We start from the raw sequence: 55,878 nt of genomic DNA, 5'->3' as shown, positions 1-55,878 counted from the left end.
TGAGCTGCGCTGATCGCCCGGGTGAAGGGCGCGCGCGGCGGAGATCAGCGGCCGAACATGCCGCCCCGCGGTCGGCGGTGCGTTCCCCGGGGCCGCCGCGGAGCCCCCACCGGCGCGCGGCGGCGGCCGAGGCGCAGCTGCGTCAGCAGCAGCGAGAACGCCACCATCAGCGCCGCCAGCCAGGCGATCTGCGTGCTGGCCATCCGCTCGAACGTCAGATCCTGCGCGACGGGCGCCTGGTTGCCCTGGAGGCGGCTCTGCGGCGTCTCCGCCCCGGGCGCCGGGCTCGGCGCGACGGACGGGTTGGGCGCCTGGATGGACGGCAACGCCACCTGCGGGTTCTGCGGCTCGAACGACGCGTTGGGCGACGTCTGCACGGACCCGTTCGTCCCCGTGCCGTTCCCGCTCCCCGAGGAGCCGCTTCCACTGCCGGACCCGCCGTGCGACGTCCTGGAGGACGTGGAGTGCGAGGGCGTGGGCGACGGCTTCGTGGGCTTGCGCGACGGCGACTTCGTGGGCGTCTTCGAGGGGGTCGGGGTCGGCGTCTTCGTGGGCGGCGGCTTGGACGGGACGACGTACCTGAACGTCGTGGTCCCGGCGACCGGGGCGAGGTCGGTCGCGTCGACGGTCACGATGATCGTGTAGACCGCCGTCTCCTTCGGCCCCTCCTTCGGGACCGTCACATGCGATGTGACGGGCGTGCCGCTCTTCCCGGCGGCGAGGTCGCCGACGGCGCACCCCGCCGACTCGAACGGCGCGCCGCAGTCACCGGTCACCGCCGTGCCCTTGAGGGTCGCCGTGATGTTGGTGACCTTGATGTTCGCCACGTCGCCGCCGACGGCGGTGACCGTCGTCGTGATGTCGAGCGAGCCGCCCGGGTCCAGCCTGGCCGCCGTGGAGGCGACGTCCACCGTGAGCTTGCCGGTCGCGGGGGACGCGGGATCCGACCCTGAGGGGGAGGGCGTCTCGTCGGCCACGGCGGACGCGCCGCCGGCGGCGAGGATGGCCGCCGTGCCGAGCCCAACAAAGATCGGTTTCACCGTCGCTCGGCAGATCACTGCCGCCGCACCTCCGTCGCGTCGCCGTTGAGCGCTTCCGTCCGAGGGATCGCCTCGGCACACATGCGAACACGGATCCAAGGGGCAAATCAACCCCGCCCGGTCAGACGAACTCCTCCCGGACGTCCTCGATCTCCGACCCGGGCGCCCAGGCCTGCCAGATGCCCTGGTCGACGCGGTCGAGCCCGAGGCTCTCGGCGACCGGGGCCCGCCCGCCCGCGTACTCGACCCGCAGCCACGTCTCGTGCTCCCCGACGATGACGAAGCGCTCGCCGCGCCAGCGGCACGTCGTCCGGACATAGCGGAGCTCCTCGACCTCGGACGCGGGGACGATGCGGCGGAAGCGCCCCGGGCGCAGCTCCTCGAACCCGTCCGTCAGCCCGGGCGCGTACAGCCTGATCTCGCCGTCGGCGCCCGGCGCGGCCTCGAAGTCGCGGCCGAGCCACCGCGCGACGTACCCGTCCCGGATCACTGCGCGGCCTCCGTCCGTCCGTCCCACGCCTCGGCGCCGGCGTCCGGCCGCAGCCAGGCGAGCCGGTCCGGGTCGTACATCGCGATGAACCGCTCCGACCGGTCCCTGCCGATGTAGTACATCTCCGCTCCGTACGGCAGCCGGACGCTGGTCACCTTGTACTCGCGGATCGACCCGGCGCTTCCCGGCGCGAAGCCGCTCCCCGTGAACGGCGGCCGCTCGATGACCCAGCCGGACTCGCCCCAGGACGCCATCTCCTCCTCGTCGCGCCCGCCGAACGGGACGCGGTACAGGTCGGGGCAGTACGCCGGCCACCGGATGACGTACACGCCCTCGTCGTCGAGGGAGAACGAGGAGTCGGGGAACAGCAGCCCCAGCGCCTCGTAGAGCTGGGAGGGCGTCTGCAACTCGGCCACGTCGTTCGTGGAGTGGACGAAGCCGCCGACCCGGTCGTACCCCTGCTCCAGGTACCAGGAGACGTGACTGTGCGGGACGACCTTCTGCATGATGGCCGGCGACGAGACGCGGTCCTCGGGGTCGGTGGGCGCCTGCGGCACCGGCTCCCGCCGCGGCGGCGGCAGCGGAACCTCCGGCCGCGCCTGCACGAGCCCGACCCGCACCGCCCACTCGCTGAGCGACCGCACCTGGTCGCCGTGCAGCGACGCCCCGATGTGGGTCCCCGGGTTGAGCACCATGGCCCAGTCCTCCCGGGGCCACGCGCCGATCAGCTCCCGGAAGTCGGCGTAGACGAACCGGGACTGCGGCAGAACCTCCCGCAACCGGACCATCGACGTGAACACCTGGACGGACACCGCGTCCCGCAGCGCCGCGTCCCACCGGAACTCCCGCTGGACGGGCGTCACCTCAAGCGGCGCGTCATCGGGGATCGGCACGAGCACGTTCGCGTTCAGCAGCACCCGCAGGAACGCGTCGGAGTCGCCGCCGGAAGCCGCCTCGTAGAGCTCCTGGTCGATCCGGTTCCCCGGCTCGAACGCGGGCTCCGGTTCCTCGACGGCGTGCAGCGACCGTCCCGCCCCCGGCTCTCCGGCGGGCGCGCCGTCCTCGCCCCCGCCTGCCTCCGCCTGGCCAGGGTGTGCAGCGTCCTGAGGGACCGCCGCGAGGCCGCCCGGCGCCGCTTCTCCCGGGGCGCCAGATGGGGCGCCGGGAGGTTCGCTGCTCTGGACGCCCGCGTCCTGACCGGTGCGCGCCACCTCGTGAGGTGCGACGGGCCCCGCGACACGGCGGTCGGCGCCTTCCGGCAGGCCGCCGCCTCGTCCGGCCCCGGGGGCGGGCGCGGCACCGAGCGATCCGGTGGCACCCGTGCCGGACGGCACACCGGGCGCGTCCGGCCCCGTGTTGGGCGGCTCGCTGCCCTGAGACCCGTCACCGGGAAGGCCAGGCGCGGCACCGTAAGGCCCGGTGCCCTGAGGAACGCCGGTGCCAGGCGGGGCGGCGGGCGCGTCCGGCCCTGGTCCCGCCGTCGTGGAGCCTTGTGCCGTCGCGCCTGGGTGGGGACTTACGTCCTCCGGCGCGCCCGATCCGGTGTTAGGCAGCTCGCTGCTTAGAGCTCCGACCCCGGGAAGCCCAGGCTCTGCGACTCCGCCGAACGGGGTGGTCGCCCCAGGTGCGGGGGCGGCGGGCGCATCCGATCCCGGGACCGCAGTCGTGCTCTCTGGCGCGCCCGATCCGCTGGTCGGCGGCTCGCTGCCTTGTGCTGCAACTCCGCCGGACGGAGTGGTCGTGCCAGGGGCAGGCGCGTCGATGTGGGGACGACCGGCGGGCGTGGCGGGAATCTGAGAGGCGGTTTCCGGAAGGCTCGGCTCAGGGCCGCCGCCGGACGGGCCGGACGTGTCGGAAGGGGCCGTGCTCGGTGCGGCCGTGTAGGGACGGCCCGCGTCGTCTGGCAGGCCGGGCTTGGCGTCGAGAGGCCCGCTGTTCTCAGGCGCAGGCCCGGGAACGCCCGGCTCTGCGGCGTCGCCGGATGGCGTGGCCGTGCCAAGAGCGGTGGTGACGGGCAGGTCAGCGTGCGTGCGGCCCGGTTCTTCTGGCGCGCTCGGCCCGGTGGCCGGTGTCTCGGGGTGCTGAGGCGCGGGCCCGGGAAGACCAGGCTCTGCGGCGCCGCCAGGCGGGGTGGGGGTGCCGGCGTCACCTGGCGCGGCACTGAGGGGACCGGTGTTCTGGGACGCGGGTGGCGGGAGGCCGGGCTCCGCGAAGCCGCCGGTGGGGCTGGTCGTTCCGCGCGCGTCTCCGAGAGGGGCGCCCGCGTCTTCCGGCACGGCCGGTCCGGGGCCCGGGGGGTCCGGCTCCGCGACCTCGCCGGACGGGCTGGGCGCGGCCGCTGGCTCAAGGCCGGGCATGTGGCCCGGGTCGACGGCGGTGCTGGACGGGTCCGCGAGGCGGCGGGCCGCTTCTCCCGGAACGCCGGGCAGGGGAGCGCGGGGTTCGTCGGCCGGGCGGGGAGCGGGCGCCTCGCCGAAGTGCGCGGGGGCCGGGGGCACGGCTTCGGGAAGGCCGGGCTGCGCGGGGCCGCCGGGCGCTCCGGCGTGGTGGCGGCCCGGTTCCACGGGCGCGGGGACGGCGGGCTCGTCCGGCACGGGCGGGCCCGCGTGGCGGCCCGGGCCGGACGCGCGCAGGTCGGCCGGGGCGGCGGGGGCGACCGGCACCGAGGGCGCGGCCGGGGGCGGCGGGGTCGCGGCGGACGGGGGAGCGGGCGGGCCGCTGAGGGTGCGGACCTGCTCGCCCGGCATGGACGCGTCGATGGGCGTGCCCGGGTTGAGGACGAGCGTCCACGAGGCGTCCGGCCAGGCGGTGACCATCTCCAGCAGGCTCGGCATGATGAAGCGCGACGTGCCGATCGCCTCGTTCATCCACCTCAGCGACGTGAAGATCTGGATCGACGTCCGGCCGTGGACGCGGACGGGGCGCCACGGGAAGTCGGGGTCACCGGGGACGATGCCCCACGGGGTCTCGGCGTCCACGGGGACGAGCACCTGGGCGCCGAGAATGATCTTGAAGAAGGTCTCGGTGTCGCGGCGGCGGGCCGCGTCGAAGAGGCGCTGCTCGATGTCGTTCTGGGGCTCGAAGCGGTCCGTCATCCGCTGGGCGGCGCGCTGGTCGGCCCAGGTGGCGAGGCCGGGGAGCTGCTGCGCGAGGACGGTGCCGCCCGCGGGCGAGCCGGAGTTGATGGCGAGGAGCCAGTCGGGGTCCGGCCAGTAGCGCAGCACGACGGTGAACGGCAGCGCGATGTGCTCGGTGCCGGGCCCGGACGCCTCGGCCAGCCGCTCCGGCGAGGTGAAGACCGGGACGACGGTGGAGCCGTCGACCTCACGGGTCTGCCACGGGAAGCCGGGACGGCCCGGACGGAGCGAGAAGTCCATGTCGTCCGGGACGGGCAGCAGCACGTCGGTGGCCGCCAGCGTCTGCAGGAACAGGTCGTGGTCGTTGTTCGCGGCGGCCCGCAGCAGCTCGCGCTCGACGTCGTTGGCCGGCTGGAACTCCGGGCGCGGCGCCTCGCGGGGCAGCTCGCGGTGCTGGTCGCGCAGCTCCTCCCACGGCGGGGACGCGCGGCCGACCTGCGGGGGGCGGCCGTCGCCGTCGGCGACCTGCCGGACGAACCAGGACGGCAGCCGCGCCTCGATCGGCAGCGCGGCGGGGACGCCGCGCGCGGGAACGTCGACGGCGAGCCACCAGCGGTCGTCCGGCCAGGTCTCGGCGATGTCGCCGAACCGCACCGTCATGAAGTGCTGGTAGGACGGCCCGAGGCACGCCCGCATCGCCGCCGCCGACGTGTAGGCCAGGACGTGGATCCGGCCGTCCTCCTCCTGGGTGGGCCACGACGGCTGCGCCTCCCCCGCGAGGACGCCGTCCACCAGGTCGGGCGGGACGGGAACGACGAGGTCGGCGTCCCCGAGGAGGCGGAAGTAGCTCTCCTGGTCGCCGGCCCGTACGGTCTCCTGCAGTCGGTGCTCCAGTTCCGACGTGGGTCGCCACGCGTCGGCCACGGTCGCCACCCCCTGTTTCTAGCGTGCTCGTCCCCGCGCGACTGCCTACGCTACATGGGCGAACAGGACCAAAGAGCATAATCATCTGACTGCGCGCGGGAGTTCGCAGGTCAGAGGCTGTCAGCGCGCAGTCAACGCGGCGAGGGCGGCGAGGAGCCGGTCGATGTGCTCCTCCTCCGTCCCGATGCCGATGCTCGCGCGGACGGCGCTCCGGTCCTCGCCCAGCAGGTGCCGGACGAAGGGGTGGGCGCAGAACTTCCCGTCGCGGACGCCGATGCCATGCTCGTCGGACAGCGTAAGCGCCACGTCCCGCGCGTTCCAGCCGTCCACGGTGAACGACACGATCCCGACGCGCGGCGCCCGCTCGCCCCACAGCGTCAGCTCCCTGACGTGGGGGAGCGCCGCGAGTCCCGACCGCAGCCGTTCCACCAGCGCCTCCTCCCGGACGGCCAGGTCGTCCCAGGCCGGGGTCAGCGTCTCGCACGCGGCGGCCAGCGCGAGGGCGCCGAGGACGTTCGGGGAGCCCGCCTCGTGCCGCTGCTCGGCGGAGGGCGCCCACCGGGTCGTCTCCCCGACCGAGGCGCTGGCGCCGCCGCCCCTGAGGTAGGGCTCGGCGGCGCGCAGCCAGTCGGCGCGTCCGGCGAGCACGCCCGCACCGAACGGCGCGTACAGCTTGTGCCCCGAGAACGCGACGTAGTCGAGGCCGAGCGCGGTCATGTCCAGGGGGCGGTGCGGGACGAGCTGCGCCGCGTCGACCGCGATGCGGGCGCCGTTGCGGTGCGCGACGTGCGCGAGCTCCTCGATCGGCCACAGCTCGCCGGTGACGTTGGACGCGGCGGTGACGACGAGCAGCCGCGACCCGATCGGGCACGCGCGCAGCGCGCGGTCGGCGGCCGACAGCGCCTCGGCCGGGGTGGCGGGCGCCGGGAGGCGCACGGCGCGCTTCCACGGCAGCAGGGACGCGTGGTGCTCGCTCTCGAAGACGACGACGCTCGTCCCGGCCGGGACGGCGTGCGCGAGCAGGTTCATCGAGTCGGTGGTGTTGCGCGTGAAGACCACGGCCGCGCGCCGCCACGCGCCGAGGAACGACCGCACGGTCTCCCGCGCGTCCTCGTAGGCGGACGTCGTGACCTGCGACGCGTACCCCGCGCCTCGGTGCACGCTGCTGTAGTACGGCAGCGCGCGGGCGACGGCCTCGTGCACCGCCTCCAGACAGGGCGCGCTGGCCGCGTAGTCGAAGTTGGCGTAGGGGACGCGGCGGCCGTCCCGCACCGGGACCGGGACGTCCGCTCCGATGACGCGGGGAATCGGGCGAACCCGGACCCCCTCCGGGCGCGTCACAGCAGGCGTGATGGGGGAGCGGGCGAGCAGCGTGGGCATGCCTGGACCTTCCGGGGTCAGGGACCCCGGGATGCCGGCCGGGATCCGCGCTTGCCGGAACGCGGTGCGCGTCCGGCCAGGTCCTCACCCGGGGCACCCCATCGCGGACGAAGGGTTGCCGGCCAGCAAGCCGGGGCTTCGCGCTGGCGCTCATGACCTCATGCGGAAGTATATGCGGAGCCGAACGGGGATCAAGGGGAGGGTGCGATGCGGTACCGGGTGGTTCGGACGCTGGCCGGCGGCGCGCTGGTGCTCGGCGCCCTCAGCGGGTGCGGGGCGCTGGGCGGCGGCAACTCCGCCCAGGTGTGCACCGACACGAAGAAGGCGTTCCAGCAGTACGTCACCCAGGTGCGGAGCGTTCCGGCGGCCGAGCCCGCGCAGTGGCGGCAGGCCACCGAGCAGCTCGCCGGACGCGTCGACGGGCTCGCGAAGCAGGCCGACGACGCCGACCTGGGCAAGGCGCTGAAGGCGGAGGCGGGCAGGCTCCGCGAGGCCGCGCCTGGGGTCGGCGACGGCGACGTCTCCCGGCTCGACAGCGTGATCAGGGAGACGCCGGCCGTCATCGGCAAGGCCTGCGACTGAGGGGCCGCGGGGGCGGCTACCCGCCGGTCCCGCCCAGCGGTCCGCCGCCGGTTCCGCCGTTGGGGTCGCCGCCCGGTCCGCCGCCCGGATCGCCGCCCGGTCCGCCACCGGGGTCGCCCCCGCCGGGATCCTGCGGCGGGATGATGGTCGGCAGGTCGGTGGGGGGCGTCGGAAGGTCGGGCTGCTCCGTGGACGGCGGCGGCCGGACCGGGCCGCGCGTGTCCGGCGGCTGCGGGCCGCTCGGGGGAGTGTCCTGCGTCGGGCCGCCCCAGCCGCTGCCGGGGGTCATCGACGGCTCCCCGAACGAGTCGGGCTCGTAGCCCTTGATGTTCACCGCGTCCGCCATGTACGAGCGCCAGATCTGGGCCGGGAGCTGCCCGCCGTACGCGCCGTACCCGGGGATGTTCAGCGGCTTGCCGTCGCTGCGGAACATCGCGACCGTCGTCGCCATCTGCGGGATGAACCCGTTGAACCAGATCGCGCGGCCCTCGTCGGTGGTGCCCGTCTTCCCGGCGACGTCGCGGCCGTCGGGCAGCTGCGCGCCGGTGCCGGTGCCGCCCTGCACGACCTTCTGGAGGGCGTAGGTGGCGTCGCGGGCGACCTGCTGGCTGAACGCCCGCTCGCCCTTCTCGGTGAACGTGCGCTTGTGGTTCTCGTTGTCGGTGACCGACTTCACCACGAACGGCGTCCGGTGCACGCCCTCGGAGGCGAACGTCGAGTACACGCTGGCCTGCTCGACGGGGTGCAGCGACACGATGCCGAGCGGGAACGTGGCGGCGTCCCGCTGCTCGGGATTCATCCGCGCCGCCGGGATGCCCATCTTCTCGGCCATCGCGGCGATCTTCTTGTTGCCGATGTCCTGGCCGAGGTTGACGTAGGCCGTGTTGATCGAGTGCTCGGTGGCGGTGACGAGGTTGACCGTCCCGAAGTTCTCGTTGCTGTCGTTGTGGATGGACGCGCCGTGGAAGTACTGCGGGGAGCTGCCGTCGTAGCTGGTGGACAGCGTCTTCCCGTCGTCCAGCGCGGCCGCCAGCGCGATCGGCTTGAACCCCGACCCGGCCTGCGCCCAGTCGCCGAAGGCGCTGCTCAGCGCCTCCTCCAGGTAGCCGCGGCCGCCGTAGAAGGCGACCACCTGCCCGGTCTTCGGGTCGACCGACACCACGCCGGTTCGGATCTTCTTGCTCATCCCGTTCGGGGCGTTGTTCGCGACGGCCTGCTTCATCGCGTCCATCAGCCGCTTGTCGAACGTCGTGGTGATCTTCAGCCCGCTGCGGTTGATCTCGTCCTCGCTGTAGCCGCGGCGCTCGGTGAGCTCCTTCTTGGCCACGTTCACCATGTAGCCGCGCTGGCCCTTGAGGACGTCGGTGATCTTCTCCTTGCCGGGGGCCGGGAAGGTCAGCGAGGCCGCCTCGGACTGGGTGAGCGCCCCGTCCCGGACCATGTTGCCGAGGATCGCGCGCCAGCGCTGCTCGGAGTAGGCGCGGCGGGGGCCGGTCGGGTCGGCGAAGTTGCTCGGCTGCTGGATCGCGGCGGCGAGGTAGGCGCCCTCCGCCGGCGTCAGCTTCGAGACGTCCTTGTCGTAGTAGGCGTGCGCGGCGGCCTGCACGCCGTAGGCGTCGCGGCCGAAGTAGATGGTGTTGAGGTACTGCTCGAGGATCCAGTCCTTGTCCTTCTCCCGGCCCACCTTCAGGGAGACCATGATCTCCTTGAGCTTGCGGGTGACCGAGCGGTCCTTGCCGATGCCGCCGTAGTAGTTGCGGACCATCTGCTGCGTGATCGTCGAGCCGCCCTGCAGCTGCTTGCCGGTGGCGGTGGACCACAGCGCCCGCGCCGTGCCCTGGACCGACACCCCGGGGTCGTCGTAGAAGCTGCGGTTCTCCGCGGCGATCACCGCGGCCCGGGTGCTCTCGGGGATCCTGTCGAGCTTGACCGCGTCCCGGTTCATCCCGGTCTTGGCGATCTGCGTCTTGCCGTCGGAGTAGTAGAACGTCGGCCCCTGCGCGATCGCCTGCTCCTGCGCCGACGGCACCGGCGTGAACAGGTAGGCGACGCCGAACGCGGCGATGCAGAACCCGATGAAGCCGAGGATGAGGAACAGCGCACGGCGCAGGAACCGCGACCTGCGGCTGCGCGGCTTGCCGGGCCCCTTGCCCCCGCCGCCCTTGCCGCGCCCGGGTCCGGACCCGGGCGGCGGGCCCCCGGCCTGGGAGCCGCGCGGGGTCGAGTCGCGCTTCGAGGCGGCGGCCATGCTCTTGGTATCTCCGGTGACGGCCCCATCGACACCATCAACCGCGGTGGCATCACCAGACGCGGCGACATCACCGGTCACAACCGCCTCATCGGACGCGGCCGCCCCACCCGCCGCGCCACCGTCACCAGACGCGGCCACCTCGCCAGGCGCCCCCTCGGCGGATGCGGTCACCTCGCCGGGCGTGGTCGCCTCGCCCGTAGCGGTGGCCTCGCCGGGCGCGGCCTCGGCGGACGCGGTGGCCTCGCGGGACGCGGTGGCCGCAGCGGGCGTGGCCTCGACGGGTGCGTCGGGCTGGCCGGACTCGGCGGGTCCGTCGGATGCGGTCACCTCGCCCGGGGCGGTCGCTTCGCCGGTCGCGGAGTCGTTGTCGGGCGCGGTGGGCTCGTGGGACGCGGGCGTCTCGCCGGGCGTCGCGATCACGTCGGGCGCGGTGGCCTGGTCGGACGCGGCGGCGTCGTTCTCGGGGGCGGCCTCCGCGGGGGCGGTCGGCGCCTCGGTGGCGGGTTCGTCGGCGCCGGGGCCGGAATCGGCGGAGGCCGTGGCGTTATCGGCGGGGGGCGAATCGGGTCCCCCGCTCGCGCCGGCGGCCTCTTCGGGCTCCTTATCGCCGTTTCGAGATATGTCGCCCTCGTCGACGAATTCGGCGTCACCGGCGGTTTCTCCGGTGGCGGCTTCGGTGTCCGCGGTCAGCGTGGCGGTCGCGGGACCGTCCGTGCCGGCCGGTGCCCCGGCCTCGCTTTCGCGCCGGTCCGCCTGGCCCGTCCCGGAGCGTTCCTGGCGCTCCGGGATCTTCTCGCTGTCGCTCACAAGCCCCCCGTGTTTATTGCGTTACAGACGATACCTGAGGGAATCCGTGCGTCGGCCGCCAATGCGCATCCGCGCTCTCCCAAAGGAGGACGGGCAATCCGCCTCGCCGGTTGTCGTGACGGATGTCGCAGCGTGCGGCCTTTCGGGAAAAGCCGAGCGGCGGGGACCCGACCGGGTGCCCCGCCGCTCTCGCGCACGGCCGCGCCTGGGTCAGGTCACTTGTAGACCTTCGCGAGGATGTCCACCACGAAGACCAGGGTGTCGTCTCCCTTGATCTTCGGCGGGCTGCCCTTCTTGCCGTAGCCCTCGTCCGGAGGCAGGACGAGCAGCACGCGGCTGCCGACCTTCGCGCCGGTGAGCCCCTTGTCGAAGCCGGGGATGGTCTGCCCCATGCCGATCGGGAACGTCGCGGGCTGCTTGTTGTCCCAGCTGGAGTCGAACTTGTCGCCGGACTTCCAGATCTTGCCGGTGTAGTTGACGACCGCCTCGTCGCCCTTGGCCAGCGCGGGCCCGTTGCCCGCGACGAGGGTCTTGGCCTGGAGCTTCTTGGGCGCGTCCGCGTCCGGGACCGTCACCTTGGGCTCCTTGCCGGCGCCCTTGTCCTCGACCTTGGGCAGCGACTTGTCGTCCAGCTTCTGCGCGGTGCCCTGCGGCTGCTGGCTCTTCGGGACGACCGCCTGGACGTCCATGATGAAGAGGATCGCGTCCTTGTCGGTGATCTGCTGCGGGCTCAGCTGGGTGAGCTCCTTGGACGGCGGGAGCTGCATGACGAGCCGGCTTCCGGCGGACTTGCCGACGAGGCTCTTGTCGATGTCCTTGAGCCCGCTCTTGCCGATGACGAGGTGCATCGGGCCGCCGCCGCCCTGCTGCTGGCCCTCCTCGTAGGACGAGCGGACCTTCTCGCTGGTGCTCTTCACCCGCGAGTTCTCCTCGTCCTTGGCCCTCGACCACTTGTAGGTCGCGAACTGGACGTAGGCGGTGTCGCCCTCGGCGGCGACGGGGCCGCCGCCCTTGATCGGCGTGCTGACCTTGAGCGTCTTGGTCGGCTCCAGCTTCGTGGGGATCTCGACCTTGGGCTCGGCGGCGAACTTGCCGGTCACCTCGACCTTCGGGCCGGGGCGGCTGACCCACCAGTACACCCCGCCGGAGACCGCGAGCGCGACGACCACGATCCCGGCGATCATCATCAGCCGGCGCTTCTTCGCCTCCTTGGCGGTCAGCGCGGACGGCCGGTTCAGCCCGCTGCCGCGGCCCGCGCTGATGCCGTGCGGGGTGAACTCGGGGCTGCGGATGCTCTGGGCGTTCGGGATCTTCGCCTTCGCCTTGACCGCCGGCTTGCCCCGGGGCTTGTCATCCTCGGACATGTTTCCTCACTTGCTCCGGGTTCGACGACACCACAACCGTGACCACCCTTCCAGGGCCGGGCTAAGCACAGCGTGAAAACCGGGTAAAGGAGGCCGACCCGCAATCTACCGGTCACGCATGGAGCGGTGTCGTCTGGCAGGGGACAGGGGAAGGCGTCAGGATATCCCCGCCGGAGGGGTGACACACGCCTCCACACCGCCGGTAACAGCGGACGGACGTTCAAATCCATCCGCGGCGCTGAGCGGTGATCGCGGCTTGGAAACGGCTCGTGGCGCCGAGGAGGGTGAGCAGTTCGCTGACCCGCCGGGCGTAGGTGCGCGCCGACAGCCCCAGGCGCGCGGCGGCGGCGTGGTCGGGCAGGCCGTCCCGCAGGGTGACCAGGACCGGGACCAGGTGGGCCGGCGGCTGGTCCGGGTCGCGGTCGGTGACGAGTTCGTCACCGGACATCCAGGAGCTGTGGTGCATCCGGGTCAACGCCCTGACCACCGCGGGGTCGCGGATGATGAGCATGCCGTTGTAGAAGACGTCCAGATCGAGCGGGATGACGGCCGTCGTGCGGTCGAACACGGCCAGGCGGAAGGGGACCTGTTCGACGAGGCGTGCCTCGCCGCCGTTGCGCCACTGGATGGTCTCCAGAGCGGTGTCGTGGGCCAGCCCCTGCGGAGAGGTGATCTGGCGGAGGCGGGGGACCTGGGAGGCCGCGCGACGGACGCACTGGGCCGCGTGCAGGAGCATGCGCTCGGGCACGCCCTGCCTGACGCAGCCCGACGGATCGTCGAAGGTCAGCAACTCCCGCTCGGTGGCGTCCGCGAGGCGCGCGACCACGGCCCCCACCTTGGGCGGATCCACGCGCTGGGTCGGAGGCCGCAGACCTCGGGCCGCATGGAAACCGGCCTCCTCCAGGGCCTGCCCCACGGCCTCGCGCGCTTCGGTGCGCCGCGGGGGCCGTTTCCCTCCGTCGCCTGACCGTGTCACCTGGCGGCTCCCCACTCCGGCATCGCGCCGAGGGCGGCTTCCCGCCCCCTGCCGTTGACGGTTCAATCGCTGGCATGTTCACGCCATGAGGTTGTCCATTAACTCTAAGTAGCCGCAATGTGGAGGGGCAAGAGAGTTTCCATCGGCACTCCAGGCGAGGCGAACCATGTTGAAGACCGTCAGCGCTCTGGCCGTCGTGATCACCGCGATTCCGGCGGCGCCCGCCATGGCCTCCCCGGCGCCCGCCGCCCGGCACGCCGCCCCGGCACGCGTCGCCGATCGCACCGGTGACTTCACCGTTCCCGGTGTCAGGATCCGCGCGACCCCCCGGCTCGACGGCCGCGTCCGCGGGATCGGCAACCCCGGCGACGGCTACACCTGGAACGGAGGTCAGAGCTTCGCCGACCCGGTGACCTGCCCGAACGGCGACGTCAAGGACCACTGGACCTATGTGATCAACAACAGGACGAGGGTCGAGGGCTACGTCTCGGACTGCTTCATCCAGGAGCGGCCGTGACGCCGCCGCGCCGTCCCGTCGTGCCGCCCCGCGCCCCCGCCGCCCACCACGAGCAGGAAGGAGCGCCCGTGCGCCCGTCCAAGAAGATCGTTCTTGCTTTTCCCGCAGTCGTCGCCGTGGCGAGCGCGGCTCTGACAGGACCCGTCCCGTCGGCCGAGGCGTCGGCCGGACGGGAGCACCGGCCGGCCCCGTCCGCCCTCGGGGGATGGGCCGGCACCGGATCGAGGGCCGCTCCCTGGTGGGCGCTGCGCACCGTCCGGCAGGAGGACGCCGTCGGCACGCTCTGGTACCACCCCGGCCAAAGATCATGGCACGCCGACATCCGCGACGCCCCGGTCGGCTCCGAGGTGTCGGGTCAGGAGGAGCACGGCTCCCGGGGGGAGCGCGCGACCGTGCCCATGGGGGCGTCGTCGGTCAACACCCCGGACTGGTTCGGGGGCGGCTCGTTCCGGGTCTGCGTCCAACTGCCGGCCCGGCCCCGGGTGTGCTCGACCTACGCCAACCCCGAGGGCCGCCTGAGGACCGCGGCCTCGCGCAGGATCGCGGCCTCGCACCACCGCGCGTATCCCGACTTCCGGGTTCCCGGCGTGGTCATCTGGGACAACCCCCTGAACACCGCCCGCCGTGTCGGGCTCGGCTATCCGGGGCAGAAGTTCGACGCGATCCGCGGCAGCGGCCCCTGGGACTACTACTCCTGCGACAACGGGGTGACCAGCAACTTCTGGATCTACGGGCGGAACATGGCCACCGGCGTCGTCGGCTGGGTTCCCGACTGCAACCTGACCCCGTCCTAGGTCTTCCGGATGGCAGGCTTGGGGGATGCGCCTCGCGACGTGGAACGTCAATTCCGTCAAGGCACGCCTCCCGCGCCTTCTCACCTGGCTGGACGAGACGAAGCCGGACGTGGTCTGCCTCCAGGAGACCAAGTGCCGGGCGGACCTCTTTCCGGCCGCGGAGGTCGAGGAACTCGGGTACGCCACAGCCGCGCACGGCGACGGGCGGTGGAACGGTGTGGCCGTCCTCTCGCGGGTCGGCATCGAGGACGTCTCGAACGGCTTTCCGGGCGAGCCCGCCTACGCGGGTGAGGCGGGGGCCGAAGGCGAGGACGAGCAGATGGCGTTGAACGAGCCCGTCCTGCTGGCGCCCGAGGCCCGCGCGATCGGCGCCACATGCGGCGGCGTGCGGGTCTGGTCGCTGTACGCGCCGAACGGCCGCACCCCCGAGTCGGCCCACTACGCCTACAAGCTCGCGTGGTTCGCGGCCCTCCGCGACGCGCTCGCGGAGGAACTGGCCGCGGGGACGCCGCTGGTCGCCTGCGGTGACTACAACGTCGCCCCCACCGACGAGGACGTGTGGGACCCGGCCGTCTTCGTCGGCTCCACGCACGTCACGCCTCCCGAGCGGCAGGCGCTCGCCGACCTGCGGGCCCTCGGTCTGCGCGACGTCGTCCCGACGATCGAGAAGGGGCCCCACCCGTACACGTACTGGGATTACCGGGCGGGCGCGTTCCACAAGGACATGGGCATGCGCATCGACCTGTTCTACGCGAGCGAGGACGTCGCCGGACGGGTCGCCTCCGCCTACGTGGACCGCGAGGCCCGCAAGGGCAAGGGCCCGTCCGACCACGCCCCGGTCGTCGTCGACCTCGACTGACCCGCCCCCCGCCTCGCGCCTTGCGGATCGTGCCGAAGGCGGCACGGTCCAGGGCAAGGTCCTGCTGATCATTTCCAGCAGGGCGCAATCGAGATGGAGGAAACTGATCATGGCGATCGACAACGCCCCGCACAGCGGGGGGTACAGCAACGCCCCGCACAGCGGCGGGTACAGCAACGTCCCGCACAGCAGCGGCCACAGCAACGTCCCGCACGGCAGCGCGGCCGGGTCGGCCGGAGCCGACGAGGCGCCCGCGCAGGCCGACTCCGACACCCCGGACCCGTGGGCGCCGGTGGTCGAGGCGTTCAAGAACCTGGGCAACTGAGCCCCAGGGCTGACGCATGACGGTTCTGCCGTCCTGCGACAGGTGAGCTAGTGTTCCGGCGGGCGAGTGGCTGCTTCACGCGCCCGCTCGCCGGAACATCTTCCCTCTGGCCCGAGTGAAAGGCGCTAGTCGCCGCGGCGGGCGAGGAAGCGGCGCTTGCCGCCGTCGTCGTACTGGTCGAGGACGGTGTAGCCGTCGGGCAGCAGCGAGGCGGGTTCACCGGGTCTGAGGCACCATTCGGCGGGCAGCCGCGGCCGGTCGCGGCGGGCGGCCTCGGTGAAGGCCTCCCAGGCCAGCAGGCCGCCGGGCAGGACGGCCCCGGCGGCGCGCTCGAACACGGCGCGGTCCCAGAACCCCGTGCACAGGACGAGGGCGTACCTGTCAGGGCCGGGCCGCCAGGCGCCCAGGTCGGCCTGGACGAGCGTGACCAGCGGGCCGAGCCCGCGCCGCCGGGCCTCCGCGCCGAGCCGCGCGAGGGCGATCTCGGAGATGTCGACGGCCGTGACGCGGCGTCCCGTCCAGGCGGCCAGCAGGGCGCTGCCGGACGGCCCGGACGCCAGGTCGAGCACCTCGCCGTCGGGCATGCCGAGCGACAGCGCGCGCTCGGCGAGCGGGTGGGCCCGCGACGGTCCGGACGACTCCGCGTACTTCTCGTTCCACCGGAGCCTGTCCGGATGCCCCGTTAATTCCGCCGGCACGTCCTCCATGGGGACGACTCTAACGGCGCTCCGCGATCAGGAGCATGAACATGGCCGTGGGGAAGCCCTTGCGCCACCACGGGTCGTCCCGCAGCTGCTCCTCCGTGGGATGCGGTTCGCGCAGGTCCGCGATGACGAATCCGGCGTCTCGGAGCGTTCCAGCGTAGTACTCCAGCGGCCGGAGCCAGCTTGTGATCATCGAAGGGGATTCCAGGCCGTCCACCATGAACCGCTGGTCGATGCCGCGCGGGGTGAAGTACTGCGCCGCCGGGACGCTGCTCGCCGCGCCCTGCTCGGCGTTCTCCACGTAGAAGCAGGGGTGCAGCGTCAGCAGGATCAGCCGCCCGCCGCTGCGCAGGACGCGCGAGAACTCGCCGATGGCGCGGGTCGGGTCCTGCAGGTGGCTGAACAGGTGGTTGCACAGGACGAGGTCGAACCGGTCGTCCTCCAGCGGCAGGTCCTCGACGCTGGCGCGGGTGAACGTGGCCTTGCCCCCCTGCGCCGGGTGCGAGGAGGCCGCGTCGATCAGGCCCTGAGCCGCGTCGACGCCCGTGACCTCGGCGCCCATGGAGGCGAGCCTGCGCGCCAGGTAGCCCTCGCCGCATCCGGCGTCCAGGACGCGGAGGCCGGCGCAGTCGCCGACGGCGTCCAGGACGGCGGCGTCGGTCAGCTCCGTCCGGTACCGGTCGCGGCGCTCCCGGATGATCTTGACCCAGTACTGCGCGTTCGCCTCCCATCGCGCCCGCGTCAGTTTCGCGATGGCTTGCGCCGTGTCCTCCACCGGCTCCCCATTCTCCAAAGCCTGGTTCAGGCGATGCCCTTGAGCCGCCGCACCAGCGTGTTGCAGGTCTGTCTGATCCTTCTGTCCCGGCAGTCGACCACGCGCAGTTCCAGCGCCTGGATCAGCTCGGGGAGCCTTCCGCCGAACGCCGGGTCGCGTCTGAGCGCCAGCGGAATGTAGGTGGACGCCAGGTAGTAGAGGTAGGCGTCGTTGTAGACCGCGATCTCGCGGAGCACCTCGGCGGCCGTGTTGCGCAGCGACAGGGAGCTCGGAAGGGTGAAGTCGCTGCTGATGCGGCCGTCTCGCGTGTAGGTCGGGAACGACCATTCCTCCAGCGCCGCGTAGACGGGCGTCGCGTCGAGCTCCTGGCGGTAGCGCTCGGCCAGGTCGAAGTCGTTCGAGCTGATCAGCGAGCCCATCACCACGCCGCGCATCATGAAGGCGGTCTGCCGGCCGGGCACCTCGAAGCCGAGGTCGGCCTCCAGCGCCCCGGTCACCTTGCTGACCTGGTGCGTGAGGATGTTGAGCGCGAGGATCGAGTGGAACGAGTAGGTCTTGCGGTTCAGCCGCGGGGCCAGGTCGATGGACGAGTCGTAGAGCTTCTGGGGGTCCTCCAGGAGGCCCTGGCCGGCCTTGGTGGAGTAGAGCGCCTCCAGCGCCGTGTCCTGCTCGCGGCCCCAGAAGCGGGCGATGAACGAGGACGTCTTCTGCGTCGCCTGGCCGCGCATGATGTGCAGCCCGGCCTCCAGCGCGTTCAGCAGGTGCTGCTGGGCGACGGCCGAGTTCTGCAGGGCGTCCAGGTCGACGGTGAGCCCCTCGCGGTGCAGGTCGGCGACGAGCCCGTCGCGCCTCTTCCGGACGGCGTGCGCCATCGAGTACTCGGCGATGCCCGGCACGGACGACATGAGGCTCTGCAGCGACCGCCCGCTGACCCGGTCGAGCCACTCCACGTTGTCCCACAACCGGAAGACCGTGCTCTCGTCGAGCCCGGAGAAGGCCGCAACGTCGGACATGTTGAGTCCCATGTCCTTGGTGATGTCGGAGAGAGACCGAGGCTCGCCGTCCGCTGTCATCACTCGCCCTAGATGTGGCAGTTGCTGGCGCTTCGATCGTAGCGAAGCGCCGCGCGGACGGGACGGGCGATCGGCAGAAGTCCGGGAAAGCACCGCGGGGGTCATGCCGGCGTCACCCCGGGGACGCGCCCGACGCAGCCGATGAGCGGCAGCGGGCGCGTGTCGGGCAGGGGGGCGGGCCCCGGCAGCCGGGCGGGATAGGGGGCGAGCGTCCGCAGGCTCGCGAAGATGCGGGCGATCTCGTCCTCGCTCCGGGGGCGGAACGGGGTGTCGACGCCCTCGCACGGCCCGGAGACCGGGTCCAGCTCCGGCGACCGCACGGCGTGGCTGATCACCAGGTGGCTGCCGGGGGCGAGACCCGCGGCGAGCGCGGCGACGATCCCGGCCGGGTCGTCCTCGTCGGCGACGAAGTCCAGGACGCCGAGCAGGAACACCGCGACGGGCTCGGAGAAGTCGACCAGCCTCCGCAGGCCGGGGTCGCCGAGCAGCGCGGCCGGGGCGCGGACGTCCCCGGCGAAGGCGCCCATCCCGGCGTCGACGGCGAGCAGCGCCCGCGCGTGCGTCAGCACCATCGGGTCGTTGTCGACGTAGGCGACCCGGCAGGACGGGTCGGCCCGCCGGACGAGGTCGCCGAGGTTCTCGGCGGCGGGCAGCCCGCAGCCGACGTCGACGAACTGCCGCAGGCCGGCCTCCCCGGCGAGCAGTGCGGCGGCGTGGTCCAGGAAGCCCCTGTTCGCCTGGACGAGCCGCGGCACCGCCGGGCAGCTGCGCAGCGCACGCTCGGCGGACTCTCGGTCCGCGGCGTAGTTGTCCTTGCCGCCGAGGAGGTAGTTGCACATGCGGGCGACGCTGGCCGGCGCGGCGCCGGGCGCGGTCCCGCCCCCGGGAGGGGACGGTTCGGCCCGGCGGGCCGGGCTCAGCGCCGCCCCGGAGGTCACGGCAGCCGCCATCCGTCCCGGACGCCGACGCCGAACCAGAAGGTGGAGGTGCCGCTCCTGCCCCGGCAGGTGCCGTAGTCGGTGGCGAGCGCCTTCATCAGGGCGAGCCCGCGCCCGCCGGTCGGCAGCGCCTCGTCCGTCGGCCGCGGCGGCCCCTGGACCGCGCCGCCGTCGGTGATCTCGACGCGCACGTACCGGTCGACGTGCAGGACGGCCAGCGCGATCGTCCCGTCCCGGCGCGGCCGCGCGTGCAGCACCGAGTTGGTCAGGGCCTCGCTGGTCAGCAGTTCCAGGTCGCCGAGCTCGGACCGGTCGGCGCCGAAGTGCTGCCCGACGAGCTCGCGGACGTAGGAGCGGCCGAGCCGCACGGCGGGCGGCGTGGCGGCGAGGTCGATCTCGCCGATGAGGCGCCCGGACGACTTGCCGTTGTGGTTCCAGGCGGACGGGATCCCGATCTCCAGTGAGGGAGCGGGCGCGGGCACCAGAACGGGCGCCCCGGACCATGTGTCTGATGCGTTCATGGCGTTGTCGGCTTCACGTCTCCGTGTCGGGCTGTAAGCGAACATGTGCTTCTCGGCCAGGTCGATGTCGGACGTGGAAGTGAAACAACACACACTCTTACGCAGGGGCCTCGGGCCAGTCACCAACGCTTGCGCGCATGCAAGGGCCTTGCCGCACCCTGCGGGACGTCACACGCCGTCCAAGATCCGCCACATGGCGGCGCCTTACCGCTCTCCGCCGGGCCTGCGTCCCCAAGCGGAGATCAGTGGGGCGAGGGTGAGGTCGAGGGTCCCCGCGGCGATGGCGGCCAGCAGGTGACGGATCTCCTCGGCGGTGGCGTGCCCGCCCTCGATGAGCCGGTCGCGCACCTGGAGGATGGACGCGGTCTCCAGGACGCCGCAGGCCGGGGCCGACAGGGGGAAGAACGCGTCGGCGCGCACGTCGTCCAGGCCGGCGTCGCGCAGGAGCCGGGGGAGCCTGCGGCCGTAGGCGAGGTCGGCGCCGCGCTCGGTGAGCAGCGCGCGGAAGCCGCGCCGGACGGCGTTGGCGAGGCGCTCGTCCGGCCCGCGCTCGTCGGGGCAGGCCAGCGGCTGGAGCCCAGGGTCGGCGTCCTCGACGAGCAGGACGCCGCCGGGCCGCAGGGCGTCGACCATCGTCCGGAGGGCCCGGTCGCGGTCCGCGAGGTGGACCAGCACGAGCCGGGCGTGGACGAGGTCGAACGGCCCCTCGGGCGGGGCGTCGCGCACCAGGTCGTGGCGCCGGACCTCGACCGGGCCTCCGGCGAGCTCCGGCGCGTCCGCCAGCCAGGACACGTCGATGTCGGTCGCCAGCACGCGGCCGGCCGCCCCGACGCGGCCCGCGATCCAGGACGCCACGGACGGCCCGCCGGCGCCGACCTCCCAGACCCGCAGGCCGGGACGCAGGCCCGCGTCGTCGAGGTGGCGGAAGGTCCACGGGTCGAACAGCTCGGAGATCGCCTTGAAGCGGACGCCCGCCTCGGCCTGCCGGTTGTCCAGAAGGTAGTCCACCGTCCGATGATGCCCCCCCCGGTGGCGCGGGCGCGTGTCAGGGGACCAGTTCCGGCAGGAGGGTGTCGCGGAGGTCCGCGAGGGCCGCGCTCTCCGCCGTGGCGGCCTCCACCCGCCGGGCCAGCGCGGCGGCGAAACCGCCGAACGAGCGGGCGGCGCCGTCGCCGGGCCAGGGGACCGTGAAGGCGGCGATGTCCTGCCACTTGACGCGCGGCATCTTCGTACCGTCGCCGACGGCGCAGGCGTGCGCCACGACCTCGTCGCTCGCCAGGGCGGCGAGGAGCCAGCCCCGGCGGGCGGCGTCCTTCGGCCGGACGACGAGGACGTCGGTCGAGGCGACGCCGTCCACGAAGGCGAGGCCCGCCTTGTGGAAGGCGGGGCGGAGCCTGCCGAACAGGACGTCGCCGGCCGCGAAGCGCAGTTTCGCGCTGGTGACGCCGGACGCGTCGGTCCAGGTCGAGAGCCACATGTGCCTCTTCGGCATGTGCTCCAGGGCGATGTAGTTGTCGTCCCGTCCGATCCGCTCCGGCGGGACGGCGCCGCGCACCAGGTCGCCGAGGTCGCCGATCGGGACGGCGGACGCGGACGCGGCCGCCGCCTCGTCGTAGCGGGCGCGGACCAGCGCGTCGCCGCCGGCCGCGATGCGCCCGTTCACCTCGATCTTGTCGTCGAGCGCCCCCAGCACGGACGCCGCCGCGTCCTGCTCCGCGCGGGTCGGGCGCCGGACGGCGAGGCCGTTCAGGATCGCGTGGGTGAGGAGCGGCTGCCCCGAGCCCATGCGGTACCGGTTCAGGCCGAGCCGCCTGAGCAGGTAGGGGACGTAGCGCGGGTTCACGCCGTCCCTGGCCGTGGCGATGATGGCGTTGTCGGTGACCCAGCACTGGTCGGGGCTGTAGTGGACGGCCCCGCAGTAGCTCCCGACGCGCCCGACGATGGTGGAGCCCGGCCCGGCGTTGAACCCGCCGGACGTCCCGATGACCCCGTTGGCGCCGAACGTCCGGTAGCGGGTGCCCGGGACGGGTCGCGACCGGCCGTTCGAGAACGTGACGAGGTCGCCCAGGGCCACGTCAGTCATCGAGCCGCCCGGCCCGGCCGCCGAACCGGTCCAGCTCGTCCCGGACGACCTGGTCGAGCCGCGCCGACTCGTCCAGGTGCGTGAGGAGCTCCTTGGTGAGCCGCTCCACCCGGTCGGCCGCGGGCTCGTCGCCGCGGTCGGTCTCGGCGGCGCCGACGTAGCGTCCCGGCGTGAGGACGTGGCCGTGCGACCTGATCTCGTCCCGCCCCGCAGCGTGGCAGAAGCCGGGGACGTCGGAATGGCCGCCGTCGCGCCAGGCCCGGTAGGCGCCGGCGATCCGGGCGATGTCGTCGCCGGTGAGGATCCGCTCGGTGCGGTCGACCATCGTCCCCATCTCGCGGGCGTCGACGAAGAGCACCTCGCCCGGGACGCTCTTGCGCTTGTCGAGGAACCAGAGGCAGGCGGGGATCGGGGTGGTGCGGAAGAGCCGGTCCGGCAGCGCGACGACGCACGAGACGAGGTCGGCCTCCACCAGCGCCGCGCGGATCTCGCCCTCGCCCGACTGCCGGGACGACATGGATCCGTTCGCCATCACCACGCCCGCGCGGCCGCGCGGCCCGAGCTTGGCCACGATGTGCTGGATCCAGGCGAAGTTGGCGTTCCCCGCGGGCGGGACGCCGTACCGCCAGCGCGCGTCGCCGGGATCGCGGTACCAGTCCGACATGTTGAACGGCGGGTTGGCGAGGACGTGGTCGGCGGCGAGGCCGGGATGGGCGTCCTCGTAGAAGGCGTCGGCGCGGCGGACGTCACCCGCGATCTCGTGGACGGCCAGGTTCATCCTGGCCAGCCGCCATGTCCGCTCGTTGGCCTCCTGCCCGTACACCGCGATGTCGTCGGGCCGCCCCCGGTGGCTGAGGACGAACCTCTCCGCCTGCACGAACATGCCGCCGGAGCCGCAGCACGGGTCGTACACCCGTCCCCGGAACGGCTCCAGGACCTCCACCAGCAGCCTGACCACGCCGGCGGGGGTGTAGAACTCGCCGCCGCGCTTGCCCTCGGCCCGCGCGAACTTCTCCAGGAAGTACTCGTAGACCTCGCCGAGCACGTCCCGCGCGGGCCGCGTCCCGGAATCCGCCGCGAACCGCACCCGGCCGATCAGCTCGACCAGCTCGCCGAGGCGCCGCCGGTCGACCCGGGTGAAGATCTGGGGGAGTGCGCCGTCCAGCGACGGGTTGGCGCGCATGAGGGCGCCCATCGCCGCGTCGATCCGCTCACCGATGTCCCCGGCGGCGGGGGAGAGGTCCGCCCACCGCGCCCCGTCCGGGACCCGGAAGGCCCCGTCCCCGGAGGAGTCGGACACGTACTTGAGGAACACGAGCCCGAGGACGAAGTCCCGGTACTGCGCCGCGTCGACGGATCCGCGCAGCTTGTCGGCGGCCTTCCAGAGGACATCGCCCTTCCAGAGGAGATCGCCTTTCCCAGGGACATCGCCTTTCTTGAGGACACCGTCCATCCGCGTGACTTTAGCGCTCGGCCCGCCACGCCCGCGGGACGCCGTCGATGGACGGAGAGCCGGTGCGGTGCGAGGCTGCGGACGTGATGGTCGTGGGCGTCCTGGCGGTGGCGGCGCTGGCCGGATGGCTGTACCTGGCGTTCGCGCACGGCGGCTTCTGGCGGACGGGACCGGGGCTGCCCGACGCGCCGGAACCGGACGAGTGGCCCGAGGTCGTGGCCGTCGTCCCGGCCCGTGACGAGGCCGCCGTCCTCCCGGAGACGCTCCCGACCCTGCTCGCCCAGCGGTACCCGGGCGCCTTCCGCGTGGTCCTGGTCGACGACGCGAGCAGCGACGGCACCGCCGGGACGGCCGCCGCCCTGGCGGACGGCGACCCGGCCCTGACGGTCGTGCCCGCGAGGGAGCGGCCGGAGGGGTGGGCGGGCAAGGTCTGGGCGATGGCGGAGGGCGTCCGGGCGGCGGGCGAACCCGGCTTCCTGCTCTTCACCGACGCCGACATCGCCTACGCCCCCGGCGCCGTGGACGCGCTCGTGCGCGCCGCGGTGGCGGGACGCCGCGACCTGCTGTCGCAGATGGCGACGCTCAGCACCCGCACGGGCTGGGAGCGGGTGGTCGTTCCCGCCTTCGTCTACTTCTTCGCCCAGCTGTACCCGTTCCGCCGCGTCGGCCGCGACGGGGCGCGCACGGCCGCGGCCGCGGGCGGCTGCATGCTCGTGCGCCGGACCGCCCTCACCGGGGCGGGGGGCCTCGACCGGATCCGCGACGCGCTGATCGACGACGTGGCGCTGGGGCGGATGCTCAAGCGCGCGGGCGGGCGCTGCCGCCTCGATCTCAGCCGCGACGTCGTCAGCCGCCGCCCCTACCCGCGCCTCGCCGACCTCTGGGCGATGATCGCCCGCAGCGCCTACCACCAGCTGCGCTACTCGCCCGTCCTGCTCGCCGCGACCGTCGCCGGCCTGCTGCTCCTCTACGCGGTCCCGCCCGCCGCGACGGTCGCGGGCCTGGTCGCGGGCCCGGCCGGCGCAGGCGCGCCCGCCCTCGCGGCGGGCGGGCTCGCGTGGGCGCTCATGGCGGCCACCTATGCGCCGATGCTGCGCTTCTACGGCCTGTCGCCGCTGCGCGCCCCGGCCCTGCCGCTCGTCGCCCTGCTGTACGCGGCGATGACGCTCGACTCCGCCCGCAGGCACCGTGCCGGGCGGGGCGGCGCCTGGAAGGGGCGGACCGCGCCGGAGGGGGCTCCGTCAGGGCGGACTTTGTCAGGACGGCACAAATCCGGTGCCGGCGATGCGTCCCGCGCCACATTGGAGTAAGTGTCCAATTACGTTACTGTCGGGTGGCCGTCACGCCGGCGGCAGCGGCGAAGACTCCGCCGCCACGTCGAAGGGTTACCCGCCATGTCCCTCACCGTTCGCCGGGTCGTGCGCGCCGCGCTGGCGTCGTGCCTCGGCCTCGCCATGACGGCGGCGGCCCTGCAGGGCACCGCCGCCGCGGCGCCGCAGGACGCCAAGCCCCCGGCCGAGGACCCGTTCTACCAGCCGCCCTCCCCGCTCCCGGCGGGCGCGCCCGGTGACGTCATCCGGTCGCGGCCCGCGGTGTTCACCGTCGACCCGGTCGGCCACTCGCCGTACGCGGGCGTCCGGTCCTGGCAGGTGCTGTACCGGTCGGAGACGGTGCAGGGGCAGCCGACCGCCGTCTCGGGCATGGTCCTCGTCCCCACCAAGGAGTGGACGGGCGAGGGCAAGAGGCCGCTCGTGTCCTACGCCGTCGGGACGCGCGGACTCGGCGACGCCTGCGCCCCGTCCTACACCCTCACCCAGGGCATGGACTACGAGGAGCTGTTCATCGCCGACGCGCTCAGCCGCGGCTGGGCCGTCGCCGTGACCGACATGGAGGGGCTCGGCACCCCGGGTCAGCACACCTACGAGGTCGGCGGCTCGCAGGGCCGGGCCCTGCTGAACGTCGCCCGCGCCGCGCAGCGCCTCCCGGACGCCGGGCTCGGCGGCTCGCCGGTCGGCCTCTGGGGCTACTCGCAGGGCGGCACCAGCGCGGGCTGGGCGGCGGAGCTGGCGGGCACCTACGCCCCCGAGCTGGCGATCAAGGGCGTGTTCGCGGGCGGCGTCCCGGCGGACCTGCAAGCCGTCGCCAAGAGCCTGGACGGCTCCCCGTTCGTCGCGCTCATGTTCATGGCCGCCGTCGGCTACGACGCCGCCTACCCCGAACTCGACCTGGCCAAGTACCTCAACGACAACGGTCGCGAACTACTGGCGAAGGCCCAGGACATGTGCCTGGTCAGCTTCGACGGGCCCCTCACGGTCGTGCAGACGGCGTTCAAGCACATCAGCGACTACACGACCAGCGACCCGCTGGCCACGCCCGAGTGGCAGCGGCGCCTGGACGCCAACAAGCTCGGCTCCACCGCCCCGAGCGCGCCGGTGCTCCAGACGCAGGCCGTCTACGACGAGATCATCCCCGCCGGTCAGGCCGACACCCTCCACAAGGCGTGGTGCGCGAAGGGCGCCAACGTGACTTGGAAGACCTACACCTTCGCCGAGCACGCCACCGGCATGCTCTGGAGCGAGCCCGACGCGATGGCGTTCCTCGGCGACCGCTTCGCGGGCAAGCCGGTCACCGGCAACTGTGCCGCCTGAACCCCTGAGCCATAGGGCCGTCCCGCTCCGCAGGGGGCAGGATGGCCCTATGGATCTGGTGGAGTTCCTCCGCGCACGGCTGGACAGGGACGAGCAAATGGCCCGCGCCTGCTCCGGCGCCCCCTGGAAGGCGGCCCCCTCCGGCACGGTCAGCACCGTCGCCGGCGATCCCGGCGCGGACGCTCCCGCCTTCGTCGCGACGGCGGAGAACGGCGCGTACGCCGAGCACATCGCGCGCCACGACCCGGCCCGCGCGCTCGCCGAAGCGTCCGCCAAGCGCCAGATCGTCGACGACTACGAGAAGCAGTCCTGGATCCTCGGCCAGGGCCACCGCACCCCCGAGCTCGACGCGGCGCAGGCCGTCCGCGAGACGGTCCTGCGCCTCCTCGCCCTGCCCTACGCCCACCACCCCGCCTACCGGGAGGAATGGCGGCCCTAGGCGTCGGTGATCAGCGCGGGGTGGCCCGGGTCGTCCACCTTCAGGACGACGTCGGCGGCCCGCACCGGCTCGACCTCGGAGTCGTAGCGCGCGTAGGCGGGAAGCGTCCACGCCTCGTCGCCGGCCGTCCGGCGCGCCAGCGCCCCGCGCGACAGGGACAGGTGGACGGTGAGCTCGAACGGCAGCCCGCGCCCGAGCAGCAGCGAGCCGTCCAGCAGCAGGACCCCGCCGGGCCGGACGCTCACGTAGTCCGCCCTCGTCGCCCGGTCGAGCGCCGCGTCCCACAGGCTGGGCAGGACCCTCCCCGTACCGGACGGCTCCAGCGGCCCCAGCACCTCCCGGACGAGCCCGCCCACGTCGAGCCACTCGTCGTAGAAGAGGTCGGGGTCGTCCCGCCCGTGCTCGTAGCGCAGGGACGCCGGCCGCAGGAAGCCGCGCGCGGACACCCTCACGACGTCCCGCCCCCGAGCGCGCAGGGGCGAGACGAGGGCGTCGGCCAGATCCGAAGGCGCCGCGGGCGGCGCCCCGTCGATCGCCACCCGCGACCAGGAGCCGGTCCCGAACGCCGCGATCCGGTCGGCCAGCTCCTCGACCACCAGAGACGGCGAGATCGGTCGTGCGCGCATCACCTCATCCTGCCCGCAACCCCGGGCGCGCCTGACACACCGGCCTCTCGGAATGTAACCTCGGTACCGGGCCGAGAGGCGCTGCAACGGGCGAGAGCCCGCCACGCTCGGCCCGTGACACCTGATTCCCAAGGGCGCCTCCCAGATTCCATGGGAGGTGCTCGAAAACAATGACTCAGACTCCATTGCGCGAACTTCTTGAGCAGCGGATCGCGGTGCTGGACGGCGCGTGGGGCACGATGCTCCAGGGCGCGGGCCTGACCCCCGCCGACTACCGCGGCGACCTCATCGGCGACGACCACCCCAAGGACGTCACCGGCGACCCCGACCTGCTGAACCTCACCCGCCCCGACGTGATCCTGGACGTCCACCGGCAGTACCTGCGGGCCGGCGCCGACATCACGACCACCAACACCTTCACCGCGACCGGCATCGGGCAGGCCGACTACGGCCTGGAGAGCCTGGTCCGCGAGATGAACGTGCAGGGCGCCCGGCTGGCCCGGCAGGCCGCCGACGAGTTCGGCGGGCGCTACGTCGCCGGCTCCATCGGCCCGCTGAACGTCACGCTCTCGCTGTCCCCGCGGGTCGACGACCCGGCCTACCGAGCCGTCACGTTCGACCAGGTCAAGGACGCCTACGCCGAGCAGATCGGCGCGCTCGCCGAGGGCGGCGTCGACCTGCTGCTGATCGAGACGATCTTCGACACGCTGAACGCGAAGGCCGCGATCGCCGCGGCCCGCGAGGTCGCCCCGCACCTGCCGCTGTGGATCTCGGTGACCATCGTCGACCTGTCCGGCCGGACGCTGTCCGGGCAGACCGTCGAGGCGTTCTGGCGGTCGATCGAGCACGCCGAGCCGCTGGTCGTGGGCGTGAACTGCTCGCTCGGCGCCGACGAGATGCGCCCCCACGTGGAGGAGCTGGCGCGCCTGGCCGGCACCTACACCGCCTGCCACCCGAACGCGGGCCTGCCGAACGCCTTCGGCGGCTACGACGAGACCCCGGAGGAGACCGCCCGCAAGGTCGGCGAGTTCGCCGCCTCCGGCATGGTCAACGTCGTCGGCGGCTGCTGCGGGACGGGCCCCGAGCACATCGCCAGGATCGCCGAGGCGGTGCGGGGCGTCGGCTCCCGCGAGGTCGTCCGGCCCGGCGCGGCGAGCCGGTTCAGCGGCCTGGAGCCGTTCGCGATCGGCGCCGACACCGGCTTCGTGATGATCGGCGAGCGCACCAACGTCACCGGCTCCAAGAAGTTCCGCAAGCTCATCGAGGCGGGCGACCACCAGGCCGCCGTGGACGTGGCGCTCGACCAGGTGCGCGGCGGCGCGAACCTGCTCGACGTCAACATGGACGCCGACCTGCTCGACAGCGAGCGGGAGATGACGACCTTCCTCAACCTCATCGCCACCGAGCCCGAGGTCGCCCGCATCCCGATCATGGTCGACAGCTCGCGGTGGAGCGTGCTGGAGGCGGGGCTGAAGACCGTCCAGGGCAAGGGCGTCGTCAACTCCATCAGCCTCAAGGAGGGCGAGGGCCCGTTCCTGGAGCAGGCCCGCCGCATCCGCGACTTCGGCGCCGGCGTCGTCGTCATGGCCTTCGACGAGACGGGCCAGGCCGACACCACCGAGCGCAAGGTCTCGATCTGCGCCCGCGCCTACGACCTGCTCACGCAGGAGGTCGGCTTCCCCGCCGAGGACATCATCTTCGACCCGAACGTCCTCGCCGTCGCGACCGGCATCTCCGAGCACAACGGCTACGCCAAGGCGTTCATCGACGCGCTGCCCCTCATCAAGGAGCGCTGCCCGGGCGCCCGCACCAGCGGCGGCATCTCCAACCTGTCGTTCTCCTTCCGTGGCAACGACGTCGTCCGCGAGGCGATGCACTCGGCGTTCCTGTTCCACGCCGTCCGGGCCGGCCTCGACATGGGCATCGTCAACGCCGGGCAGCTCGCCGTCTACGAGGACATCCCCGCCGACCTGCTCGAACTGGTCGAGGACGTGCTGTTCGACCGCCGCCCCGACGCCACCGACCGGCTCGTGTCGTTCGCCGAGAACGTCAAGGGCGAGCGGACGAAGCGGGAGGTCGACCTGTCCTGGCGGGACGCGCCGGTCGCCGCACGCCTCTCCCACGCCCTCGTGCACGGCATCATCGACTTCATCGAGGACGACACCGAGGAGGCCCGACAGGAGGCCGAGCGCCCCCTCGACGTCATCGAGGGCCCGCTGATGGACGGCATGAAGGTCGTCGGCGACCTGTTCGGCTCCGGCAAGATGTTCCTCCCCCAGGTGGTCAAGAGCGCCCGCGTGATGAAGCGGTCGGTCGCCTACCTGGAGCCCTTCATGGAGAAGGAGAAGCAGGAGGCGATCGCCGCCGGCCGCGCGCACAGCGACCGCGGCCAGGGCAAGATCGTCCTCGCGACGGTCAAGGGCGACGTGCACGACATCGGCAAGAACATCGTCGGCGTCGTCCTCGGCTGCAACAACTACGACGTCATCGACCTCGGCGTCATGGTCCCCGCCGCCAAGATCCTGGAGACCGCCGTCCAGGAGGGCGCCGACGCCATCGGGCTGTCCGGGCTGATCACCCCGTCCCTGGACGAGATGGTCTCCGTGGCCGCCGAGATGGAGCGCCGCGGCATGCGGCTGCCGCTGCTGATCGGCGGCGCCACCACGTCCCGGCAGCACACCGCCGTGAAGATCGCCCCCGCCTACGACGCGACGACCGTGCACGTCCTGGACGCCTCCCGCGTCGTCGGCGTCGTCTCCGACCTGCTCGACGACGAGCGCGCCGCGGCCCTGGACGCCGCCAACCGCGAGGAGCAGGCCCGGCTCCGCGAGCAGCACGAGAAGAAGCAGCGCCGCCCCCTGCTCACCGTCGAGCAGGCCCGCGAGAACCGGGAGCGGGTCGACTTCGGCGACCTGCCGGCGCCCGACTTCACCGGCGTGCGGATCGTCCGCCCCGAGATCTCCGCGATCCGCGAGATGATCGACTGGCAGTTCTTCTTCCTGGCCTGGGAGCTGAAGGGCAAGTACCCGGCGATCCTCGACCAGCCCGTCGCGCGCGAGCTGTTCGACGAGGGCAACGAGCTGCTCGACCAGATCATCGCCGACGGCTCGTTCGAGGCCCACGGCGCCTACGGCTTCTGGCCCGCGCACTCCGACGGCGACGACATCGTCCTGCCCGGCGCCGCGCGCTTCCCGATGCTGCGCCAGCAGACGTCCAAGCCCGCGGGGCGCCCCAACCGCTGCCTCGCCGACTACGTCGCCCCGTCCGGCGACCACCTCGGCGGCTTCGCCGTGACGATCCTCGGCGCCGAGGACCTCGCCGCGAAGTACGAGCACGACAACGACGACTACAAGTCGATCATGGTGAAGGCCCTCGCGGACCGCCTCGCCGAGGCGTTCGCCGAGTACGTCCACCTGGAGGCCCGCCGCGCCTGGTTCGAGCCGGACGCCGACCCCGCCCTGGAGGACCTGCACGCCGAGCGGTTCCGCGGCATCCGCCCCGCCCTCGGCTACCCGGCGAGCCCCGACCACAGCCTCAAGCAGACCCTGTTCGACCTGCTGGACGCGGGCCGCCTCGGCATGAAGCTCACCGAGTCGTACGCGATGGCCCCGGCCGCCAGCGTCAGCGGCCTGATCTTCGCCCACCCGGCGTCGCGCTACTTCACGGTCGGGCGCGTCGGCAAGGACCAGATCGAGGACTACGCCCGCCGCTGCGAGCTCCCCGTCGCGGAGGTCGAGCGCTGGCTCGCCCCCAACCTCGCCTACGACCCGTCCTGACGGTTCGGCCACTGCCCGGTGGCGTCCACGGGACCGTGGATGTCACCGGGCGGTGGGATCATGCTCGCGTGGAGATACAGGCACTGATCGACCAGTTGGCCGGGCCCGAGAGCAGGGCCGCGGCCGACGCCCTCGTGGCCGCCGGAGAGCCCGCCGTCCGACCCGTCCTGGCCGTCCTGTGCGACGAGGACTCCCCGGTCGCCTGGACCACCGGCGCCACCATCCTGCGGCGCATCGGCCTTCCCGCCCTCGACCCCCTGGTCGAGGCCATGGCGGCGGCGCCCACCGACGAGGTCGCCCGCCGCTGCGGCTGGGCCCACTGCGGCCTGCGGATCGAAGATCTGGCGGCCTTCCTCCCCGGCCTGAGCCACCCGAGCCCCAAGGTCCGCGCGAACACCGCCTACGTCCTGCAGCTCAAGGGGGAGGCGGCCCTCCCGCACGCCCCCGCTCTGCTCGCCCGCCTGGACGACCCCGACCCCGACGTCCGGCAACGCGTCGCCTGGGCCATCGGGGAGATCGGCCCGGGCGTCGTCCCGCACCTGCGCCGGCTCCGCCGCTCCCGGGGGGCCGTCCGCCGCCGCGCCCTGGAGGTCCTCGCCGCGGTCGGCGGCCCGTCCGCGCTCGACGACCACGACCTGGCCCTCGTCCGGCGGCTGATCCGGTCCAAGCTCGCCACCGAGACGCCCGAGCCCATGCACCTGTGCGGCACCTGGTACGCCGTCCCCACCGGCGACCGGGACGCCGTCCTCGACGCCTTCGGCCTCTCCGATCCCGAGCCGGTCACGATGCGGCTCGGCGCGTCCGCCTGGAACCAGGACCACCACGTCTGGGGCGGTGACCACCGCTCCTGCCGCCGCGTCTACGTCACCCCGCGCCTGGACGGCTGGACCCTCGTCTTCGGCGACCCCTTCCCCGACCACGAGGACGGCATCGACGCCGCCGCGGTCCAGGACCGCTGCCGCGACCTGAGCCGCCGGTTCGGCGCGGCCCACTGGTACGGCGCGAGCTGCGGCGACGAGTGGACGGCCTGGTGCGTCGCCGAGGACGGCGGCCTCGTCCGCTACTACGACGTCTTCGAGCCGGCCGACCAGATCGGCTCCCACCCCGCCGAGGACGGCTACGTCCTCCCGCACGACGACGCCTTCCCCGACGACGCCTTCGACGGTGTCGAGGTCAACGACAGCGCCGCCTTCCAGGCCCGGTACTTCCAGGTCAAGGAGGACCTCGGCATCCCCGACGAGTGCCACGCCACGAGCTTCGCGGCCCGCGCCTCGGTCGACCCGTCCGCTCTGGGCGCGGAGACGTCAGTCCAGGGGCACGCCGTCCTGGCGCTGACCTCCTGCGGCCGCCGCCACGGCCACCCCCCGGGCGCGCTGGAGATCTGACCGGGCGGGCGCCGGTAGGATCACCTGCCGAGATGGAGATCGAGATGGTCGCCGTCCCCGCGGGGACGGTGACGCTGTCGGACCGGCGGACGCGGCGCAGCTGGCCGGTCGACCTCGCGCCGTACCGGCTGGCGGCGTATCCGGTCACCCAGGCGCAGTACGCGCGGGTCGCCGGTCGACGGCCGAGCACCGCCCGGGGAGACCTGCTGCCCGTCGAGTGCGTCTCGTGGTCGGACGCGGTGGAATTCTGCAACGCCCTGTCCCGGTGTGAGGGGCTGGCGCCCGCGTACCGGCTCGACGCCGGCGGCGAGGGCGCCGAGTGGGACGCCTCCGCCGACGGGTACCGGCTGCCGACCGAGGCCGAATGGGAGCACGCCTGCCGCGCCGGCACGACCGGCCCGCGGTACGGCCCGCTCGACGAGATCGCCTGGTACCGCGGCAACGCCGGGGAGCACGTCCACGACGTGGGCGGCAAGCGGCCCAACGCGTGGGGCCTGTACGACATGCTGGGCAACGTCTGGGAATGGTGCTGGGACCTCTACGACGCCGAGGTCTACGGCGCCTACCGGGTGCTCCGAGGCGGCGGTTGGTCCGACGAGCACTGGAGCTGCCGGGCGTCGGTGCGGCGCCGCAGCCACCCGACGTTCCGGATCGACGACGTGGGCCTGCGCGTGGCGCGTTCCGCCGTCCGCTGACGGCGGGCGGAGGGGCGGCGGAAAGGGCCGCCCGCGCGCGTGCAAACGGCGAGTAGATCATTCGTTTTTGCAGGCCAGTGGCGCTTTTGCCGTTTTAGTCCCTGATCCTCAGGCTATGTCGTCAGGGTCAGGGGAAATCGGCAAGGAAGCGAAGGCTGATCATGGCGGAAGCGGGCACGGGGAACGGCAGCAAGGCCCAGGAGCTCCCCGTCGAGCAGCTCAAGGACGCCGGCCGCGCCCTGGCTCAGGCGCTCATGGTGCGGGCGCTGGAGAAGGCGAGCGGCCAGATCGAGGGCCTGACCGAGCGGCTGGACGGCGGGAACGGCGGCGGAGCCGCCGGGAAGGCGGCGGTCAAGGGCGCGCAGAAGATCGCCGAGGGTGAGTCGCCCCTCAAGGCGGGCCTCAGCGCGGGCGCCGCCGGGGCGAAGGAGATGGTCAAGGACAAGGTCAAGGACGCCCTCCCCGGAGGCGGGGGCAAGGGCAAGGGCGGTGGCCAGGGCAAGATGAAGGTCACCAACATCCTCGAGGAGTTCGACGTGGGGCTGCCCCGCCGCGTCGCCTACGACCAGTGGACGCAGTTCGCCGACTACCCGAGCTTCACCAAGAAGGTCGAGAGCGTCGAGCAGGAGTCCGACGAGAAGATCAACTGGCGGGCGCAGGTCTTCCTGTCCCACCGCACCTGGGAATCGACGATCATCGAGCAGGTTCCCGACGAGCGGATCGTCTGGAAGTCCAAGGGCCCCAAGGGCTACGTCGACGGCGCGGTGACGTTCCACGAGCTGGCGCCGTCCATGACCCGGGTCCTGCTGGTGGCCGAGTACCACCCGGACGGGTTCTTCGAGAAGACGGCGAACATGTGGCGCGCCCAGGGCCGCCGCCTCCGCCTGGACTTCAAGCACATCAAGCGCCACATGATGACCAAGACGCTGCTGGAGCAGGAAGAGGTCGAGGGCTGGCGCGGCGAGATCCGCGACGGCGAGGTCGTCAAGACCCACGAGGACGCCCTCAAGGAGGAGCAGGAGGCCAAGGACCGCGAGGAGGGTGAGAAGGAGGAGCCGGAGGCGAAGCAGCACGAGGAGAAGGAGAAGCAGGAAGGCGAGAACGAGCCGGAGGCGAAGCAGGAAGGCGAGGAGCCGGAGGCGAAGCAGGAGGACGAGAAGGAAGAGTCCGGGGCGAAGCAGGAGGAGAAAGAGCCAGAAAGCGCCCGTGCCTGATGTCTTCGCTGGTGGAAGGCGGGGCTGAGGGGGAAGGACGTCCCCGGGACCAGGATCGAGCATCGGGGGGAACGATGAGCGACGGCGCGTCCGGCAAGCCTGATCGCGAGCGGAACGAGTCCCGCGATGACTCGGAGGGCCTGACCGGAAAGACCATCCAGCCGGACCGGCGGGCGCAGCCCGCGGAGGGCCCGGACGTCCATCTCGACGTCCCGCAGGTCAAGGTCGAGGAGATCTCGCTGGAGGTCGAGAACCTGGAGGCGCACGTCTCGCTCGTCGCCGAGGTCCTCGACCTGCTCAAGCTGAACGTCGGCGCGGACGTGTACCTCGGCAGGGTCAAACTGGAGATCAAGGGCGTCGAGGCGGAGGCCGAGCTCCAGGTCCGGCTGGACAACGTCGCCATCATCGTCGACCGCGTCCTGACCACCCTGGACCGCAACCCGGAGATCCTCCAGCACATCGGACGCGGACTGGAGTCGGCCGTGAGCGACATCGGCTCCGGCACCGGCAGCGCCGTGGGCGAGGTCGGCAAGGGCGCCCGGGGCGCCGTGGAGGACGTCGGCCGCGGAGCCGGCGGCGCCGTCGAGAGCGTCGGCGAGGGCGCGGGCGGCGCGGTGAAGGACGTCGGTGAAGGCGCGGGCGGCGCGGTCAAGGAAGTCGGCAAGGGCGCGGGCGAAGGCGTCAGCCAGGTCGGCCGAGGCGCGGGCGAGGGAGTCAGCCAGGTCGGCAAGGGCACCGGCCGAGCGGCCGAGCACGTGGGCGAAGGCGCGGGCGAAGGCGTCGGCGAAGCGGGCAAGGGCGCGGGCCGAGCCGCCGAACAAGTGGGCCAGGGCGCGGGCGAGGGCGTAGGCGAAGCAGGCAAGGGCGCGGGCCGCGCGGCCGGACAGGTAGGCGAAGGCGTCGGCGAAGCGGGCAAGGGCGCAGGCCGAGCCGCCGAAGGCGCAGGCGAGGGCGTCCGGGACGCGGGCAAGGGCGCCGGACAGGCCGCCGAAGCCACCGGCAAGGGCGTCGAGGACACGGTGAGCAAAACGGCCGAAACCGCAAAAGGCGCCACCGACACGGCGACGTCCGAGGACTCCTCCGAAGAAGGCAAGGAGCAGGCAGAGCCCAACGCCTCGTCAGAGCAGGACACAGAGGGCACGGAGCCAAAGAACCCTCCCGACCAAGACAAGGAGGGAGCGGACTCCGAGAACTCCTCCGACCGAAACGAGGAAGGAGCGGAGTCAGAGAACTCCTCCGACCGGGAGGAGGAAGGAACGGACTCCGAGGACACCTCCGACCGGGACGAGGAAGGAACGGACTCCGAGGACACCTCCGAGGACTCCTCTGAGCGGGGCGAGGAGGAAGTGAAGTCGGACGCCTCCTCGGGCGACGAGGAGGACAAGCCGGAGGGCGAAAAGAACACGGACAGCGGCGCGGGCACGTCCGACGGAGAGCAGGAGATCACGGCCCTTCAGGGCGCCCTGCGCGAGACTGAAGATTCCGTGCGCGAACTCGGCAAGGCACTCCTGCGGATGCTCTCCCAGCAAGGCACGCGCTCATGAGCCCCGGCGACCTCCCGGACGCTGAGCTCCAGCGCACGGCGGACATCCTCTTCACCGCCAGAGTGAAGGCCGACGAACTCCGCTTCGAAGTGGTCCCCGACGTCTCGGTGACGTTCACCGAGGGCTCGTCCGACGAGTCCGCCTCCGGAAGCGCCCGCACCAACCTCCCGGACAAGGTCGAGTCCCACACCACCTACCAGGACATCCAGATCGACTACGCCATAGCCGCCAAGCTCACCCCACCGCCGGAGTGACCCCGCCCGATCGCTGCGGGGTCGACCTTCGACCAGATGTTCGAGAAACGGGGGTGCGGGGGTGCCGGGCGGTCTAGGGTCGCGGCGTGGTGAACGTTGATGGGGCTGAGCCCTGCGGTGGGTTCTGGGCCGATTCCGCCCGGATCCGGGGCGGTTACCTTGCTGAAGTGCCGACGCACGCGCTGGTGATGAAGGTCGCCGAGGAGGTCGGCGAGGTCGTCGAGGCCTATCTGGGAATGACCGGCGGCAATCCCCGCAAGGGCGTCCACAAGACCGTCGCGGACGTCCTGGACGAGTTGGCCGACGTGATCCTGTCCGCCGCCGTGCCCATGGTCGACCTGGCCGGAGGCCCTGAACAGGCCGGTCAGCACCTGGCCGGGCGGCTCGGCGTCGTGTCCGGCCGCGAGGTGGCCGCGATGCCCGGGAACGGCTGGCACGGCTCGTTCATCGCGCCGCACGTCCCGTTGCGGCGCGATGACGGGGCGGTGCTGATGCTGCGCCGCTTCAACACCGGCTACCGCGACGGCTGGCTTTGCCCGCCCGCCGGGCGCATCGAGCCCGGCGAAGACGTCCTGGCGGCCGCGATCCGCGAGGCATGGGAGGAGACCGGCGTGACGCTGCATCGCGACGATGCCGTGTTCAGCCATGTCATGCACCGCACCGCCGCGTCATTGCCCGGCCCCTGCCATGCCGTCAGCGACTACTGGTTCACCTTTCGGAACTGGGCGGGCGAACCGCGCGCGGCCGAACCCGACAAGGCCTCGGAAGCGCTGTGGATCGATCCGGCGGAGCCACCGCCCGACCTGATTCCCCACTGCGCGCAGGTCCTCGCAGCCATCGGCCGCGGGGAAGCGTTCAGCGTCCACGGGTGGGAGGAATCCCGCTGAGTCAGCGCAGCAGTGTGTTGCGCAAGGTGATGCTGTGCAGGAGGCGCAGCCTGCGCACCTCGTAGTAGGCGAGGGCCGACACCGTCACCGGCGCTCCCAGTATCAGCGCGAAGGCCAGGAGGTTCGGAACTCCCTTGAAGGAGTCGTCGAACACGTTCACCACGGCCATCACCCAGGACGCGGCCACGCTCACCAGGGGCGGCACCAGCTCGTGGATGTCGGCCGTCCGGAACACGTTGGTCAGGGAGAGGACGATGCCGTAGAGGGTGAAGGGGAGCATCCAGAGGAAGAGGACCACGCCCACGGGGACCATCACCACCGGCCCGGCCGCGTCGCGCACACCTTCCAGATCGGGGACGGCCGCGAGCACGAACGTGAACATGGAGCCGAACATCGCGCCGACCGCGATCAGGGGGTAGCGGAGCCGGCGCGCGAACGCGCCGCGGTTCGGCGGCCGGGCGGCCACCACGAAGCCCCCGACGACCAGGGGCAGGACGCACGTGAGGATCAGGACGTTGATCCAGGCGTCGCCGAACCGCTCGCTCGCCAGTTCCTTGGGGGCGGTGACCCTGTAGACGGCGGCCACGGCGAGCGTCACCACGATGCCCGCCCAGGCGCGGAGGACCTGCAGCTTCCGGACGCGCGCGTCGACGATCAGGTCCGGCCGCGAAGGCCGGAACGCCTTCTGCGCGACGCGGAACGGGTTCACCTTCCGGATGCCCCGTCCCATCCGCGACGGCGGACGCGGCGGGGGCGGCTGGAATCCCGGAGGCGCTTGGTATCCCGGGGGCGGATACGGCGGGTGCGGAGGCGGAGGCTGCGGCGGGTAGGGACGCCCCGGGTAAGGCGGGTAAGGCTGATAGTGGGGCGGCGGTGCCCCGTATCCGGGATGAGGCGGCTGACTGTGCGGCGGAATCGGGGGCGGTCTGTGCCCACCGGGTCCCCATGACGGACCACCGGGACCTGTCACCAAGGGCTCCTCAGGGGTGTCGCTGTGGACGTCCGAAACACCGGCCCGGATGGGCCCGGGACCATGGTGCATGATCTGGCCGAATCCGTGCAGTGGAGTCGACCCGAACGTTAGATGCGGCCAGGGCGCCGTCTGTTCAGGCGCCGTCGCGTTCGTCCGTGAGCGCGGCGTGCCGCCGTCATGACCCCTCCCCAGGGCGGCGGCACGCCGCGTACTCGATGTTCGGGGGGAAGGACACGGGCGGATGCGCCACCAGACCCACTTTCCGCAGGCCGGGCCACAAGTGACGCCGCGTCGGCGACGAGTGGGGGACGACGAGAAGCGCGGAAAGGACGTCGGGGGGCCTGGCAGTGCCAGGCCCCCCGAGAACTGGACCTGGCCGGTGCCAGGCCCTGCGAGTGGGTCAGACGTCGGCCGCGGCCTTGGTCACGGCCACGGCGTCGCGGATGCCGACGGCCATGCCCGTGCCCACGCCGCAGAAGACGGGCAGAGCCAGCCAGAAGGTGGGGTTCCCGCCGGCGATGTCGAGGCCGGCGATGCCGAAGGCGGCCATGACGAAGCTCACGGCGACTCCGACGGTGGCGATGTTGGCGGCGATGCGGGAGGCCGTCTCCCGCCGGTCGGCCGTGCCGGGGGCGCAAGCGCCGATCAGGACGCCGCAAACGCCGGAGATGAGGCCGTAGCGGGCGCCGAGGATGGCACCGGAGACGAGAAGGTCGAGGTCGGTGGAGCCGGCGGCCCCCATCCAGCTCACCCCCATGGCGATGCCCTGGACGACGGCGCCGAAGACGGCACCGATGACGATCGAGATCACTCGGATCCTCTTCGCCGTGGCCCGCCGGTACAGGTCCGTCGAACTCTGCCGAACCGTCCTCCAGAGCGGCTGACGCTTTTTCATCGTGTTCCCCTCTTTGGGTCAGGGTGCGCGTGCCTTGCACGGGCAACCGAGTTGTTTGTCGAGCGCTCGTGGTCCCACCACGATGCTTGGGTCCTACCGTGCCGAGCATCGCCCTCCCGGCAATCGATCGAGTGCGCTCTCGGATGAGAGCGCCGATCCGGAGCCGCGCCGACCGGCCCTGGTGATGAGTTGTCGCGTCCGGGGCCGTCATACCTGTGACAGGACACGACGAGGGGGAGGATGACGTGATGGGTGCGGACACGCGGTCGGAGGAGCCGGGCGTGAGCGGGCTGGGCGAGGTCGACGAGCCGGCGTTCACGGGGCTGGCGGAGCGGCACCGGCGGGAACTGCACGTGCACTGCTACCGGATGCTCGGGTCGTTCGAGGACGCCGAGGACACCGTGCAGGAGACGTTCCTGCGGGCCTGGCGCCGCCGGGAGACCTTCGAGGGGCGGTCGACGTTCCGGGCCTGGCTGTACCGGATCGCCACCAACGCCTGCCTGGACCTGCTCGCCAAGCGCCGCCCGGAGCCCGCGACCGGCGGTGAGGTGCTGTGGTTGCAGCCCTACCCGGACCGGCTGCTCGACGAGCTGCCCGCGGGCGACGCGGACGAGCCGGAGGCCGTCGCCGTCGCGCGGGAGACGATCGAGCTGGCGTACCTGGTCGCGGTCCAGCATCTGGCGCCGCGTCCGCGGGCCGTGCTGATCCTGCGGGACGTGCTCGGCTGGCCGGCGAAGGACGTCGCGGAGCTCCTCGGGAAATCCGTCAACTCCGTGAACAGCATGCTGCAGCGGGCCCGTGCCGGCATGCGGGAGCACCTCCCCGCCGAGCGGCAGGACTGGACCGGCGGCGAGGACGACGCCGGGACGCGCGAGCTGGTGCGCCGCTTCACCGACGCCAGCGTGGCCACGGACGTCGACGGGCTCGCCGCGCTGCTGCGGGACGACGTCCGCTGCTCGATGCCGCCCACGCCGGGCCTGAACGCCGGCCGCGACGCGGTGGTGAAGGACTGGGTCGAGGACGGCTTCGAGCACCTGACGGGTTTGCGCGCCGTCCAGACCTCCGTGAACCGGCAGCCCGCCGTCGCCTTCTATCTCTGGCGGGAGCGGGAGGGCGCGTACCTGCCGTTGACGATCGACGTCCTGCGCGTCACCGGCGGGGCGATCACCGAGATCGTCACCTTCCACGACGACCGGTTCCCGAGTCTCGGGCTGCCCGAGCGCCTGCCGGCGGACGGCACGGAGTAGTCCCGGTGCGAACGCTCGCGCTGCGCGGCGGCGGGCGGGTCGCGGTGGTCGCGGCGGAGTGGCGCGACGCGTTCCTCGTCGTCACCCAGGGGCGGGTGCAGCTGGAGCTGCGCGACGGCGAGCCCGGACCGGTCCTCGGACGCGACGCCGGGTTCTGGCTCCGCGGCACCGGCGTCCGTGCCCTGCGCAACCCCGGCCGTCGCACGGCGAGAGTGCGCGTCGTCACCCCGAAGCCAGGGCCGTCACTTGCCGGACACCACACCCCGTACGCCCGTTACCGAATGCGGAGAAACGACATGAACATGAATGACACCGGGGCCGTCGCAGGCCGGACCTCGGGCCGGACAAGCCGCATCCGCCGCCTCGTCGTCACCGGCTTCGTCGCCACGCTCGCGGCGATGGCGGCCACCACCCTCGCCGCCGCGCTTGCCCAGGCCGCCGGCGTCGACTTCGAGATCCCCGATGGCGGCGAGTCGATTCCGTTGCCCGGGTTCGCCGTGGTGACCGGCTTCTTCTCGGTCGTGGGCATCGGCATCGCCCTCGCTCTCCTTCGCTGGAGCGCGCGCCCCGCCGAGCGATTCGTGTGGACGGCGGTGTCGCTGACGGCGATCTCGCTGGTCCCGCCCTTCCTCGCCGGGGCCGACACCGCCACGACCACGGCCCTCCTCGGGCTGCACCTCCTCCCCGCGACGGTGATGATCCCCACCCTGGCGAGAAGCCTCCGCACCCGAACCGGCTGAGCGTTCCGGCGACGGGAACAAGCGAACGGGGGCCTGGTGATTCCAGGCCCCCGGCGAGCTCGGCCTGGCGTGTGCCGGGCCGTGAGTAGGTCAGTCGTCGGTGTCGAGGGCGACGACGAGGATCCCCGCGGCGTAACTGCAGATGCCGCTGAAGGCGCCGCGGACACCGGCGTCATCGATGGGGTCGAGGACGTCGGCGAGGGGCAGGCCGAAGGCGGCCATGACGATGCTCGCGACGCAGGCGGCGACCCCGGTGAAGACGACACCGCCGGCGATGTGGATGGTCACCTTCCGCTCGTCGGCGATGTCGAAGGCGGTGAAGGCTCTCTGGCAGGCGCCGAAGATGCCGCAGCCGGCGCCGATGAGGATGCCGGTGATGATCTTGGCGCCGAGATAGCCGAAGTCACCGGACTCCATGGGGTCTCGCCCGTGGTGCTGCATGTCGGCGAGGACGACGGCGTAGTCCAGGCCCTGGATGACGGCTCCGACGAGGGCGCCGCCACCGGTGCCCAGAGCGAGCAAGCTCAACAGGCGCTTGTTCATGGTGTTTCCCCCTGTTTGGGTCGGGGTGCGCGTGCCTTGCACGTGCACCGGGTTGTTTGTACGACCGCCAGTGGTCAATGGCGGTTCTTGGGCTTCTACCGTGCCGAGCGAAACCCTCCCGGCAACGCCTGGCGCGCCCGGTGCCGCGTCTCGCGATCTGTCGGTGACTCGGGCGAGTCGGTGCATGGCTTCACGGGCCGGCGCGCCGCGTACTCGGCCATCGCCTGGACGGGTCACGGGTGGATGCGCGACCAGATCCACTTGCCGCCGGCCGGGTCTCCCGTGACGCCGCACTGGCTCGACAGCGCCTGGACGATGTGAAGGCCCCAGCCGCCGTTGTCGTCGAACGCCTCATAGGAGAGGTCGAGATCTTCGAGGGTGAGTTCCTTCATCGGCTTGGCCTTGGGGAGGGCGAAGTCGGCGTCCCAGACGGCGATGACGATGCCGTGCGCGTCCCGGCTGAGCTGGAGGCGGATCTCCTTGTGCGGCGTCTGCCGGGCCGCGTTCGTGACGAGCTCCGAGACGACGAGAAGCGCATTGTCGAGAATGTGAGAATAGCTCCAATTGCGGATTCTCGCGTCCACGAGCGTACGTGCTAGCCCCACTGCGGACGGTGTGCCCATAAGGGGCATAAGTAGATCTCCGGTCGCCGTCATCACGATCGTCCCCGTCCTTGTCCGAGATTTTGATTTCCTGTGACAAGGATCACTTGCGGTTCTAGGGTTCGGATGTACAGCCAAACGAATCCAAACAGGAGTTGTCATGCCGATCGTTCGGGACCCGATCGAGCCGAGGCTGTCGATCTATCATTTCCTGGCCTTCTATCTGCGGTTTCTTCGCGAGAAGGCTGGCCTGTCTCTCACTCAGGTCGGAAAGATCATCGGGGTGGCCAGGTCGTCTGTTTGCAATATGGAGGCAGGTCGGCAGCGCCCCCAGGAAGATCATGTAGCCAAGCTGGATGAGTACTACGGAACTGGGAAACTTTTGCAGCTCTTGCTATGGTTTGCCCGTTTGGCGCATGACCCGAACTGGTTCCGGCAGTACTCCGAGTACGAGAAGCAGGCTTCGGCCATCAGGGCCTATCACGGTCAAGCGGTACCCCTTGCGCTCCAGACCGAGGAATACACGCGCGCCCTCGTGGAGGCCGGGTCCACGAGAGACGTCGAAGGCGAGATGGTCGAGCGTGCGCAGCGCAAGGCCGCCATCCTTGATCGGGAAGACTTTCCGGACCTCTGGGTGATCATGGACGAGGGTGTGATGGCTCGCCTCGTCGGGGGCAGGGCGGTCATGGCGGAGCAGCTTCGCCACCTGTTGAAGATGGCTGATGAGTCCCATGTCAGCCTGCGGATCGTTCCTTTCGCTTCGGGCGCGACCGTTGGCGTGGACGGATCGTTGCAGATCATGCGCTTGGAGACCCGTGATGTCGCCTACGCGGGTGCCCAGGGCGGAGGCCGCCTGATCGAATCGCCGAGCGACGTTCGTCAGATGGGGGATAAATTTGAGCGTATCGGCGTGAAGGCCCTCTCGGAGGATGGCTCGCGCGAGATCGTCAAGAAATACTTGGAGATGTACGCATGATCGTCCAGTGGCGAAAAAGCACGCACAGCGGCGGCGTTGACGACAAGGCTTGTGTTGAGCTGGGACGACTTGCGCCAGGGGTGGGGATCGGAGTGCGGGACAGCAAGGACCCGGGCGGGGGACACCTCACGCTCTCCAGCGTCCAGTTCGCCAGTCTGATTGAGCAGATCAAGCAGATCAAACAGGACTCGGCCCGCTGACCAGTCTCGCGTGTAAGCGGCGAGAACGGGGAGCCTGGCAGTGCCAGGCTCCCCGTCGAACGAGGCCCGAGGGTACCGGGCTTCGCAGGTGGGTCAGTTGGCGGCGCGGACGGCGCGGACGGTACCGACCACGCCTCCCGCGGCCATGCCGCTGATGGTGGTGAGAACGATCCCGAGGTTGCTGGAGAGTGCGCCTGCTCCGAGGGACCCGGTGATGGGGACGACGACGCCGCCGGAGGCGGCGACGACGACGCATACGACGCAGCCCGCGACGGCCGCGATGACGATGCCGGCGGAGATCCGGATGAAGAGCTTCCGTCCGCCGGGGGTCTCAGGGCCGTCGTAGGTGCTGAGGAAGACGCCGCCGACGGCGCCGATGATGCCGACGACGACGCTGACGATGGCCTTGAGGGCGAGGTAGTCGAAGTCGCCGGACTCGAAGGGGTCGGCCCCGGTGCGGTGGTGGTCGGCGAGGAAGACGGCGAAGTTCAGCCCCTCGATGACGCCTCCCAGGATCGCTCCGGCGAGGGCGCCCACTGCGTTCGAGACCAACTGAGGCTTGTTCATGGTGTTGCCCCCTGTTTGGGTCGGGGTGCGCGTGCCTGGCACGTGCACCAAGGTCGTTTGTTGAGCGTTCGTGGCTTGGCCACGGTTCTGGGACCTACCGTACCGAGCACGGCCCTGAGCGCCGATCGAGCCGTGGCTCCGGCGGTGCGGACCGATCGCGGATCAGACGAAGACCGCGCGGATGTCGCCGCCGAAGTAGCCACTGCCCGCGTAGGCCCAGGAGATCGCGGGAGCGTCCACGACGGGGCCGCCGATGGTGGTGCAGTGTCCCGGGCCGCACGCCGTGCCGACGACGTAGTAGCGGCCCGCGTCGCAGTTGACGCCGATGCGCTTGCCGTCCGAGGACCGGTACGTCGAGCAGACGATCCTCTTGCCGGCCTGCCCGACGGCCTGGACGGCCGGGGCGGCGTGGGCGGGAAGAGCGGTCAGGGTGGTCAGCCCCGCGAAGGAGGCCGCCGCGGCCGCGAGTGCGGCCACAGCGAGTCGCGTGCTCGCGATCATGGCATGTCCTTTGTCGGAGTCCGGATGGCGTCAGTCGTCCGGGGCTCGCCCGGGTCCAGTGCGCGGGCACGTCGGACGACAGCGCCATCACTTAAAGTTCCTGCTCGAATACGTAGAGTAATTGATGTCGAGCGGGACGGACATCCGGGTAAACGCGTACAAGCAGGGGTGCGGAGTCGCTGACCGCGATGCCTGTCGATCGCGGTCAGGCTCGTGCCAGGACCAGCAGCTTGCCCGAGGGCGGCTCGTCGGAGGCAGGGATGTCCGAGTCCGGCGTCAACGCGATGAGCCCGTTCAGGGCACTTGAGAGATGGCTTGCGAGCTCCTCGTCCGCTCTCTCTTCTTCGTTGGCGATAAGTGCGCCCAGAAGCGAGGTGACCGCCAACACCACGCTGCTTCTCGTGCTGGGGCGGGTCCGTTCCCAGAGAGGCGCGGCAAGTCGCATCGCGTTGCCGATCAGGTCCGTGGCCCCTTTCGCGTCGATCGTGTTCGCGCGGTGCAGGGCGTCCTTCAGGACCACTTCCGGGTCACGGGCGGGCGGGTAGGTGGCTGAGGAAGGCAGTTCGTCGCGGATGAACGAGGCCATCGTCCATCCGATCCTGCGCCTCGGAGACTCTCCCGTGTGCCGGGGCCCGGGTGTCGCGAACGCGTTTCGCAGTGAGAGGCACGCCCGAGCCGTGCTCGCCACGACGTCCATCCCCTTCGTTCCCAGCTCGTTGGCGAAGATGAGACGCGCCAGGATCAGGTCTTTCACGAGCTCTTCCGCAGCGAAGTCAGGCGCGCGGAGACCAGGCTCGCCGTCCTTGAACTCGGCAAGGAAAAGGGCGTGGTCGCGGGCGCGGTCCAGGGCCTGGTGGAGCTCGTTCGCGAGGGCCGGGACCGATCCGTCGTCGGTGTCGAGATCGTGCAGGGCTTCCGCCGAACCGGCAAGTCGGTGAAGGACGCGGAGGACGTGGAGGACGTGATCGATGCCCGTGTCCCGCGAGTTGGCGCCGCCGCCGACCATGGTGGAGTTCCCGATGGGGACGAGGGGACCGGAACTACGGAAACTCTCGGCGTGGAGCCGCTGGATGCGCGTGGCGATCTCCTCTGCGATGTCACGCACGCGGCGGCTGGTAGAGCGTCGCCTGACGGCGTCCGCGAGCTTGCGCGCGGCGGCCATGGCGCGGTCGAGATCGTCTATCAGGGCCACGTCGAGGCCGCCGAGCGCGAGGGCGGGGGTGAATGGGTGGACGGAGCGGCTTCTGAGGGCGAGGGCATCAAGGGAGGGGTGGTCCCGGACGATGTCGTGGGACTGCTGGTGAACGACCTCGAAGAGAGTGCCGGCCAGAGAGGCGAGAACGGTCCCGTTGTGGAAGGACAACCATCGGTGACCGGAGGCGAGATCGCGGCCGAGTTCCCGGCCGAGCGCGGTGGCGTGGCCGAGAGCGCGGTCGCGGAGGCCGGCGATGGCACGCTGATCGACTTGGTCGGGAAGAGCGTCGAAGCCGAGGTCGGCGGCGCGCTCGCTGAGGCGGCCGCGGGCGGCGTCGATGACGCGCTCGCTGGCGAAGGTGAGATCGAAGGCCAGGTCGAGCGCCTCCAGCAACCGGTCTTCGGCCCGGCTGGGGTCGCGGGGGCGCGCGAAGGCCAGCAGGTCGGGGAGGACGGCCGGCGCCGCGGGCGTGAGAAGCCGGAAGAGGAGGTGGGTCTGCTCGATGATGAGGGCCGGGTAGGAGTCGATCTGCTTCCGGGTGGGCCAGTGCGGAGCTGCATCCGGTGGGGAGGAGATGAGATGGATCTGGCCGTTGGGGCGGGCCCAGTCCTGGTCCGCGGCGTAGAGGACCGCCCCGGCGCCGCCGGTGGCCCCGGGGTAGAGGTCGCGGTCGAGGGCCTGGCGCGCCTCGGCCGGCGTGGGCAGGCGGTAGGCGGTGCCGTCGCCGAACAGGCCGTTGAGCCAGGTGAGGAAGGCCTTGATGTCCTTCGTCCAAAGATCGCCGGACGCGTTGTCCGGCGCGTGACGGTCCTCGGTGCGGGCGGCGAAGCGTCTCCAGAGGTCGTCCGGGACGGGATGGGCGCAGAGCCGGGTGCCGTCCTCCAGAACATGGGCGTCCTGGAGGGCCCGGGCCGCGGTGACTCCGTCCAGCAGCCGGATCTCCTCGGGGTCGCGGTTCTCCGACCGCAGCAGCCGGTCGAGTCGCGCGCGTAGGGCGGGGTCGAGTTCGCGGGCCTCCTCCGCGCACGCATAGGCGAGGTTGAGCGCTGGGACCGTCCGATCGGCCAGGCACGCCTCGACGACGGGACTGGCGTCGGCACGGGCGGCCCAGAGGAGCGTCACCTCCCGCCACCAGGGATTGCCGACATTGTCCATGAGGAGTTCACGCCGGGACGCGTGCGCGGGCACGCGCATGGAGGCGAGGTACTCCTGCAAGGTGAGGTGCGCGAAACCGTAGCGGCCGTACTGGTGCTCCAGCAGTAGGCCGCTGCGTTTGACATGGAGCAGGAAGGCAGCGGGTGTGACGTCCGGCGCGGTCCGCGCCATCACGGCCTGGACGGCGCGCTCGGCCTCTTCGGCCTCGATGTCGCGCAGCTCGCGCCGCATCATGTACCAGGCCAGTTCCTGGACGATGCGCTCCTTCTTGTCCCCGCTCAGCCCGTCCACGTCGCAGTCGGGGAGCCTCTTGGCCTCCTGGCGGCGGTGGAGGAGTACCTGGCACACCTCCTCGTAGAGCGCGACGCGGCTGCCGGGGAGGCTGCCGCGGTACCGGTGCACGTTCGCGATCATGGTGAGCAGCAGCGGGTTGGCGGCCAGGTCGGCGAGCACGGGACGGCCGCTGATCCGCCGGAACAGGTCGTCGGCCGCCAGCGCCGCGATCCGGTCGATCTCCTCCGGATCGCCGTGCCGCGCGCGCCGCTCGATGGCCCGGTACCAGGCGTGCAGGAAGTCGCGGATCTGCTGGTTGGTGAACCGCTGCACCTGGAGGACGTCGGCGCGCGACAGCCGGGCGGCGTCGTACCCGAGCGGACGGGAGGTGACCACGAAGGCGTTGGCCGGGTAGCGGCTGATCTGGTCCTCCACCCACCGCACCACGCGGCCGCGGTCCCCGGTGTCGGCCACCTCGTCCAGGCCGTCCAGCAGGACCGCGCACCGGCCTTGCCGCAGCCGCTCGTCCAGCCACTCGGCCGAGACGGCGCCGTCCAGCCAAGGCGCGGTCACCGCGACCTGTGCGAGCCCCTCGGGCTCTCCGTCCGCGATGGCCTCGGCGTGGTCGCGCAGATAGAGCAGCACCGGGAGCAGCCCGTGGCGCCGGCGCCACGGCTCCCGCCGCTCCGCCATCTCCAGGGCGGTGTAGCGGGCCAGTGTCGTCTTCCCGGACCCTGCGGCGCCGAGGACCGCGAGCACCCGCCCCGGCGTGAGGAAGGACGCCAGCGACGCGCGCCGCCCGGCCTCCGTGGAGGAGACGGAGCCGATGCCGGTGTCCGTGACCGTGTCGGCCACCGGCCTCGGCCGCAGCATCACGTCGACGTAGACCTGGCGGGTCCGCAGCACGTACTCGGCCTGGGTGACCAGCCCTATCGTCTCCATCTGGTCGACCGCCGAACGCATCCGCCGCAGATACCCGCGTCGTGACCGTCTCCTCCGCCCTCTCGAAGGGGGAGGAGAAGCGGTCGTTTCCTGGGAGGGCGCGGCCGCTTGCGGGGCGACCTCGACCAGCGCGCCTAAGACCGTGGCCACCAGCGCCAAGTATCCCCAACTCCAGCTCAGCTTGTTGTCGTTGAGGACTTGGTTGATCGCCACGCCTATCACGACCGTCAGCGACGCCCCGAGCAGAACGTGCCCCGCGTATCTCAGCCTGCGCACAGCAGTAAGCCCCCCAGCCGCTCGACGTCAAGCCCGGCAACACCACTCAACTGTGCTGTACCGCAATTCGCCGGACGAGTCGCGGAACCGGCCGCTGTCGGTCGCCGTCGGCGCGTCAGGTGAGCAGGTCCTCGGGGCTGGTGGCGGTCGGGAAACCGGTGCTGGCGCCCCACATCTCGGCGAAGCGGCCGTTCTCGAAGCGGAAGATCTCGAACAGTTCGGGGCGCGCGGCGCCATCGGGGAGGGCGAGGCCCTCGACGGCCGAACGGACGGCGGCCCTGTCGCCGTCGACCAGGATGTCCTGGGCGACGACCCGGATGCCGGGGAAGCGGGCGGCGAGCACACGCCAGGCCGCCGTGCCCGCCTCGATCCCGGCGCCGAGGGGGTGGCTGAAGAAGTCGGGCGTGTGCAGAGCGGCGGCCTCGTCGAACCGCCGGCTGTTGAAGCATTCCTGCATCCGTCGCACCAGGGCGCCGGCGTCCTCGCGGATGGTCATCGGTGCGGTCTCCTCGTGGCCGGTACGTGACGAGCGGCGCGGAGCTAAACGGTGCGCCGCCCCGGTTAGCCCCCACGATATCCGGTGCGGCGCCCCGGTTGTGCTTCGCCGCGATGGGGCCGGTGGCAAAAGCGTAACCTGTAGGTTACGCTTTCACCGTGGACGACGTGGTGAGAGCGATCGCGGACCCGGTGCGCCGGGAGATCCTGGTCATGCTGCGCGGTGAGCGGCTCACGGCAGGGCAGATCGCCGGACACTTCGAGATCAGCAGGCCGGCGGTGAGCCGTCACCTGCGCGTGCTCCGGGAAAGCGGTCTCGTACGGGACGAACTCGTCGGCAGGGAACGGCTCTACGAGATCGATCCTGCGCAGCTGACCCCGCTCTCCGCGTGGCTCGCCCAGTTCGTCCAACCCCACGGCTGGACGCACCGCTTCGACGCGCTGGAGACCGAGGTCCATCGGACCCGCCGAGAACGCCGCGTCTCCAGCACCTCCGACGAGAAGAAGGAGAACACCGCATGAATCCCCGACCCACCGGCAGGCTGGTTCGCGGCGCGACGGGAAGTGATCTCGTCCTGACCCGGTCGTTCCGGGCATCCGTCGAGGACGTCTGGGCCAGCGTCACCGAGCCCGAGCGCACGGCGCGCTGGTTCGGCCCATGGAAGGGCGACGCCGCGCCGGGCCGGACGATCCAGGTTCAGATGGCGTTCGAAGACCAGGCGCCGTGGTGCGACATGCGCATCGAGGCATGCGAGCCTCCGCGGCGCCTGGCCCTCTCGGCGACGGACGAGTTCGGTACCTGGCGCATCGAGCTGCTGCTGTCCGAAGAGGACGGCTCGACCCAGCTGCGGTTCGTGGAGCATCTCGACAAGGAGGAGCAGATCGGGGAGAACGGTCCGGGCTGGGAGTACTACCTGGACAGGCTCGTGGCCGCGCGCGACGGCTCCCCCGAGCCGGACTTCGACGCCTACTATCCCGCCATGAAGCCGTACTTCATCGACCAGATCAAGCAGGACCCCGCCCGCTGACCGGCGGCCCTCCCGAGCGTTCGGCCGGGACGGAAGAAGACGGTACGGGGGGCCTGGCAGGCCAGGCCCCCCGGTGAGCGAGACCTGGTGGGTGCCAGGTCCGCGGGTGAGTCAGTCGTCGGTGCGGGCGACACCGGCGACGAGCCCAGCAGCGCAGCTGCAGAGGCTGATGAGGAAGTCGCCGGGAGAGACGAAGCCCTGAGGGCCGACCGGGCCGTGGACGGCGATGCCGATGGCGGCCAGGGCGACGAACCCGATGCAGGCGACGACTCCGACGATCACGGCACCACCGGCGACGCGGAGGACGATCTTCCGCACGCCGGGGCGGGTGAAGGCGCCGAGGGTGCCGATGACGACGCCGAGGGTGCCGATGAGGCCGCAGACGGCGCCGATGCCGGCCCCCTCGATGACGCGGTTGAGAAGGAAGTCGAGGTAGCGGAACGCGAAGGCGTCGATCTCGTGGCGGTGGTGGAGGTCGGCGATGAAGGCGAGGTAGTCCAGGCCGTCGATGAGGCCGCCGACGACCGCACCGGTGACGACGCCCAGGGCGAGCGAGATCAGCAGACGCGCTTTCGTCGAGATCCGCCGGAACGTGTCCCGCGAGATCAGTAAGAACCTGTCCATGTCGGATTCCCTCTTTGGTCGAGGTGCGCGTGCCTGGCACGTGCACCGGGGTTGTTTGTCGATGGCTCGTGGTTCTCCACGGCCGTGGGTCTTACCGTGCCGAGCGCGGCCTTCCCGGCAAACGACTGGTGCGTCCTTTCGCCTCCCCTGAGCCGCGGTCCGGCGGATCGCGGAGGATCCGGTGCGGCGCCCCGGTTAGGCTGGGGGGCGACATGTCCAGACGGCCACCTGACTCCGAGCCCTCGGCGGTCCCGCGGCGCGACCGGGGGCTGCGGGCCGATGCGCGCCGCAACCGCGAGCGGGTCCTGCGGACCGCTCAGCGGCTGTTCGCGACGGAGGGGCTGGGCGTCTCGCTCGACGAGATCGCCCGCCGCGCCGGCGTCGGCCCCGGCACCGTCCACCGGCACTTCCCGGCCAAGGAGGAGCTGTACCTCGCCGTCGCGATCGACATGCTGGAAGGGCTGACGGCGGAGGCGGAGGCGCTCGCCGCCGCCGGCGACCCCGAGGCCGTCTTCACGCTGCTGGCCCGGATGGTGGCCGCGGGGGCCGAGAACGCGGCCGTGAAGAGCGCGCTCGCGGCCGCCGAGTTCGACCTGCGCACCGCCGCCCCGGACGTCGCGGCCGACCTCACCCGCCACGTGGCCGACCTGCTCGGCCGCGCGCACGCGGCCGGAACGGTGCGCGACGACGTCACCGCCGACGAGGTGATGGCCCTGGTCGCCGGCGCCTTCGCCGCGATCCGCCACGCCGGCGCGGAAACCGACCCGGACCGATCAGCTCGCATCGCCCAGCTGATCCTGGACGGCCTGCGCCCCCCGACCCGGTGAACGCCGAGGGGGCCGATAGGGCCCCCGGCTCCGTTGATAGGGCCCTAGGGCCCTGAAGGGGATCGCCTTCTCTTTTCTAGCCTTCGGAAGGCAAAGTGACCCAAGAAAAGGGAGACCCCGGCCGCAGCCCGGCCAGGCGCGGGGCCTGTTACCACGGCACTCCGTTCAGATCGATGAAGAATCGCTCCAGCAAGCGCCTCTGGGTGTACATCGATATGAAGTGCAGAGGCAACCTCTATGAGGTCGTCCGGCCCGGCGCTTCTGTCAAGAAGTTCTACCGGGGCGGGAACAGGTGGAGTTACAAGGTCAAGTGAGCCTCGTCCGGCAGAAGGCCGCCGCCGTGCGCGGTTTTCTGCCGGACGGTTGAACCCCGGGCGAGGTTGGCGCGTCGGTAGGGGGCGTAGATCGACGAAGGGAACAGGATGCTCAATCTGGACGGGTGGAACGCGATCGACGGCGTGCTCAAGGCGCGGTACGGGGACGCGGCGCGGCTGGAGTGGGACGCTCCCATGCCGTACCGGCCCGCCGGGCCGATGCCGATGGGCCGGTTCGTCACCAACACGATCGCGATCTATCCGCGGGACGAGCCCGTTCCGCACTGGCATCTCGTCGGGTACGCGCTGACGGCGCCGTACGAGGAGCGCGGGTACGAGTTCACGTTGCGGGTGCCGCGGCGGCCGGAGGAGACGGAGGCGCCGAACTGGGCGCTGGCGCAGCTGGAGCACCTGGCGTCGTACGTGGTGAGGAGCGGCAACGACTTCCAGGTGGGGCACTACATCGAGTTGCCCGACCCGCTCGACCCCGAGCGCCCGGACTCCGAGGTCCGGGCCGGGGGGCTGGTGCTGGACCCGGAGCTCGGGCGGGCGCGGACGGAGCTGGGGGAGATCACCTTCCTGCAGTTCGTCGGCCTCACCACCGACGAGCTGCACGCGGCGCAGGCGTGGCATGTGGACGGGCTCGTGGAGGCGATGGCCCCGCACCTGCCGATGCTGATCACCGACCTCGGCCGGATGTCGCTGGCGGACCTGCCCGACGTGGCGCGGGCGGTCCGCGAGGGTTCGGCGCGGGAGGGCGCCGGGACGGGGTTCCTGTTCTTCCAGCGGCTGGCCGCCGACACCTCGGACGGGGTCACGCTGGAGCTCGGCGTCCAGCACGTCTCGCAGTTCACCAAGGTGCTGCCGGGGCGGTTGCCGCACGGGAACCCGCTGATCCTGCGCGGTCCGGGGGAGCCCGTCGTGTTCCTCCCGGGGCGGGAGTTCCGCCACTCCCGCACCGGCGAGGCACTGGAGATCACGATGCCGGACGGAGTGGCCCGCGCCGTCGCCGAGGCCCTCCGGCCGCGGCCCGGGACGTACCGGGTCGGGCCCCTGACGGTGAACGTGGTCGACTAGGGCGTCTCCCTCGGACCGGTCGGCGACGGACGCGGTAGGGAGATTTCCCCCGCATGGCGGCCCAAGAATGGCTTTTAGAGTCTTCTCCTCCGCGCCGGAGCCGGGATAGCTTGCGGACATGCCCTGAACTCCAGAGACATGATCCAATGCGCCCACCCTCGGTCGAGGCGGGCATGGGAGGCGGCGGAGATGGCGCCCGTAACGCTTTTCGTGAGAGATTTCGTTCACAACAAGAAATCGTTGTACGCGATCACTGCCGACGGTCGTCTCGCACAGATCTGGGACACCGACAGATGGAACGTCGACTTCCCGCTCGACGGCACGGCCCAGCCGGGCCTGCGCTTCAAAACCGCGCCAGGGGTCATCCCGAGAGAGATCGGGAACAACAAGAAGCTGCTCTACGCCGTGACGGACGACGGGCGGCTCGCGCAGATCTGGGACACCGACAGATGGAATCTCGACTTCCCCGCCGACCTGGCGGGGGAGCCGGGCTTGCGTTTCGACGACGGGACTCCTGCCGCACTGGCCGGGAACGCCGTGGCCGGCAAGAAGATAGTGTGGCTGAGAAGCGACGCCCGGATGGCCCAGGTCGCGGACTCCTCGGCCTGGCGAGTCGGCTTCTTCGGGTTCCCGGCGGGCAATGAACGCTACACGGGAAACCCGGCCTTCTTCGGAGCGCTTTTCGACATCCCCGATCTGGCCGACCTGCCCGCGGCGGGTCTCGTGGGGTTGTACGCCATCACGGCCCATGGGCGGCTGGCGCAGATAACGCGCGGCAACATCGACTTCCCGGCCGAACTCGCCGGCCACCCGGACCTCCGATTCCAGGGAAGTCCAGCCGTTTTCGGAAGGGACGCCGTTCACAACAAGAAGTCGTTGTACGCGATCACCACCGACGGGCGGCTCGCGCAGGTCTGGGACACCGACAGATGGAACCTCGACTTCCCTGTGGAGAAGACGAGCCAGTCGGGTCTGCGTTTCGGGGGCGATCCCGCTGTATTCGGAAGGGACGTCGCCGGCGACAAGAAGTCGATCTATGCGGTGACGTTCGACGAGCGTCTCGTGCAGATCTGGGACACCGACGGCTGGAACGTCGACTTCCCCGCGGAGCGCACGGACCAGCCGGATGTGCGTTTCCGGCAGACCCCCGCCGTCTTCGTGAGGGAGACCGCCGGCGACAAGAAGTCGATCTATGCCGTGACGTCCGAGGGCCGGCTCGCGCAGGTCTGGGACACCGACAGGTGGAACATCGACTTCCCGGCCGAACTCGCCGGCCGGGAAGATCTGCGCTTCCGTGCGGAACGATTCGTTCTGTGACGGCCGGCGGGCGGCTCCCGCAAGGTCCGGGACACCGGCGAAGGGAACGTCGCCCCCGGCGCCGGTGCGGCAGCGAGCGCTAGCCGGGTTCGGCCGTGGTGTGGGGGAGGGCGACCATCGCCATGACGTGCTGCGCCGGGCTGCCCGGAGGGGCGTACAGGAGGAACGGGCGGCCCGGGGAGTCGGTGCGGATCTCGGCCTCGTAGAGGACGGCGACGCCCGCGCTGGACAGGTGCGTGACGCCGGTCAGGTCGACGGTGAGGGGCATGGTGCCGCCGCGGGTGCGCACGACCAGCTCCTCGCGCAACTGCTCGGCGGTGGCGGCGTCGACCGGGCCGTCCAGGCGGATCCGCGGGTTCCCCTCCGAGGGCTGGTCCAGGATCAGCAGCAGGTTCGGCAGGTCCGACAGGTCCGGCGCCGGCGTGACCTCGCCGGGGGTGAGCAGCCGCGCGGGACGGGTCAGCCGGTGCCGGACGGTCGCCGTCGTGCCGCGCGGGCCCGTCTCGACGTGCAGGTCGTCGGCGAAGTCGCTCGCCATGGCCAGGCCGCGTCCGCGGTCCTCGGTGGGCTGCCACGGCTCGCGCCAGTGGCCGTCGTCGGCGACCTCGATCTCGACGCCGCCGCGCCCGGTGCACTCGGCCCGGATCCGGACGGCGCCGGGCGTGCCGTCGTAGGCGTGCTCGACCGCGTTGGTGACGAGCTCGCCGATCGCGTGCCGCAGCAGGATGACGTCCTCGGCGCGGGCCCCGAGGTCGTACAGCCACTCGTCCAGGGCCTTGCGGGCGGCGGGGATCGCCTCCGACTCGGCCGGCAGGTCAAGCAGCAGCGGCGCGTGCGGCGCGGTCCGCTGCGCGGCCAGCAGCGCGATGTCGTCGTCGTGCCCGGACGTCCTGACCAGCAGTTCCAGCGTCTGCGTGGTGAGGCGGTCGACGGCGGCGAGCCAGTCCTCGCGCAGCGCCCGCCCGGCGGCGACGTCCGCGGCGACCTCCGCCAGCTCGACGGTCCCCGCCGCGACCTCCTGGCCCGGCCGCCGCACGATGCCGTCGCTGTAGAGCAGGAGCTGGTCGCCGACGGCGAGGCGGTCCTCGGCGAGCGGGAAGCCGGTCCCGGTGCCGAGCGGTCCGCCGCCGGACGAGCGCAGGTAGCGGGCGGGGCCCGCGGACGGGATCAGCAGCGGCGGCGGATGCCCGGCCGTGCAGTACGTGAGCCGCCCGTCCGCCGGGTCCACGGCGGCGACGCACAGGGTCGCCGCGCGCGCGGCCGGGAGGCGTTCGGCCAGCCGGTCGACGGCGGCGAGCGCCTCGGCGATGTCGCCGGTGAGGTCGAGCCGGTCTTCGAGGACGGCGCGGATCCGCCCCATCGCCGCCGACGCCTCGACGCCGTGCCCGGCCACGTCCCCGACCACGAGGGCCGTCCGGCCGTCCGGCAGGGGGACGGCGTCGAACCAGTCGCCGCCCGCGGCCGAACCGCCGCCCGCGGGCAGGTAGCTGCCGCCGATCTGCAGGCCCGGCAGGATCGGCAGGCCCGCGGGCAGCAGCTGCCGCTGGAGCACCCCGACGACGTCGGCGGGCTCGACCGGGCCCTCCTCGGCGGCCCGGCGCGCCGCCTGCCGCTCCCGCACCCGCTCGGTGACGTCCTGCGCGAACGCCACGAGCCGGACGACCTCCCCGGTCGCGGACTTCTGCGGGACGATCGTGCAGTCGATGTAGACGTCCTCGTCGGGGCCGGTCTCGCGGGGGAGCTGGATCCGCCACTCGCGCGCCGTCACCGTCTCCCCGGTGCGGAACGGACGGTCGAACAGGTCGAACAGCTGCTGGGCGACGAGCTCGGGGAACAGCTCGGAGGTGGAGCGGCCGAGCACCTCGTCCCGCTCCACCAGCGCGCGGTAGGCGGCGTTGACCGCGACCAGGCGGTACTCGCCGGGGCTCTCGACCCCGGCGACGGCGGCCGGGATCGCCTCGAACACCTGGCGGACGGTCCGGGCGTCGCCGGTGAGCCTGTCCATGTCCTCGTCGCGTGCGGACTCTCGCATCAACCCTCCGGATGGTCACCTCCGTGCGTCCCTTTGTTTCCGACTCATCCGGGTTAACACCTTGTGACGCACTCGTTGCGCAAGCATCCGGTACCCGCTTGCGTCGAGGAGATTCATTCATACCCGGGGTGTTCCGCGCCAGGCCCGGCGCGTCCGCCGGGCCGCGCCGGGACGCCGCCAGCGCGCGCCGCCTGGTCCTAGGCCGAACGGACCTCACCGGACGGGACCGCGGACCGACGCGGCCGACCGGGCCCGGCGACCAGCATGGACGCATGACCGCAGACCTCACCGCCGAGGCGGCGGCGCGACCGGCCGGGGCGAGGACCCCCGGCTGGGCCGCGCTGCTCGCCGCGTCGATCGGCCAGTTCCTCGTCGTCCTCGACATCTCCGTCGTCAACGTCGCCCTGCCGCACATCCGCGAAGGCCTCGGCCTCGGCGCGACGGGCCTTCAGTGGGTCGTCAACGCCTACTCGCTGACCTTCGCGGGGTTCCTCCTCCTCGGCGGGCGCGCCGCCGACCTGTTCGGTCGCAAGCGCGTCTTCATCACCGGGCTCGGCCTGTTCACCGCCGCCAGCCTCGTCGGCGGGTTCGCGCAGGACGGCGCCATGCTGATCGGCGCGCGAGCGTTCCAGGGCCTCGGGGCGGCGATCCTCGCACCCGTCACGCTGTCGCTCATCA

At 72.0% G+C, this 55,878-nt stretch carries 51 protein-coding genes and 2 riboswitches (1 of these 53 cut by a window edge); of the genes, 25 read left to right on the top strand and 26 right to left on the bottom strand.

The window, feature by feature from the left end; all coding sequences use genetic code 11:
* Window positions 1-44: 44 nt before the first annotated feature.
* The 4 genes from ABD944_RS22840 to ABD944_RS22825 form a co-directional block, all read right to left on the bottom strand.
* Window positions 45-1,040 carry a hypothetical protein gene (locus tag ABD944_RS22840; RefSeq protein WP_345179585.1) on the bottom strand — a complete coding sequence of 332 codons (996 nt, stop codon included), beginning with the start codon at window positions 1,038-1,040 and terminating at the stop codon, window positions 45-47.
* A 121-nt stretch (window positions 1,041-1,161) separates the two neighbouring features.
* Entirely contained in the window at window positions 1,162-1,530 is a 369-nt protein-coding gene (locus tag ABD944_RS22835; protein ID WP_345179584.1) for a hypothetical protein, read from the bottom strand.
* A complete protein-coding gene (locus tag ABD944_RS22830) occupies window positions 1,527-5,540 on the bottom strand; it encodes an SseB family protein (RefSeq protein ID WP_345179582.1) in 4,014 nt (1,337 codons plus the stop codon). The genes ABD944_RS22835 and ABD944_RS22830 overlap by 4 nt, the downstream gene beginning before the upstream one ends.
* Before the next feature lie 111 nt (window positions 5,541-5,651).
* A complete protein-coding gene (locus ABD944_RS22825; RefSeq protein WP_345179580.1) occupies window positions 5,652-6,911 on the bottom strand; it encodes an aminotransferase class V-fold PLP-dependent enzyme in 1,260 nt (419 codons plus the stop codon).
* A 42-nt stretch (window positions 6,912-6,953) separates the two neighbouring features.
* Window positions 6,954-7,069: riboswitch (SAM riboswitch) on the bottom strand.
* Between the two features lie 49 nt (window positions 7,070-7,118).
* Here ABD944_RS22825 and ABD944_RS22820 point away from each other — a divergent pair.
* The gene (locus tag ABD944_RS22820; protein WP_345179579.1) at window positions 7,119-7,493 is read left to right on the top strand and encodes a hypothetical protein; all 375 of its coding nucleotides are present in this window, start codon (window positions 7,119-7,121) and stop codon (window positions 7,491-7,493) included.
* Window positions 7,494-7,509: 16 nt separating this feature from the next.
* On the opposite strand, the gene ABD944_RS22815 is transcribed toward ABD944_RS22820, so the two are convergent.
* The 3 genes from ABD944_RS22815 to ABD944_RS22805 all read right to left on the bottom strand — a co-directional run bounded on the left by ABD944_RS22815 (window position 7,510) and on the right by ABD944_RS22805 (window position 12,741).
* Complete coding sequence (locus ABD944_RS22815; protein ID WP_345179578.1) at window positions 7,510-10,551, bottom strand: transglycosylase domain-containing protein; 3,042 nt, start codon at window positions 10,549-10,551, stop codon at window positions 7,510-7,512.
* 215 nt (window positions 10,552-10,766) lie between these two features.
* Entirely contained in the window at window positions 10,767-11,915 is a 1,149-nt protein-coding gene (locus ABD944_RS22810) for an FKBP-type peptidyl-prolyl cis-trans isomerase (protein WP_345179577.1), read from the bottom strand.
* 220 nt (window positions 11,916-12,135) lie between these two features.
* The gene (locus tag ABD944_RS22805) at window positions 12,136-12,741 is read right to left on the bottom strand and encodes a hypothetical protein (protein ID WP_345179575.1); all 606 of its coding nucleotides are present in this window, start codon (window positions 12,739-12,741) and stop codon (window positions 12,136-12,138) included.
* 316 nt (window positions 12,742-13,057) lie between these two features.
* Between ABD944_RS22805 and ABD944_RS22800 the strand changes: the two genes are divergently transcribed.
* The 4 genes from ABD944_RS22800 to ABD944_RS22785 all read left to right on the top strand — a co-directional run bounded on the left by ABD944_RS22800 (window position 13,058) and on the right by ABD944_RS22785 (window position 15,386).
* Window positions 13,058-13,408, top strand: a complete 351-nt coding sequence (locus ABD944_RS22800; RefSeq protein ID WP_345179574.1) for a hypothetical protein — start codon at window positions 13,058-13,060, stop codon at window positions 13,406-13,408.
* Window positions 13,405-14,202, top strand: coding sequence for a hypothetical protein (locus ABD944_RS22795; protein WP_345179571.1), 798 nt, complete (start codon window positions 13,405-13,407; stop codon window positions 14,200-14,202). The genes ABD944_RS22800 and ABD944_RS22795 overlap by 4 nt, the downstream gene beginning before the upstream one ends.
* A 25-nt stretch (window positions 14,203-14,227) precedes the next feature.
* The gene (locus tag ABD944_RS22790) at window positions 14,228-15,061 is read left to right on the top strand and encodes an exodeoxyribonuclease III (RefSeq protein ID WP_345179570.1); all 834 of its coding nucleotides are present in this window, start codon (window positions 14,228-14,230) and stop codon (window positions 15,059-15,061) included.
* Between the two features lie 109 nt (window positions 15,062-15,170).
* Window positions 15,171-15,386 carry a hypothetical protein gene (locus ABD944_RS22785; protein WP_345179568.1) on the top strand — a complete coding sequence of 72 codons (216 nt, stop codon included), beginning with the start codon at window positions 15,171-15,173 and terminating at the stop codon, window positions 15,384-15,386.
* Window positions 15,387-15,511: 125 nt separating this feature from the next.
* On the opposite strand, the gene ABD944_RS22780 is transcribed toward ABD944_RS22785, so the two are convergent.
* The 8 genes from ABD944_RS22780 to ABD944_RS22745 all read right to left on the bottom strand — a co-directional run bounded on the left by ABD944_RS22780 (window position 15,512) and on the right by ABD944_RS22745 (window position 22,933).
* Window positions 15,512-16,093 (bottom strand): methyltransferase domain-containing protein, encoded by a 582-nt coding sequence (locus tag ABD944_RS22780; protein ID WP_345179566.1) that lies wholly within the window; start codon window positions 16,091-16,093, stop codon window positions 15,512-15,514.
* A gap of 10 nt (window positions 16,094-16,103) precedes the next feature.
* Entirely contained in the window at window positions 16,104-16,865 is a 762-nt protein-coding gene (locus tag ABD944_RS22775) for a class I SAM-dependent methyltransferase (protein WP_345179565.1), read from the bottom strand.
* 26 nt (window positions 16,866-16,891) lie between these two features.
* Window positions 16,892-17,878 carry a hypothetical protein gene (locus tag ABD944_RS22770; protein ID WP_345179563.1) on the bottom strand — a complete coding sequence of 329 codons (987 nt, stop codon included), beginning with the start codon at window positions 17,876-17,878 and terminating at the stop codon, window positions 16,892-16,894.
* 161 nt (window positions 17,879-18,039) lie between these two features.
* The gene (locus ABD944_RS22765; protein WP_345179562.1) at window positions 18,040-18,888 is read right to left on the bottom strand and encodes an SAM-dependent methyltransferase; all 849 of its coding nucleotides are present in this window, start codon (window positions 18,886-18,888) and stop codon (window positions 18,040-18,042) included.
* Window positions 18,873-19,397, bottom strand: coding sequence for an ATP-binding protein (locus ABD944_RS22760; RefSeq protein WP_345179559.1), 525 nt, complete (start codon window positions 19,395-19,397; stop codon window positions 18,873-18,875). The genes ABD944_RS22765 and ABD944_RS22760 overlap by 16 nt, the downstream gene beginning before the upstream one ends.
* A gap of 204 nt (window positions 19,398-19,601) precedes the next feature.
* Entirely contained in the window at window positions 19,602-20,405 is an 804-nt protein-coding gene (locus tag ABD944_RS22755) for a methyltransferase domain-containing protein (RefSeq protein WP_345179557.1), read from the bottom strand.
* 37 nt (window positions 20,406-20,442) lie between these two features.
* Window positions 20,443-21,480, bottom strand: coding sequence for a restriction endonuclease subunit S (locus tag ABD944_RS22750; RefSeq protein ID WP_345179554.1), 1,038 nt, complete (start codon window positions 21,478-21,480; stop codon window positions 20,443-20,445).
* Entirely contained in the window at window positions 21,473-22,933 is a 1,461-nt protein-coding gene (locus ABD944_RS22745; protein WP_345179552.1) for a type I restriction-modification system subunit M, read from the bottom strand. Before ABD944_RS22745 ends, ABD944_RS22750 begins: the two co-directional genes overlap by 8 nt.
* A 62-nt stretch (window positions 22,934-22,995) precedes the next feature.
* Between ABD944_RS22745 and ABD944_RS22740 the strand changes: the two genes are divergently transcribed.
* The 3 genes from ABD944_RS22740 (at window position 22,996) to ABD944_RS22730 (ending at window position 26,020) form a co-directional block, all read left to right on the top strand.
* Entirely contained in the window at window positions 22,996-24,243 is a 1,248-nt protein-coding gene (locus ABD944_RS22740; RefSeq protein ID WP_345179550.1) for a glycosyltransferase, read from the top strand.
* A gap of 84 nt (window positions 24,244-24,327) precedes the next feature.
* Window positions 24,328-25,581 carry a lipase family protein gene (locus ABD944_RS22735; protein WP_345179548.1) on the top strand — a complete coding sequence of 418 codons (1,254 nt, stop codon included), beginning with the start codon at window positions 24,328-24,330 and terminating at the stop codon, window positions 25,579-25,581.
* 49 nt (window positions 25,582-25,630) lie between these two features.
* Complete coding sequence (locus ABD944_RS22730; protein ID WP_345179545.1) at window positions 25,631-26,020, top strand: DUF6221 family protein; 390 nt, start codon at window positions 25,631-25,633, stop codon at window positions 26,018-26,020.
* On the opposite strand, the gene ABD944_RS22725 is transcribed toward ABD944_RS22730, so the two are convergent.
* Entirely contained in the window at window positions 26,017-26,646 is a 630-nt protein-coding gene (locus ABD944_RS22725; RefSeq protein WP_345179542.1) for a nucleoside/nucleotide kinase family protein, read from the bottom strand. The two genes, ABD944_RS22730 and ABD944_RS22725, sit on opposite strands and share 4 nt — an antisense overlap.
* Before the next feature lie 67 nt (window positions 26,647-26,713).
* A riboswitch (S-adenosyl-L-homocysteine riboswitch) is annotated at window positions 26,714-26,793 on the top strand.
* A 23-nt stretch (window positions 26,794-26,816) separates the two neighbouring features.
* Between ABD944_RS22725 and metH the strand changes: the two genes are divergently transcribed.
* The 7 genes from metH (at window position 26,817) to ABD944_RS22690 (ending at window position 36,401) form a co-directional block, all read left to right on the top strand.
* Window positions 26,817-30,422, top strand: a complete 3,606-nt coding sequence (metH, locus tag ABD944_RS22720) for a methionine synthase (protein ID WP_345179540.1) — start codon at window positions 26,817-26,819, stop codon at window positions 30,420-30,422.
* A gap of 68 nt (window positions 30,423-30,490) precedes the next feature.
* Entirely contained in the window at window positions 30,491-31,807 is a 1,317-nt protein-coding gene (locus ABD944_RS22715) for a HEAT repeat domain-containing protein (protein ID WP_345179537.1), read from the top strand.
* Between the two features lie 44 nt (window positions 31,808-31,851).
* A complete protein-coding gene (locus tag ABD944_RS22710; RefSeq protein WP_378190716.1) occupies window positions 31,852-32,502 on the top strand; it encodes a formylglycine-generating enzyme family protein in 651 nt (216 codons plus the stop codon).
* Between the two features lie 161 nt (window positions 32,503-32,663).
* Entirely contained in the window at window positions 32,664-33,716 is a 1,053-nt protein-coding gene (locus tag ABD944_RS22705) for an SRPBCC family protein (protein ID WP_345179534.1), read from the top strand.
* Window positions 33,717-33,790: 74 nt separating this feature from the next.
* The gene (locus ABD944_RS22700) at window positions 33,791-35,260 is read left to right on the top strand and encodes a putative sodium/potassium/calcium exchanger (protein WP_345179533.1); all 1,470 of its coding nucleotides are present in this window, start codon (window positions 33,791-33,793) and stop codon (window positions 35,258-35,260) included.
* Window positions 35,257-35,514, top strand: a complete 258-nt coding sequence (locus tag ABD944_RS22695) for a hypothetical protein (RefSeq protein ID WP_345179531.1) — start codon at window positions 35,257-35,259, stop codon at window positions 35,512-35,514. Before ABD944_RS22700 ends, ABD944_RS22695 begins: the two co-directional genes overlap by 4 nt.
* A gap of 86 nt (window positions 35,515-35,600) precedes the next feature.
* Window positions 35,601-36,401: an NUDIX domain-containing protein gene (locus ABD944_RS22690; protein ID WP_345179530.1), complete on the top strand. Its 801-nt coding sequence runs from the start codon at window positions 35,601-35,603 to the stop codon at window positions 36,399-36,401.
* Window position 36,402: 1 nt separating this feature from the next.
* On the opposite strand, the gene ABD944_RS22685 is transcribed toward ABD944_RS22690, so the two are convergent.
* Window positions 36,403-37,131 carry a hypothetical protein gene (locus ABD944_RS22685; protein ID WP_345179528.1) on the bottom strand — a complete coding sequence of 243 codons (729 nt, stop codon included), beginning with the start codon at window positions 37,129-37,131 and terminating at the stop codon, window positions 36,403-36,405.
* A gap of 643 nt (window positions 37,132-37,774) precedes the next feature.
* Window positions 37,775-38,185, bottom strand: a complete 411-nt coding sequence (locus ABD944_RS22680) for a hypothetical protein (protein ID WP_345179527.1) — start codon at window positions 38,183-38,185, stop codon at window positions 37,775-37,777.
* A gap of 332 nt (window positions 38,186-38,517) precedes the next feature.
* Between ABD944_RS22680 and ABD944_RS22675 the strand changes: the two genes are divergently transcribed.
* Entirely contained in the window at window positions 38,518-39,516 is a 999-nt protein-coding gene (locus tag ABD944_RS22675; RefSeq protein ID WP_345179525.1) for an RNA polymerase subunit sigma-70, read from the top strand.
* Between the two features lie 5 nt (window positions 39,517-39,521).
* On the top strand, window positions 39,522-40,256 hold the full coding sequence (locus ABD944_RS22670; protein ID WP_345179523.1) for a DUF6069 family protein: 735 nt from the start codon (window positions 39,522-39,524) through the stop codon (window positions 40,254-40,256).
* 90 nt (window positions 40,257-40,346) lie between these two features.
* Here the strand turns inward: ABD944_RS22670 and ABD944_RS22665 are convergent, their stop codons facing one another.
* Complete coding sequence (locus ABD944_RS22665; protein WP_345179522.1) at window positions 40,347-40,799, bottom strand: hypothetical protein; 453 nt, start codon at window positions 40,797-40,799, stop codon at window positions 40,347-40,349.
* Between the two features lie 233 nt (window positions 40,800-41,032).
* Complete coding sequence (locus ABD944_RS22660; protein ID WP_345179520.1) at window positions 41,033-41,383, bottom strand: ATP-binding protein; 351 nt, start codon at window positions 41,381-41,383, stop codon at window positions 41,033-41,035.
* 178 nt (window positions 41,384-41,561) lie between these two features.
* On the opposite strand from ABD944_RS22660, the gene ABD944_RS22655 reads away from it, so the two are divergent.
* Together ABD944_RS22655 and ABD944_RS22650 are read left to right on the top strand one after the other, a co-directional pair.
* Window positions 41,562-42,377 (top strand): helix-turn-helix domain-containing protein, encoded by an 816-nt coding sequence (locus tag ABD944_RS22655; protein ID WP_345179519.1) that lies wholly within the window; start codon window positions 41,562-41,564, stop codon window positions 42,375-42,377.
* Window positions 42,374-42,577: a DUF397 domain-containing protein gene (locus tag ABD944_RS22650; RefSeq protein ID WP_345179518.1), complete on the top strand. Its 204-nt coding sequence runs from the start codon at window positions 42,374-42,376 to the stop codon at window positions 42,575-42,577. Before ABD944_RS22655 ends, ABD944_RS22650 begins: the two co-directional genes overlap by 4 nt.
* A 93-nt stretch (window positions 42,578-42,670) precedes the next feature.
* Here ABD944_RS22650 and ABD944_RS22645 read toward each other — a convergent pair whose 3' ends face one another.
* From ABD944_RS22645 to ABD944_RS22630, 4 genes are all read right to left on the bottom strand, one after another.
* Window positions 42,671-43,144: a hypothetical protein gene (locus tag ABD944_RS22645; protein WP_345179517.1), complete on the bottom strand. Its 474-nt coding sequence runs from the start codon at window positions 43,142-43,144 to the stop codon at window positions 42,671-42,673.
* Between the two features lie 162 nt (window positions 43,145-43,306).
* Window positions 43,307-43,645: a hypothetical protein gene (locus tag ABD944_RS22640; RefSeq protein ID WP_345179516.1), complete on the bottom strand. Its 339-nt coding sequence runs from the start codon at window positions 43,643-43,645 to the stop codon at window positions 43,307-43,309.
* Between the two features lie 205 nt (window positions 43,646-43,850).
* Window positions 43,851-47,231, bottom strand: a complete 3,381-nt coding sequence (locus ABD944_RS22635) for an NACHT domain-containing protein (protein WP_345179513.1) — start codon at window positions 47,229-47,231, stop codon at window positions 43,851-43,853.
* 370 nt (window positions 47,232-47,601) lie between these two features.
* The gene (locus tag ABD944_RS22630; protein ID WP_345179511.1) at window positions 47,602-47,982 is read right to left on the bottom strand and encodes a nuclear transport factor 2 family protein; all 381 of its coding nucleotides are present in this window, start codon (window positions 47,980-47,982) and stop codon (window positions 47,602-47,604) included.
* A gap of 158 nt (window positions 47,983-48,140) precedes the next feature.
* Here ABD944_RS22630 and ABD944_RS22625 point away from each other — a divergent pair, with 158 nt between their 5' ends.
* Together ABD944_RS22625 and ABD944_RS22620 are read left to right on the top strand one after the other, a co-directional pair.
* Complete coding sequence (locus ABD944_RS22625; protein ID WP_345179510.1) at window positions 48,141-48,503, top strand: metalloregulator ArsR/SmtB family transcription factor; 363 nt, start codon at window positions 48,141-48,143, stop codon at window positions 48,501-48,503.
* Entirely contained in the window at window positions 48,500-49,009 is a 510-nt protein-coding gene (locus tag ABD944_RS22620) for an SRPBCC family protein (protein ID WP_345179508.1), read from the top strand. Before ABD944_RS22625 ends, ABD944_RS22620 begins: the two co-directional genes overlap by 4 nt.
* A 111-nt stretch (window positions 49,010-49,120) precedes the next feature.
* Here the strand turns inward: ABD944_RS22620 and ABD944_RS22615 are convergent, their stop codons facing one another.
* Window positions 49,121-49,633 (bottom strand): hypothetical protein, encoded by a 513-nt coding sequence (locus ABD944_RS22615; protein ID WP_345179506.1) that lies wholly within the window; start codon window positions 49,631-49,633, stop codon window positions 49,121-49,123.
* Between the two features lie 212 nt (window positions 49,634-49,845).
* On the opposite strand from ABD944_RS22615, the gene ABD944_RS22610 reads away from it, so the two are divergent.
* From ABD944_RS22610 to ABD944_RS22600, 3 genes are all read left to right on the top strand, one after another.
* On the top strand, window positions 49,846-50,460 hold the full coding sequence (locus tag ABD944_RS22610; RefSeq protein WP_345179505.1) for a TetR/AcrR family transcriptional regulator: 615 nt from the start codon (window positions 49,846-49,848) through the stop codon (window positions 50,458-50,460).
* A 422-nt stretch (window positions 50,461-50,882) separates the two neighbouring features.
* On the top strand, window positions 50,883-51,851 hold the full coding sequence (locus tag ABD944_RS22605) for a suppressor of fused domain protein (protein WP_345179504.1): 969 nt from the start codon (window positions 50,883-50,885) through the stop codon (window positions 51,849-51,851).
* A 189-nt stretch (window positions 51,852-52,040) separates the two neighbouring features.
* Window positions 52,041-53,168, top strand: a complete 1,128-nt coding sequence (locus ABD944_RS22600) for a hypothetical protein (protein WP_345179503.1) — start codon at window positions 52,041-52,043, stop codon at window positions 53,166-53,168.
* A gap of 79 nt (window positions 53,169-53,247) precedes the next feature.
* On the opposite strand, the gene ABD944_RS22595 is transcribed toward ABD944_RS22600, so the two are convergent.
* On the bottom strand, window positions 53,248-55,200 hold the full coding sequence (locus ABD944_RS22595; protein WP_345179502.1) for a SpoIIE family protein phosphatase: 1,953 nt from the start codon (window positions 55,198-55,200) through the stop codon (window positions 53,248-53,250).
* Window positions 55,201-55,472: 272 nt separating this feature from the next.
* Between ABD944_RS22595 and ABD944_RS22590 the strand changes: the two genes are divergently transcribed.
* A protein-coding gene (locus ABD944_RS22590) for an MFS transporter (RefSeq protein ID WP_345179499.1) crosses the window boundary here: on the top strand, window positions 55,473-55,878 show its start. Its footprint extends 1,019 nt past the window's final position; the window shows 406 of its 1,425 coding nt (coding positions 1-406); its start codon is at window positions 55,473-55,475; the stop codon falls past the right edge of the window.

It is taken from the genome of Actinomadura verrucosospora (assembly GCF_039540335.1).
Taxonomy (GTDB): Bacteria; Actinomycetota; Actinomycetes; order Streptosporangiales; family Streptosporangiaceae; genus Spirillospora; species Spirillospora verrucosospora.
Note: the sequence above shows the minus strand (reverse complement) of the source record. Positions and strands in the feature narration are given on the sequence as shown.

Excerpts from the sequence above, each read along its gene's own strand:
- ABD944_RS22825 (WP_345179580.1), bottom strand. The coding sequence starts at position 6,911 with ATGCCCACGCTGCTCGCCCGCTCCCCCATCACGCCTGCTGTGACGCGC.
- ABD944_RS22820 (WP_345179579.1), top strand. The coding sequence starts at position 7,119 with ATGCGGTACCGGGTGGTTCGGACGCTGGCCGGCGGCGCGCTGGTGCTC.
- ABD944_RS22810 (WP_345179577.1), bottom strand. The coding sequence starts at position 11,915 with ATGTCCGAGGATGACAAGCCCCGGGGCAAGCCGGCGGTCAAGGCGAAG.
- ABD944_RS22800 (WP_345179574.1), top strand. The coding sequence starts at position 13,058 with ATGTTGAAGACCGTCAGCGCTCTGGCCGTCGTGATCACCGCGATTCCG.
- ABD944_RS22790 (WP_345179570.1), top strand. The coding sequence starts at position 14,228 with ATGCGCCTCGCGACGTGGAACGTCAATTCCGTCAAGGCACGCCTCCCG.
- ABD944_RS22785 (WP_345179568.1), top strand. The coding sequence starts at position 15,171 with ATGGCGATCGACAACGCCCCGCACAGCGGGGGGTACAGCAACGCCCCG.
- ABD944_RS22780 (WP_345179566.1), bottom strand. The coding sequence starts at position 16,093 with ATGGAGGACGTGCCGGCGGAATTAACGGGGCATCCGGACAGGCTCCGG.
- ABD944_RS22770 (WP_345179563.1), bottom strand. The coding sequence starts at position 17,878 with ATGTCCGACGTTGCGGCCTTCTCCGGGCTCGACGAGAGCACGGTCTTC.
- ABD944_RS22765 (WP_345179562.1), bottom strand. The coding sequence starts at position 18,888 with ATGGCGGCTGCCGTGACCTCCGGGGCGGCGCTGAGCCCGGCCCGCCGG.
- ABD944_RS22760 (WP_345179559.1), bottom strand. The coding sequence starts at position 19,397 with ATGAACGCATCAGACACATGGTCCGGGGCGCCCGTTCTGGTGCCCGCG.
- ABD944_RS22750 (WP_345179554.1), bottom strand. The coding sequence starts at position 21,480 with ATGACTGACGTGGCCCTGGGCGACCTCGTCACGTTCTCGAACGGCCGG.
- ABD944_RS22745 (WP_345179552.1), bottom strand. The coding sequence starts at position 22,933 with ATGGACGGTGTCCTCAAGAAAGGCGATGTCCCTGGGAAAGGCGATCTC.
- ABD944_RS22735 (WP_345179548.1), top strand. The coding sequence starts at position 24,328 with ATGTCCCTCACCGTTCGCCGGGTCGTGCGCGCCGCGCTGGCGTCGTGC.
- ABD944_RS22730 (WP_345179545.1), top strand. The coding sequence starts at position 25,631 with ATGGATCTGGTGGAGTTCCTCCGCGCACGGCTGGACAGGGACGAGCAA.
- ABD944_RS22725 (WP_345179542.1), bottom strand. The coding sequence starts at position 26,646 with ATGCGCGCACGACCGATCTCGCCGTCTCTGGTGGTCGAGGAGCTGGCC.
- metH (WP_345179540.1), top strand. The coding sequence starts at position 26,817 with ATGACTCAGACTCCATTGCGCGAACTTCTTGAGCAGCGGATCGCGGTG.
- ABD944_RS22710 (WP_378190716.1), top strand. The coding sequence starts at position 31,852 with ATGGTCGCCGTCCCCGCGGGGACGGTGACGCTGTCGGACCGGCGGACG.
- ABD944_RS22705 (WP_345179534.1), top strand. The coding sequence starts at position 32,664 with ATGGCGGAAGCGGGCACGGGGAACGGCAGCAAGGCCCAGGAGCTCCCC.
- ABD944_RS22700 (WP_345179533.1), top strand. The coding sequence starts at position 33,791 with ATGAGCGACGGCGCGTCCGGCAAGCCTGATCGCGAGCGGAACGAGTCC.
- ABD944_RS22695 (WP_345179531.1), top strand. The coding sequence starts at position 35,257 with ATGAGCCCCGGCGACCTCCCGGACGCTGAGCTCCAGCGCACGGCGGAC.
- ABD944_RS22685 (WP_345179528.1), bottom strand. The coding sequence starts at position 37,131 with ATGGGACGGGGCATCCGGAAGGTGAACCCGTTCCGCGTCGCGCAGAAG.
- ABD944_RS22675 (WP_345179525.1), top strand. The coding sequence starts at position 38,518 with ATGGGTGCGGACACGCGGTCGGAGGAGCCGGGCGTGAGCGGGCTGGGC.
- ABD944_RS22665 (WP_345179522.1), bottom strand. The coding sequence starts at position 40,799 with ATGAACAAGCGCCTGTTGAGCTTGCTCGCTCTGGGCACCGGTGGCGGC.
- ABD944_RS22655 (WP_345179519.1), top strand. The coding sequence starts at position 41,562 with ATGCCGATCGTTCGGGACCCGATCGAGCCGAGGCTGTCGATCTATCAT.
- ABD944_RS22650 (WP_345179518.1), top strand. The coding sequence starts at position 42,374 with ATGATCGTCCAGTGGCGAAAAAGCACGCACAGCGGCGGCGTTGACGAC.
- ABD944_RS22645 (WP_345179517.1), bottom strand. The coding sequence starts at position 43,144 with ATGAACAAGCCTCAGTTGGTCTCGAACGCAGTGGGCGCCCTCGCCGGA.
- ABD944_RS22640 (WP_345179516.1), bottom strand. The coding sequence starts at position 43,645 with ATGATCGCGAGCACGCGACTCGCTGTGGCCGCACTCGCGGCCGCGGCG.
- ABD944_RS22635 (WP_345179513.1), bottom strand. The coding sequence starts at position 47,231 with ATGCGTTCGGCGGTCGACCAGATGGAGACGATAGGGCTGGTCACCCAG.
- ABD944_RS22630 (WP_345179511.1), bottom strand. The coding sequence starts at position 47,982 with ATGACCATCCGCGAGGACGCCGGCGCCCTGGTGCGACGGATGCAGGAA.
- ABD944_RS22620 (WP_345179508.1), top strand. The coding sequence starts at position 48,500 with ATGAATCCCCGACCCACCGGCAGGCTGGTTCGCGGCGCGACGGGAAGT.
- ABD944_RS22615 (WP_345179506.1), bottom strand. The coding sequence starts at position 49,633 with ATGGACAGGTTCTTACTGATCTCGCGGGACACGTTCCGGCGGATCTCG.
- ABD944_RS22610 (WP_345179505.1), top strand. The coding sequence starts at position 49,846 with ATGTCCAGACGGCCACCTGACTCCGAGCCCTCGGCGGTCCCGCGGCGC.
- ABD944_RS22605 (WP_345179504.1), top strand. The coding sequence starts at position 50,883 with ATGCTCAATCTGGACGGGTGGAACGCGATCGACGGCGTGCTCAAGGCG.
- ABD944_RS22600 (WP_345179503.1), top strand. The coding sequence starts at position 52,041 with ATGGCGCCCGTAACGCTTTTCGTGAGAGATTTCGTTCACAACAAGAAA.
- ABD944_RS22595 (WP_345179502.1), bottom strand. The coding sequence starts at position 55,200 with ATGCGAGAGTCCGCACGCGACGAGGACATGGACAGGCTCACCGGCGAC.